Annotated in this window: 50 protein-coding genes and 1 pseudogene (2 of these 51 running past the window's edge); 20 read left to right on the top strand and 31 right to left on the bottom strand. The window is 68.5% G+C overall.

The genetic code is table 11. The features are described 5' to 3' along the window. From LF41_RS03025 to folE2, 3 genes are all read left to right on the top strand, one after another. Window positions 1-78: the final stretch of a phosphoglycolate phosphatase gene (locus LF41_RS03025; protein ID WP_425599463.1), read on the top strand. The gene continues 609 nt to the left of window position 1, outside the view; the window shows 78 of its 687 coding nt (coding positions 610-687); its start codon lies beyond the left edge, outside the window; its stop codon occupies window positions 76-78. After that, entirely contained in the window at window positions 75-803 is a 729-nt protein-coding gene (locus LF41_RS03020; protein ID WP_152599858.1) for a phytoene/squalene synthase family protein, read from the top strand. The genes LF41_RS03025 and LF41_RS03020 overlap by 4 nt, the downstream gene beginning before the upstream one ends. 63 nt (window positions 804-866) lie before the next feature. Further along, the gene (gene folE2, locus LF41_RS03015; RefSeq protein ID WP_036165403.1) at window positions 867-1787 is read left to right on the top strand and encodes a GTP cyclohydrolase FolE2; all 921 of its coding nucleotides are present in this window, start codon (window positions 867-869) and stop codon (window positions 1785-1787) included. On the opposite strand, the gene LF41_RS03010 is transcribed toward folE2, so the two are convergent. Next, window positions 1784-2194, bottom strand: coding sequence for a hypothetical protein (locus tag LF41_RS03010; RefSeq protein WP_036165401.1), 411 nt, complete (start codon window positions 2192-2194; stop codon window positions 1784-1786). The genes folE2 and LF41_RS03010 overlap by 4 nt on opposite strands. A 44-nt stretch (window positions 2195-2238) precedes the next feature. Between LF41_RS03010 and LF41_RS03005 the strand changes: the two genes are divergently transcribed. Next, the gene (locus LF41_RS03005; protein WP_052116074.1) at window positions 2239-2583 is read left to right on the top strand and encodes an MGMT family protein; all 345 of its coding nucleotides are present in this window, start codon (window positions 2239-2241) and stop codon (window positions 2581-2583) included. Between the two features lies 1 nt (window position 2584). On the opposite strand, the gene LF41_RS03000 is transcribed toward LF41_RS03005, so the two are convergent. Continuing rightward, window positions 2585-3193: a 2OG-Fe(II) oxygenase gene (locus LF41_RS03000; RefSeq protein WP_036165399.1), complete on the bottom strand. Its 609-nt coding sequence runs from the start codon at window positions 3191-3193 to the stop codon at window positions 2585-2587. A gap of 56 nt (window positions 3194-3249) precedes the next feature. Between LF41_RS03000 and LF41_RS02995 the strand changes: the two genes are divergently transcribed. Beyond that, window positions 3250-3915: a rhomboid family intramembrane serine protease gene (locus LF41_RS02995; protein WP_036165397.1), complete on the top strand. Its 666-nt coding sequence runs from the start codon at window positions 3250-3252 to the stop codon at window positions 3913-3915. Here the strand turns inward: LF41_RS02995 and LF41_RS02990 are convergent. The 6 genes from LF41_RS02990 to trxA form a co-directional block, all read right to left on the bottom strand. After that, the gene (locus LF41_RS02990) at window positions 3912-5924 is read right to left on the bottom strand and encodes a M13 family metallopeptidase (RefSeq protein WP_036165394.1); all 2013 of its coding nucleotides are present in this window, start codon (window positions 5922-5924) and stop codon (window positions 3912-3914) included. The genes LF41_RS02995 and LF41_RS02990 overlap by 4 nt on opposite strands. A 141-nt stretch (window positions 5925-6065) precedes the next feature. After that, on the bottom strand, window positions 6066-8162 hold the full coding sequence (locus LF41_RS02985; RefSeq protein ID WP_036165391.1) for a M13 family metallopeptidase: 2097 nt from the start codon (window positions 8160-8162) through the stop codon (window positions 6066-6068). Window positions 8163-8255: 93 nt separating this feature from the next. Next, window positions 8256-9026: a queuosine precursor transporter gene (locus LF41_RS02980; protein ID WP_036165389.1), complete on the bottom strand. Its 771-nt coding sequence runs from the start codon at window positions 9024-9026 to the stop codon at window positions 8256-8258. Then, entirely contained in the window at window positions 9026-9706 is a 681-nt protein-coding gene (locus tag LF41_RS02975) for a DUF502 domain-containing protein (RefSeq protein WP_152599857.1), read from the bottom strand. The genes LF41_RS02980 and LF41_RS02975 overlap by 1 nt, the downstream gene beginning before the upstream one ends. A 25-nt stretch (window positions 9707-9731) precedes the next feature. After that, on the bottom strand, window positions 9732-11723 hold the full coding sequence (locus LF41_RS02970) for a bifunctional serine/threonine-protein kinase/formylglycine-generating enzyme family protein (RefSeq protein WP_036165386.1): 1992 nt from the start codon (window positions 11721-11723) through the stop codon (window positions 9732-9734). A gap of 195 nt (window positions 11724-11918) precedes the next feature. Then, complete coding sequence (gene trxA, locus LF41_RS02965) at window positions 11919-12797, bottom strand: thioredoxin (RefSeq protein ID WP_036165384.1); 879 nt, start codon at window positions 12795-12797, stop codon at window positions 11919-11921. A 126-nt stretch (window positions 12798-12923) separates the two neighbouring features. Between trxA and LF41_RS02960 the strand changes: the two genes are divergently transcribed. After that, entirely contained in the window at window positions 12924-13514 is a 591-nt protein-coding gene (locus LF41_RS02960) for a DUF998 domain-containing protein (RefSeq protein WP_036165382.1), read from the top strand. Here LF41_RS02960 and LF41_RS02955 read toward each other — a convergent pair. The 4 genes from LF41_RS02955 to LF41_RS02940 form a co-directional block, all read right to left on the bottom strand. Further along, window positions 13503-15887 (bottom strand): fimbria/pilus outer membrane usher protein, encoded by a 2385-nt coding sequence (locus tag LF41_RS02955; protein WP_036165380.1) that lies wholly within the window; start codon window positions 15885-15887, stop codon window positions 13503-13505. The genes LF41_RS02960 and LF41_RS02955 overlap by 12 nt on opposite strands. Further along, entirely contained in the window at window positions 15884-16609 is a 726-nt protein-coding gene (locus LF41_RS02950) for a fimbrial biogenesis chaperone (RefSeq protein WP_052116072.1), read from the bottom strand. The genes LF41_RS02955 and LF41_RS02950 overlap by 4 nt, the downstream gene beginning before the upstream one ends. Further along, window positions 16606-17154 carry a fimbrial protein gene (locus LF41_RS02945; RefSeq protein ID WP_052116071.1) on the bottom strand — a complete coding sequence of 183 codons (549 nt, stop codon included), beginning with the start codon at window positions 17152-17154 and terminating at the stop codon, window positions 16606-16608. The genes LF41_RS02950 and LF41_RS02945 overlap by 4 nt, the downstream gene beginning before the upstream one ends. Window positions 17155-17277: 123 nt before the next feature. Beyond that, complete coding sequence (locus tag LF41_RS02940; RefSeq protein WP_036165378.1) at window positions 17278-17535, bottom strand: SemiSWEET transporter; 258 nt, start codon at window positions 17533-17535, stop codon at window positions 17278-17280. 95 nt (window positions 17536-17630) lie between these two features. Between LF41_RS02940 and leuS the strand changes: the two genes are divergently transcribed. The 6 genes from leuS to rlmH all read left to right on the top strand — a co-directional run bounded on the left by leuS (window position 17631) and on the right by rlmH (window position 23674). Continuing rightward, on the top strand, window positions 17631-20363 hold the full coding sequence (gene leuS / locus LF41_RS02935; protein WP_036165375.1) for a leucine--tRNA ligase: 2733 nt from the start codon (window positions 17631-17633) through the stop codon (window positions 20361-20363). Window positions 20364-20416: 53 nt separating this feature from the next. After that, window positions 20417-20989 carry an LPS-assembly lipoprotein LptE gene (locus LF41_RS02930; protein ID WP_084073258.1) on the top strand — a complete coding sequence of 191 codons (573 nt, stop codon included), beginning with the start codon at window positions 20417-20419 and terminating at the stop codon, window positions 20987-20989. Window positions 20990-20993: 4 nt separating this feature from the next. After that, entirely contained in the window at window positions 20994-22040 is a 1047-nt protein-coding gene (gene holA / locus LF41_RS02925; protein WP_036165372.1) for a DNA polymerase III subunit delta, read from the top strand. Between the two features lie 3 nt (window positions 22041-22043). Then, window positions 22044-22712, top strand: a complete 669-nt coding sequence (gene nadD, locus LF41_RS02920) for a nicotinate-nucleotide adenylyltransferase (RefSeq protein ID WP_036165369.1) — start codon at window positions 22044-22046, stop codon at window positions 22710-22712. 73 nt (window positions 22713-22785) lie between these two features. Beyond that, on the top strand, window positions 22786-23202 hold the full coding sequence (rsfS, locus tag LF41_RS02915) for a ribosome silencing factor (protein WP_036165366.1): 417 nt from the start codon (window positions 22786-22788) through the stop codon (window positions 23200-23202). A 1-nt stretch (window position 23203) separates the two neighbouring features. After that, window positions 23204-23674 carry a 23S rRNA (pseudouridine(1915)-N(3))-methyltransferase RlmH gene (gene rlmH, locus LF41_RS02910; protein WP_036165363.1) on the top strand — a complete coding sequence of 157 codons (471 nt, stop codon included), beginning with the start codon at window positions 23204-23206 and terminating at the stop codon, window positions 23672-23674. On the opposite strand, the gene LF41_RS02905 is transcribed toward rlmH, so the two are convergent. From LF41_RS02905 to LF41_RS02895, 3 genes are read right to left on the bottom strand one after another with little or no spacing between them, the layout of a single operon-like run. Continuing rightward, entirely contained in the window at window positions 23671-24354 is a 684-nt protein-coding gene (locus tag LF41_RS02905) for an energy transducer TonB (protein WP_052116070.1), read from the bottom strand. The genes rlmH and LF41_RS02905 overlap by 4 nt on opposite strands. A gap of 56 nt (window positions 24355-24410) precedes the next feature. Continuing rightward, window positions 24411-24596, bottom strand: a complete 186-nt coding sequence (locus LF41_RS02900; RefSeq protein ID WP_036165360.1) for a hypothetical protein — start codon at window positions 24594-24596, stop codon at window positions 24411-24413. Window positions 24597-24640: 44 nt separating this feature from the next. Then, the gene (locus tag LF41_RS02895; RefSeq protein WP_036165356.1) at window positions 24641-25384 is read right to left on the bottom strand and encodes an SIMPL domain-containing protein; all 744 of its coding nucleotides are present in this window, start codon (window positions 25382-25384) and stop codon (window positions 24641-24643) included. Window positions 25385-25521: 137 nt separating this feature from the next. On the opposite strand from LF41_RS02895, the gene LF41_RS02890 reads away from it, so the two are divergent. From LF41_RS02890 to tldD, 4 genes are all read left to right on the top strand, one after another. Then, window positions 25522-26106, top strand: a complete 585-nt coding sequence (locus tag LF41_RS02890) for a Maf family protein (protein ID WP_036165353.1) — start codon at window positions 25522-25524, stop codon at window positions 26104-26106. Further along, complete coding sequence (rng, locus tag LF41_RS02885) at window positions 26103-27587, top strand: ribonuclease G (RefSeq protein ID WP_036165351.1); 1485 nt, start codon at window positions 26103-26105, stop codon at window positions 27585-27587. The genes LF41_RS02890 and rng overlap by 4 nt, the downstream gene beginning before the upstream one ends. A gap of 9 nt (window positions 27588-27596) precedes the next feature. Next, window positions 27597-31451, top strand: coding sequence for a YhdP family protein (locus LF41_RS02880; RefSeq protein ID WP_036165349.1), 3855 nt, complete (start codon window positions 27597-27599; stop codon window positions 31449-31451). 79 nt (window positions 31452-31530) lie between these two features. Next, on the top strand, window positions 31531-32973 hold the full coding sequence (tldD, locus tag LF41_RS02875; protein WP_036165346.1) for a metalloprotease TldD: 1443 nt from the start codon (window positions 31531-31533) through the stop codon (window positions 32971-32973). An 11-nt stretch (window positions 32974-32984) separates the two neighbouring features. On the opposite strand, the gene yjgA is transcribed toward tldD, so the two are convergent. Next, on the bottom strand, window positions 32985-33527 hold the full coding sequence (gene yjgA / locus LF41_RS02870) for a ribosome biogenesis factor YjgA (RefSeq protein ID WP_036165343.1): 543 nt from the start codon (window positions 33525-33527) through the stop codon (window positions 32985-32987). 73 nt (window positions 33528-33600) lie between these two features. Between yjgA and pmbA the strand changes: the two genes are divergently transcribed. Continuing rightward, window positions 33601-34944, top strand: coding sequence for a metalloprotease PmbA (pmbA, locus tag LF41_RS02865; RefSeq protein ID WP_036165823.1), 1344 nt, complete (start codon window positions 33601-33603; stop codon window positions 34942-34944). 67 nt (window positions 34945-35011) lie between these two features. Here pmbA and LF41_RS02860 read toward each other — a convergent pair whose 3' ends face one another. From LF41_RS02860 to LF41_RS02825, 8 genes are all read right to left on the bottom strand, one after another. Next, window positions 35012-35386: a DUF4870 domain-containing protein gene (locus tag LF41_RS02860; RefSeq protein WP_036165340.1), complete on the bottom strand. Its 375-nt coding sequence runs from the start codon at window positions 35384-35386 to the stop codon at window positions 35012-35014. Between the two features lie 111 nt (window positions 35387-35497). Further along, window positions 35498-36817, bottom strand: a complete 1320-nt coding sequence (locus LF41_RS15965; protein WP_052116069.1) for a M48 family metalloprotease — start codon at window positions 36815-36817, stop codon at window positions 35498-35500. Continuing rightward, window positions 36790-38670, bottom strand: a complete 1881-nt coding sequence (locus LF41_RS02850; protein ID WP_036165338.1) for a CHASE2 domain-containing protein — start codon at window positions 38668-38670, stop codon at window positions 36790-36792. The genes LF41_RS15965 and LF41_RS02850 overlap by 28 nt, the downstream gene beginning before the upstream one ends. 3 nt (window positions 38671-38673) lie before the next feature. Beyond that, window positions 38674-39552 carry a polyprenyl synthetase family protein gene (locus tag LF41_RS02845; RefSeq protein ID WP_036165335.1) on the bottom strand — a complete coding sequence of 293 codons (879 nt, stop codon included), beginning with the start codon at window positions 39550-39552 and terminating at the stop codon, window positions 38674-38676. Beyond that, window positions 39545-39796: an exodeoxyribonuclease VII small subunit gene (locus LF41_RS02840; protein WP_036165333.1), complete on the bottom strand. Its 252-nt coding sequence runs from the start codon at window positions 39794-39796 to the stop codon at window positions 39545-39547. Before LF41_RS02840 ends, LF41_RS02845 begins: the two co-directional genes overlap by 8 nt. Window positions 39797-39829: 33 nt before the next feature. Beyond that, a complete protein-coding gene (gene tilS / locus LF41_RS02835) occupies window positions 39830-41131 on the bottom strand; it encodes a tRNA lysidine(34) synthetase TilS (protein WP_036165331.1) in 1302 nt (433 codons plus the stop codon). A gap of 13 nt (window positions 41132-41144) precedes the next feature. Continuing rightward, window positions 41145-41888, bottom strand: coding sequence for a tetratricopeptide repeat protein (locus tag LF41_RS02830; RefSeq protein WP_036165328.1), 744 nt, complete (start codon window positions 41886-41888; stop codon window positions 41145-41147). Window positions 41889-41916: 28 nt separating this feature from the next. Continuing rightward, window positions 41917-42876: an acetyl-CoA carboxylase carboxyltransferase subunit alpha gene (locus LF41_RS02825; RefSeq protein WP_036165325.1), complete on the bottom strand. Its 960-nt coding sequence runs from the start codon at window positions 42874-42876 to the stop codon at window positions 41917-41919. A gap of 81 nt (window positions 42877-42957) precedes the next feature. Between LF41_RS02825 and LF41_RS02820 the strand changes: the two genes are divergently transcribed. Continuing rightward, on the top strand, window positions 42958-45165 hold the full coding sequence (locus tag LF41_RS02820; RefSeq protein WP_052116068.1) for a glycoside hydrolase family 31 protein: 2208 nt from the start codon (window positions 42958-42960) through the stop codon (window positions 45163-45165). Here LF41_RS02820 and LF41_RS02815 read toward each other — a convergent pair. The 3 genes from LF41_RS02815 to LF41_RS16870 form a co-directional block, all read right to left on the bottom strand. Beyond that, window positions 45162-46706, bottom strand: coding sequence for an AbgT family transporter (locus LF41_RS02815; protein ID WP_036165322.1), 1545 nt, complete (start codon window positions 46704-46706; stop codon window positions 45162-45164). The genes LF41_RS02820 and LF41_RS02815 overlap by 4 nt on opposite strands. Window positions 46707-46828: 122 nt before the next feature. Continuing rightward, complete coding sequence (gene dnaE / locus LF41_RS02810; protein WP_036165319.1) at window positions 46829-50353, bottom strand: DNA polymerase III subunit alpha; 3525 nt, start codon at window positions 50351-50353, stop codon at window positions 46829-46831. A gap of 36 nt (window positions 50354-50389) precedes the next feature. Beyond that, on the bottom strand, window positions 50390-51007 hold the full coding sequence (locus LF41_RS16870; protein ID WP_036165317.1) for a YkvA family protein: 618 nt from the start codon (window positions 51005-51007) through the stop codon (window positions 50390-50392). Window positions 51008-51187: 180 nt separating this feature from the next. On the opposite strand from LF41_RS16870, the gene LF41_RS16865 reads away from it, so the two are divergent. Continuing rightward, a complete protein-coding gene (locus tag LF41_RS16865; protein ID WP_036165314.1) occupies window positions 51188-51583 on the top strand; it encodes a winged helix-turn-helix domain-containing protein in 396 nt (131 codons plus the stop codon). Here the strand turns inward: LF41_RS16865 and LF41_RS02795 are convergent, their stop codons facing one another. After that, the gene (locus LF41_RS02795; RefSeq protein WP_036165312.1) at window positions 51584-51778 is read right to left on the bottom strand and encodes a hypothetical protein; all 195 of its coding nucleotides are present in this window, start codon (window positions 51776-51778) and stop codon (window positions 51584-51586) included. A gap of 110 nt (window positions 51779-51888) precedes the next feature. On the opposite strand from LF41_RS02795, the gene LF41_RS02790 reads away from it, so the two are divergent. Then, window positions 51889-54075 carry a winged helix-turn-helix domain-containing protein gene (locus LF41_RS02790; protein ID WP_036165309.1) on the top strand — a complete coding sequence of 729 codons (2187 nt, stop codon included), beginning with the start codon at window positions 51889-51891 and terminating at the stop codon, window positions 54073-54075. Here LF41_RS02790 and LF41_RS02785 read toward each other — a convergent pair. The 3 genes and pseudogenes from LF41_RS02785 to lpxB form a co-directional block, all read right to left on the bottom strand. Beyond that, on the bottom strand, window positions 54072-55007 hold the full coding sequence (locus tag LF41_RS02785) for a TraB/GumN family protein (RefSeq protein ID WP_152599856.1): 936 nt from the start codon (window positions 55005-55007) through the stop codon (window positions 54072-54074). The two genes, LF41_RS02790 and LF41_RS02785, sit on opposite strands and share 4 nt — an antisense overlap. A 309-nt stretch (window positions 55008-55316) precedes the next feature. Next, a pseudogene (locus tag LF41_RS02780) lies at window positions 55317-55874 on the bottom strand (ribonuclease HII); the annotation flags it as partial. Between the two features lie 81 nt (window positions 55875-55955). Beyond that, a protein-coding gene (gene lpxB / locus LF41_RS02775; RefSeq protein ID WP_052116067.1) for a lipid-A-disaccharide synthase crosses the window boundary here: on the bottom strand, window positions 55956-56959 show its 3' portion. 142 nt of this gene lie beyond the right edge of the window; 1004 of the gene's 1146 nt are visible here — the last part of the coding sequence; its start codon lies off the right edge, out of view; the stop codon is at window positions 55956-55958.

The raw sequence follows: 56959 nt of genomic DNA, 5'->3' as shown, positions 1-56959 counted from the left end.
GACGATCCGGTCGCGTGGCAGGGCACGACGATGGTCGAAACGCCTATCGAACTGTGCACGGCGGATCGCTGGCCGTGAACGCGGTGCGGGACCCCGCGGTCGACGAGATGCTCGCGAAATGGCGCGCGCGCTGGCCGGAGTGGCCGCTGGCCGAGCCTTTCGTGGCGCCGCTGCATCGCGAACGCGCAGTCGCGTGGTTCGCGTTGCGCGACGAGCTGACGCACGCGGCGTGGCATGGCGTCGATGCACGTCCCGGCGAAGCGAAGCTCGCGTGGTGGGCGGAGGAATTGCAGGGATGGTCGCGCGGCGTGCGAAGGCATCCGCTCGGCATCGTGTTGCAACGCGAACCGGCCGCGTGGCCAGTGCTCGCGGCGGCGGTGCCGTCGTTGCTCGCCACGCGCGAACGGCCGGCGACGTTCGACGATGCCTTCACGGGCATCGCGCCCTTCGCCGATGCGGTCTCGACCATCGCCGCCACGTTGTTCGGCGGCGGCGAAACCGCGCCGGCGCACAGCGTGGCCGCGAGTCTGCTCGGCGAACGCGCGCTGGCCGGCGGCGATGCGGGCGCGCCGCTGCAATCGGTCGCGCAGGCAGGGCAGGGCGCGGGGGATGGCACCGCCGCGCGGTTGTGGGCGCAGGCGTTGCTCGAACGCTGGCCGCCGCCGCACGGTGGTTCGATCCCTGGCCGCCTGCACGCGGCGCTCGTGCGCGAACGCCTGCGCCGTTACAGCACGGGCGCGCAGGATCGCCCGCTCCCCGCCTGGCGCGCATTGCTGACTGCGTGGCAGGCCGCTCGCCGATAGCGGACAGTGCGTTCCGGCCACGCCATCACGACCCGGCCCACCCCCTCGCTACAATCCCCCGCCATGAACACGCGTCCCCCCGCCATGCTCCCCGACGTCGCCCATGAGGCCGCCGCCCTCGCGCGCCCGCTCGACTGGGTCGGCATGGACCGCATCGCGGTCCCCGTGCGCATCCACGATGCCGACGGGCAGGCCGTGCAGGTGGCCGCCGATGTCGACGTCGCCGTCGACCTGCGCGACGGCCAGGCGCGCGGCATCCACATGTCGCGCCTGTACCTGCAGTTGCAACAGGCCTTCGCGAGCGAGGCGATCACGCCCGGCGGATTGCGCCGCGTCCTGCAGGGCTTCGTCGATTCGCAGAAGGGCGCATCCACGCGGGCGCGCCTGCATATCCGTTACGAACATCTGCTCCAGCGCCGCGCGCTCGCCAGCGACAACGTCGGCTGGAAGCGTTATCCGGTGACGATCGAAGCCGAGCTCAGCGAAGGACATCTGCATCTCGCACTCGGGTTCGCGGTCGAATACTCGAGCACGTGCCCGGCGTCGGCGGCGTTGTCGCGCCAGGTGAACGCCGAACGCTTCGCCAGCGATTTCGCGGCCGCGCGCCCGATGTCGACGCAAGTCGTCGCCGAATGGCTCGCATCGGAACGCGGCCTTGCGGCAACGCCGCACGCGCAGCGCAGCCGCGCCGACGTGCGCGTCGTGTTGCGTCCGGCGTTCGACGAGCTGCCGTTACTCGATCTCGTCGACGCGGTCGAAGCTTCCCTCGGGACGCCGGTTCAAACCGCGGTCAAGCGCGAAGACGAACAAGCCTTCGCCGAACTCAACGCCGCCAACCTGATGTTCTGCGAGGACGCCGCGCGTCGCGTGGCGGGTGCGTTGTCGAACGACGCGCGCATCGAGCGCTACGACATCCGCGTCGCGCATTTCGAAAGCCTGCATCCGCATGACGCCGTCGCGCGGGTTTCGGGGACGAACGCCTAGAGCAGGTCGCCGCCGGCGGACATCATGCGTTCCATGCGGTCGCCCATGCCGCCGATCTCCAGGATCAAGCGGTCGACCTCGCCCGGCGACACGCAGTCGTAGGGGCGGTTTTCGCACAGTTGCAGGTAAGGCACGCCGTCGAGTTCGCCGATGGACAGGTAGCCCACGCGGCTTTCCCAGTTGAACGCGAGCGCGCGGCGCGCATCGAGCCCCGTGGTCGGCGCGACCGCCGTGCTCACGCGCAGGTAGTTGCGGCCGTCGTCGTCGACGATCTCCGACAGGAAGATCGCCTGGTGGCGCGTGCCCTGCTCGAGCGAGAGTTCGACGCACATGACGTACGGCTCCGACATGGTGATGCGGAAGCCGCCCTGGGCCAGGTGCGTACGGATCTGCTCGAAGTTCTGCATGCGGGGGAAGGCCGGGGGACGCGGAATCGCTATGCTAGTCCCTCATGGCCGACCTGTCTCCCGCCGAGCGGATCATTGCCGCCATCCGTGCCATTCCCCCCGGGCAGGTCGCCGGGTACGGGCACGTGGCGCGTCGCGCGGGGCTGCCGGGCCGTGCGCGCATGGTCGCGCGCGTGCTGCGTGAACACGACGGCCCCGAGCTGCCCTGGCACCGCGTGCTGCGCAGCGACGGGCGCATCGCGTTCCCGCCGAATTCCAAGGGCTATCGCGAACAGACGCAGCGCCTGCGCGCCGAAGGCGTCGACGTGCGCGCCGGCCGCGTGCGCATCGCCGAATCGGTCCGCGATCTCGACGGCGATCTCGACGCCGCGCTCTGGCGCCCGCGCTGAATCAACGCGGGCGGCGGCGCATCCAAGCCGCGATGCTGCGGCGTTCGCGCGTGGCGGGCAGTACTTCGTGCTCGCATTCGCTCAGGAACACGATGCTGCCGGTGCGCGGCACGATGTCGATTTCGCCCTCGTCGAGCGCCAGGCGCAGCGCGCCGCCGTCGGTGTCGATCCAATCGGGATTGAGGTAGGTCACCAGTGACAGCACGCGCGCGTCGTCGTCCTTGAACCGGTCGCGATGGCGCGCATAGCGCGTGCCCGGCGGATACGCGGCGTAGTGCGCCTCGACTTCGTCGGCGCCCAGGAACAGGCGCCGGTTGAGTTCGATGCGCAGCGTATCGAGCGCGGCGAGGAACGCGGCGGCCGCCGGGCCCGTGCGCGGGTTGTCGAGCCAGAGCGTCGAGTCGCCGCGGATGTCGGCGCGCGGGCCATGCGACGCGCCACGGCCGACCGATGCGGGGGCCAGCGCCCCTTCGGACAGGAGCCGGTCGAGGTCGTCGCGCAGCGCCCGCGTCGTGTCGGCATCGGGGAAGTCGGGAAGCCGGCACGCGCCATGGGTGCGCAGGGCGTCGGCGAGGGCCGCGACGTCGTGCACGGCGGCATTCGGGATCATGCCGCTATGATAGTCGCGCTCCCCCCGAATCCCCCGTCGAAGAGAGCTTCCCCCGCATGTTTCCCCGCCTGCCGCCCGTCACCAAGGCGTTGCTGATCGCCAACGGTGTCGCGTTCGTCCTGCAATACCTCGCCGGCTCGGCGCTGGACATCTTCCAGCTGTGGCCTATCGGGCTCGACCAGCTTTCGCCGTACGCGCAGCCGTTCATGCCGTGGCAGTTGGTGACGTACGCGTTCCTGCACGATCCGCAGAGCATCTTCCATCTGTTGTTCAACATGCTGGCGCTGGCGATGTTCGGCGCGCCGCTGGAATACACCTGGCGCAGCAAGCGCTTCGCGACGTACTACTTCGTGTGCGTCGTCGGCGCGGCGTTGTGCCAATTGGCGGTCGGCTGGTGGGCGATGCAGTCGGGGAGCGGCGCGGCGCCGACGCTGGGTGCGTCGGGCGGCGTGTTCGGTTTGCTGCTCGCGTACGGGATGTTGTTCCCGAACCAGCGCGTGATGTTGTTGTTCCCGCCGATCCCGATGAAGGCGCGCACGCTGGTCATCGGCTATGGCGTCATCGAGCTGCTGCTCGGGATCTCCGGCGCGCAGCCCGGCGTCGCGCACTTCGCGCACCTGGGCGGGATGTTGTTCGGGTGGTTGCTGATCCGCTATTGGCGCGGGCAGCCGCCATTCGGCGGCGGCCGCAAGGGGCCGCCGCGTCCTCGCATCGTGCGTTAGGGCCAGATGCGGATCGGATCCTTCGACACCATCGCGCTGCCGGCCTTGCACGCGTAGGCCTCGCCGAAGGCGGGCAGGTTCATCAGCGGGCCGTTGACGCGCCACTTGCCCGGCGCGTGCACGCCCGTCGCCGCGCGTGCGGTGGCGTCCTGCGCACTGCTCTGCTGCGCCCACAGGTTCGCCCACCCCTGGAAGAACGCTTTCTGCGCCGTCGCATCGGCCGATGCGTTGGCGTTGCGCCACGCATCCCACGCGAGCTCGACGCCCGACAAATCCGCGACGTTCGCGTTCAACGTCTGCGAGGCATTGATCTTGATGCCCGTCAGCGCCGGATCCTCGAACTGGCCGTACTGCGTCGTGACCTTCTGGCCGAGCGCATTCCACGCGTCGTTTTCCGCCGGCGTCCACCAGTCGCGCACGGTGTCCTTCGAATCGACCAAGCGCCCCTTGTTGTCGACGGCGTGCCCGAGTTCGATGCCGACCAGCGCACCGAACGACCCGTACTGCGACGCCGAGTCCGCGCTCATGTCGAGCACCGGGCCCTGCAACATCGCGGCGGTGACGATCAGGCGGTTCTGCGCGATGTCGTAGGCGAGGGTGGGCTGCTGCGGCAGCACGTCCCATCGGCGATCGGCGTTGCCACGACCGATGCGCTTCATCTCCTCGCGATGGCGCCACGTCGATGCGATCAGCATGTTGCCGCCGAAACTGCCGCGGCCCATCGGCTGCACGCTGTAATCCAGGTCGCGCCGCGGCGTGCCGATCTCGATCTTGAGCTTGTCGAGCTTGGCTTTCGCTTCAGCCTTCGCACTGGCGCCCATCCACGGGCTGCGATCGACCGCACGGCCGAGCGCACTGCGCACGTCGGTGGCGATCTGCTCGGCGCGCGACTTCGTCCCCGCCGGCACGTAACGCGCGGCGTATTCGTGGCCGAGCATCGGGCCGGCGGCGGTGGTGATGGCGTCGAGCACCTGGCGCCAGCGTTCCGGCGGCGTGGCCTGGCTGCGCAACACGCGGCCGCGGAACTCGAATTCCGCATCGCGCCACGCCTTGGCCAGGTACGGCGCCATCGCATTGCCGACATGGAAGCGCAGGTACGCCTGCCACTGCGCCGGCGGCAGGCTGCCGGCCATCGCGTCGAGTTGCGTGAACAACTGCGTGTTGGCGATCGACACCGTGTCGTCGGTGACGCCCTGCGCCTTCAGGAATTCGGCGAGTTGCAACCGCTTGTACGTCTTGCCGATGTCCTTGACCGCCACCGGCGCGTAATTGGACTGGAACTCGCGCAGCGACACGATCGGCTTGCTCGCCTGCGCGATGCGCGTTTCCAGGTCGATGACCGCCTTCGCGTCCGCATCCAGGCGCGTGGCCGGCGTGCCGGACAGCGTCAGGATCTTCTTGACGTAGTCCTCGTACCGCGACATCACGGCCTTGGTGTCCGCATCGCCGCGCGTGTAGAAGGCCGGGTCCGGCAAGCCGAGGCCGCCCTGGCCGAAGTAACCGATGTGGCGCGACAGATCGCGCAGGTCGATGTCCGCGCCGAAGTTGAACGCGACGGGGATGCCGACCTGGTGCAGCGCGGCGATGGCCGGCGGGATGTCCTTCGCCTTGCGGATGCCGTCGATGCGCGCGAGCAGCGGCGCGACGGGATTGGCGCCGTCGCGCTCGACCGCGGCTTCGTCCAGGCCGCTGGCCCAGAAATCGCCGAGCAGTTTCTGCACGTTGCCTTGCGGGCCCTGCATCGCGGCGTCGAGCAGGTCGCGTTGCTGTTGCAGCGAACGCTCCGCCAGTTCGCCCATCGCCGAGACGCTGCCCGTGGCCGGCTGCGGATGCGCCTTCGCCCAGTCCGCCGTGGCGACGCTGTAGAAGTCCGTGCATGCGGTGGGCGCGGGTGGCGCCTTGGGCTTCGACGATTTCTTTTTCTTCTGCGCCATCGCGTCGGGCGAGGCGAGGCCGGCGACGAGCACGACACTGAGGGCGAGGGCGAGGGGAGCCAGTCTTTGCGTCATCGCATGCAACCCGGGGGAAGAAGTCCGCCCGAGTGTAGCAAGGGGTCCGGGGCACCCGGGATGAACGGAACCGGCAGCGGATCACAAAAGGAAAAGGCCCGGTTTCCCGGGCCTTTTCTTCATGGGGATATCGGGAACGCGTTACCAGATCACGATCCGCTTTCCGTCGCCGCGCACCATCGGGTCGTTGGCCTTGCACGAGAACGCCGTGGCGAACTCGGGCATGTTCGACGGCGCGCCGATCGCGCGGAAGTTCGCCGGTGCGTGTTCGTCGGTGTTGATGCGCTGCTCGAGTTCCTTCTCGGTGAAGCTGCGGCGCCACACGGTGCCGAAGTTGAGGAAGAAACGCTGGTCGCGCGTGAAGCCGTCGGTCTTCGGGTCCGGCGTGCCGTCGGTGGCGTGCTTCATCGCGGAATACGCGACGTTGAGGCCGCCGAGGTCGGCGATGTTCTCGCCGAGGGTGAGGTCGCCCTTGACGTGCTTGCCCGGCAGGGCTTCGTAACCGTTGAACTGGTCCACGAGCTGCCCGGTCAGGCCACTGAAGCCCTTCGCATCCGCCGGCGTCCACCAGTTCTCGAAGTTGCCGGTCGGCCCGAAGCGGCTGCCCTGGTCGTCGTAGCCATGGATCATTTCATGGCCGATGACCGCGCCGATGCCGCCGTAGTTGGTGGCGTCGTCGGCCTTCGCGTCGAAGAACGGCGGCTGCAGGATCGCGGCCGGGAAGACGACTTCGTTGCGCAGCGGGTTGTAGTAGGCGTTGACCGTCTGCGGGCTCATGCCCCATTCGGACTTGTCGACCGGCTTGCCGATCTTCGACATTTCCCACTTGTAGTTGAACTCGTTGGCGGCCATCACGTTGCCGAAATAGCTGTCGCGCGAGGTGCTCAGGCCGTCCCACGAACGCCACTTGTCCGGGTAGCCGATCTTCGGGGTGAAGGCGGCCCACTTCTCCATCGCCTTCTTCTTGGTGTCCGGGCTCATCCACGCCAGGTTTTCCAGGCGCACCTTGAGGGCGTCGCGCAGGTTCTGCACGAGCTTCTCCATGCGCGCCTTGGATTCGGCCGGGAAGGCGACCTGCACGTACATCTGGCCCAGCGCTTCGCCGGCCTGGTTCTCCGTCGTGCGCAACACGCGCTTCCAGCGCGGCTGCATTTGCTTCTGGCCGCGCATCGCGGCGTTGTAGAAGTTGAAGTGTTCCTGCACGAACGCATCGCCCAGGTAAGGCGAGGCTTCATCGATCACGTGGAAGCGCAGGTAGCTCTTCCACTGGTCGATCGGCGCATCGCTGCGCATCTTGTTCCACTCGGCGTGGAAGGCCGGCATGCCGAGCGAGAAGGTCTTCGGTGCGGCGACGCCCTGCGCCTTGAAGAATTCCTCCCACGAGAAGCCCGGGGTGATCTTGTCGGCGTCGGCCACGGTGACGGGGTTGTAGTACAGCGAGACGTCGCGCTGCAGTTCGGTACGCGTCTTGGACACCTTGGCCAGGCGCGTCTCGAACGCGATGACGTCCTTCGCCTGCTTGGCGGCGTCGGCGGCAGGGACGCCGGCCAGCTTGAGCGTGTTGACGATGTGCGTCTCGTAATCGGCGAGGTTCTTCTTCTTGTCGGCGTCGAAGTAGTACGGCGCATCCGGCAGGCCGAGGCCGGACTGGCTCGCGTACCCGATCGTCATGTCCGAATTCTTGAAGTCGGCCTCGGGGCCGAAACCGATGATCGTGCCTTCGCCCTTCGCGGCGGTGTCGCGCAGGTAGGCGGAGATGGAGTCGGCGTCGGTCAGCTTGTCGACCGCGGCCAGGCGCGATTCGATCGGCTTGATGCCCTGCGCGTTGACCTTCGCCTCGTCCATGCCGGTCGACCACAGGTCGCCGACGATCTTCTGCACGCCCGAGGCGTCCTTGGCCGCGGCGGCCTGCTCGGCGAGCTGGCGCTGCACGGCGGTGGAACGCTCGTCGAGCATTTCGAACGCGCCCCACGACGTGCGGTCGCCCGGAATCGGGTTGGCGGCAAGCCACTTGCTGTTGACGTAGCCGTTGAAGTCGGTGCAGGCGTTTTTCGCCGCGTCGATGTCGCCCGCCTGGAAGAAGTTGACCGGCGGCAGCTTGCTTTCGTCGAGCGTCAGCTTCGGCGCGGCGCTATCGGCGGACTTGGCGGCGTCGGCGGCCTTGTCGCCCGGCTTGCAGGCCGCGAGCGCGGCCACGATGGAAAGGGACAGCAAGAGGACTTGGGGTTTGCGGCTCACGGGAACTCCGGGATCGGGAAGTCGGGGCGCCCCGGACCGCGGGGCGACCCCCGACTGTAAGGGGTGCCGGGCCCGCCCAAGGGGTGTCGAAGGTCACGCCGCGGCCGCTTCCCGCAATTCATGTGCCCGTTCAGGCCCGAGATACGCCGTGATCGCCTGCCGCAGCGCGTAGATCAGCGGGATCAGCACGATGGCCGCCAGCATCTTGTAGGCGTAGTTGACCGAACTGACCGCGAGGAACAGGGAGATCGGCCAGTGCTGCGGCCCGATGACGAACGCGATGTAGAGCACGACGAAGCTGTCGACGAGCTGCGAGACCGCCGTCGAACCGGTCGCGCGCAGCCACACGTGCTTCTCGCCCGTGCGCTGGCGAATGCGGTGGAACACCGCCACGTCGATCAACTGCCCCACGAGGAACGCCACGACGGAGCCGCCGATCGTCCACAACCCCTGGCCGAACACCGCGGCGAAGGCCTTCTGGTAATCCGGCACGCCCTGGCTTTGCGCGGCGTCGACCCACCAATCCGCGGGCGCGAGCGAGATCGCGGCGAAGGCGAACAGGAAGCCATAAACGATCAGCACCACCGCGATCCACGAAATCATCCGCACGCCGCGCTTGCCGAAGAACTCGTTGATGACGTCGGTGAAGATGAAGACCATCGGCCACAGCAGCGTGCCCGCGGTGAAACTCAGCGAACCGCTCTGCCCGAACAGGTTCCACTGGAACGGCGCGACGCCCAGCGTGTCCTCGAGCGCGAAGATCTTGACGCCGATGAACTCGGCCAGCACCGCGTTGACGCAGAAGAACGCCGCCAGCGCGATGAACAAGCGCGTGGCGCGGTCGGCGAGGGGATGGGGGTGCATCAGTCCTTTGCTTTCTCGCCGAGCGGTGGCGGCGCGAAGGGGATGGTTTCCGGCGAGACCGCGCCGCCGGAGATGATGAAACTCATGGCCTGGTCGACGGACCAATCGGTCGGCGTCATCTTTTCCACCGGCACGATCTCGAGATAACCGGAGGTCGGGTTGGGCGTGGTCGGCACGTACACGGCGGCGAGCTCGCGCCCCGTGCCGTGTTCGCGCATCACGCGCGTGACGAAACCGACGCTCTTCATCTCGGTATGCGGGAAGTCGATGAGCACGACGCGCTGCGTGCCGTCGGGTTTGGTCTGCAGGATGTCGAGCAACTGGCGCGCGCTGCCGTAGATCGTCGAGGCCAGCGGAATGCGCTGCACGAGACGTTCGAACCACTTGAGCATCGTCTGGCCGACGACGACGCGCGCCATCACGCCCGACAACAGGATCACCGCGAGCGTCGCGGCGACGGCGAAGGCCGTCTGCACCCACGGCTCGACCAGCCAACCGAAGGTCTGCGGATTGCCCTCGGCGACCGTGGCGAGCAGCGGCCCGATCAATGGACGGCTGATGTCGGACAACAGGACGAAGACGAACTTCAGCACCACCCACGTGAGGAAGATCGGCAACAGGGTGAGCACGCCGGCGATGAAGAGCCGGCGGAGGCTGGGGCGGGGGGAGGGTTTGCGCATGGCGCCCATGGTACGGGCGCGCAGGTCAGTCGTGAACGAGTTTGACCGCCACGTCGTCGTATCCGCGCGCGCGTTCGATCGTCCGCGGCTTCGGCCCGCGCCAGCCGGTGCCGGCGATGGAGCCGTCCTTCAGCCACGTCGCGTACGCGCGCCCTCCGGTTTGCGCGGGGTTGGCGCCGAGTTCCGCGCTCGAGGGCAGGCGCACCTTGTTGCCGTTGCGGCTGGCCCAGTGCGTGTAGGCGACGACGTCCTCGTACGACACGCAGACCACTGGTTGCGTATCGGACTGCACGAAGCCGGGCTCACGCCAATCGCGCGGCTTGACGATGCGCAGCAGCGACATGCGCTCGCGGCACAGCGACGATTCGCGGCCCGTCGCCGCAACGAAGCGCCCGTACTCGGCGCGCGTCAACGTGCGCAGCGCCGGTTGCGATTGCGTCGTGTTGCCCGTGCCCGCGGCGATCGCGACTTCCGGGGCGTCGGCTTCGGCGACCTTGATCTTCTCGGCGCGCGCGCGAAGCGTGTCGCCCAGGGCCTGGTCGCCGGCGAACTCGTTGGCCAGCGCGGCGGCGGCGAGCGCGTCCTTGCGGTCGCGGGACTTCTCGCTGGCTTCCACGCGTTTGCGCAATGCCTCGGCAGCCTTCTCGTGGATGCCGTGCAGCGCATCGGTGCCGAGCGGCGCGGTACGGTCTGCGAACTGCGTCGCGCGCTGCAGATAGTCGCGCGCCTTGTCTTCGTCGCCGCGACGCAGGCGCATCGCCATCTCGTCGCCGAGCGAACCGAGCACGCCCACCACCAACGGCGGCAGGCCCGCATGCGCCGGGTCGGAATCCCACGCGGCGAGCACGCTGTCGTAGGCGTTGTCGCCCTGCGGCGCGGTGAGCTTGCGCGCGGCCAGTTGCGCCTCGGCGTTGGTGACCAGTTGCTGCGCCGGCGATTCCGGCGGCGGCTGCATCATGCGGTCCACGACTTCCGGCTGGATCGGCTTGCGCAGTTCGGGCAGCGTTTCGACGCGGAAGAAATCGGACGTGTCGGCGTCGTGCTGCGAGGCCACGCCGATCATCGCCGCGCACAACAAGCCGCCGCCGATCAGCAGGGGCTTGGGCAACACGCGCGTACGGCGCCACAGTTGCGCGAAGTTGGCGACCATTGCACCGAAGGAAAATCCGCCGCGTTCGATGCGGTCGAGCGCTTCGAGCATCTGCTGCGCGCTGCGGAACCGGTTGGCCGGCGACTTGGCGAGCGACTTGTCGATGAAACGCTGCCAGTGCATCAGTTCGGCGGGCAGGCGCGGGATCGGGTCCTTGGCGTGCATCACCGCCATGGACAGCGCGTCGGCGGCGTTGAACGGCAACATGCCGGTCAACATCTCCCACGCGAGCACGCCGATGCTGTACAGGTCCGCGCGGCTGTCGACTTCTTCGCCGCGCGCCTGTTCCGGCGGCATGTAGGCGGTGCTGCCGACGGCCAGGCCGGTCATCGTCAGGCGCGGATTGATGCCCTTGCGCAGCGCGATGCCGAAGTCGGCGAGCTGCGGACGCTCGGCGTCGTCGAACAACACGTTCTCGGCCTTGACGTCGCGATGCACGACGCCGCGCACGTGCGCGTAATCGAGTGCTTCGAGCAATGCGCGCAACGTGGCGATGACGCGTTGCTGGTCGCGCGTGCGGCCGTCCTGGCGCGAGATGCGCACGCCGAGGTGGCCGCGCCCGAGGTAGGGCATGGCATAGAAGGGGAGGTCGTCGGCGGTGCGGCCGACTTCGTAGATGCCGACGATGTTGGGGTGGTCGAGGCGCGCGATGGTGCGGGCTTCGTTCTCGAACCGGCGGCGGCTGACCTCGTCGGTGAGCGCCTCGGGCAACATCACCTTGAGCGCGACCTTGCGCCCCAGCGATTCCTGCTCGGCGAGATACACCGTCGACATCCCGCCCTGGCCGATCTCGCGCAACAGGCGAAAGCCTGCGATGCGCGGCAGGGCACTGGCGGCGTCGTGATGCGACGACGGATCAACGCTCATTGTCAGACGGTCCCCTGTTCCGTGGCGGAAGAATACGCTGGCGCAGGACGGCCAGCCAGACGCGGGGAGACGCCTGGAGGCCGCGTTGCTGATCAGTTCATGCGCGCAGGCGCGTGAAGGCCGTCTTCACATGGCGTGTTGCGACGCAACGTGACGCGTGGCGTCGTTGCGTGATGTGCGTCACCCGTGCAGGCGTCACACCAGGAGCAGCGATGCCATGCGGCGGCGCATGCGGCCGACGAGTTCTTCGTCGTCGACGATCTGGAACGCATCGAGCAATGCCTTGCGCGGCAGGCCCTCGTCGAACGTGCGATCGATGCGCAGCATTTCCAGGAAGTGTTCGAATCCGCCCTCGGCATCACCCGACACGATGCGATGCACGCCGAGCAGATGGCGTGCGCGCAGGTCCTTGGGATCGCTGGCGATCGCCGCTTCGAGCACTTGCGGCGCCGGTGCGTCCTTCAGCAATGCGGCGAACCCGAGGCGCGCACGCGCGCGGATCGCGCGATCGTCCTGCGCGAGGTTGGCGGGGAGCGCATCGAGCAGTTGTTCGGCTTCGTGTGCGTTGCCGGTCTGCAACAAGGCGAGCGCGAGGTCGAGGCGATGCTCGGGCTTGTCGGCCTCGGTTTCGACGAGCTTGCGCAGGCGCATCACGGTTTCGTGCGGATCGGGCTGCGGTTCGGGCGCGACTTCCTGCGCGGCCGCATCGTCCTGCGGCTGCCCGGGCACGATGCCGTGGTGCGTCAGGAATTCGCGCAGCTGGCCCTCGGGCAACGCGCCGGGGAAACCATCGACGAGCTGGCCGCCCTTGACGAGATAGACGGTGGGAATCGAGCGCACCTGGAATGCGGCGGCGAGCTGCTGTTCCTTGTCGACGTCGATCTTCGCCAGGCGGAAGGCGCCGTTGTATTCGTCGGCCAGCTTTTCGAGGATCGGACCGAGCGTCTTGCACGGGCCGCACCACTCGGCCCAGAAGTCGACAAGGACCGGCGTTTGCACCGAGGCCTGCAAGACGTCGGCCTCGAAGGTCTCGGCGGTGGCGTCGAAAACGAACTGGGAAGCGGTGGTGGCCATGGCGATTCGCGAAAGTGGGATGCGCAACAGATGGGGACGCCGGTGCGGCGCGGCAAGCCCGCACGCTAGCATGGCCGCATGAGACGACCTTCCACTTCTCCTCCACGCTTGCCCTCCGTCCGCTGGATGACCTCGATCGCGCTGCTGGGCTTCCTCGCCGCGCTGCTGGGGTTCGGCGCCGCGCTCGACGGGTTCTCGCATGCCATGCATCCGGTCGCGCTGCTCGGTGCGCGCGGGGTCCCTCGGTGGTGGGCTTTCGATCTGTTCGGATTTCTCCTGCCGGGGTTGCTGGCCTGGGCTGCGACGGTGCGCCTGTCCATCGCCGACCGCGCGCGCGATGCCGACAGCCGATTGCTCGGCGTCGGCTGGACGCTGTGCGCATTCGCGGCCCTGGCATTCGCCGCGCAGGGCGTGCTGCCGGTGGATGCCGCGAAGGGATTCGGCTACGGCCTGGGCAAGGTGCACACGGCGGCGTGGACGGTGTGGTGGCTGGCATTCGTCGCCGGTGGCCTGCTGTTGGCGGTGGCTTGGCGCGGACGCATCGCGGCGCAATTCGCCATTGCGCTCGCCGCGGCGCTGGTGCTGGCCTTCGCGATGTTCGTCGCGGTGCCTGGCGCGCCGGCGATGGGGCAGCGCATCGGGATCGTCGCGTGGCTCGCATGGCTGGCCTGCGTGGCGTGGGGCGTGTTCGACCGGCGGAGCGCATCAGCGGGCTGACCCCGGGCACGTGGCGACTGCGAGCGCGTCGGCGGATGCCGGCGTGATCGCGCAGGGCCGCGTGTCGCCCTCCAGGAACCATTCGGAACCGTCGTCGGGAATGCGCGCGATGCCGTCTCGTCCGACGCGTGCGCGCGTGATGCCGGCTGCGTCGGTGAGGCGCGCGCCGAAGGGCGGGGCCTGGCCGTCGTCGACCACGATGCGGACGAACGTGGTGGGGCGGTACGCGCTCGACAGCGGCACGTCGACAATCGCCCCGGCGCGCGGAATGACGTCGCGTTCGGTCCAGTCGAACGCGACATCCGGGGAGGCGTCGCGCACGTCGATGCCGACGCGATTGCGCCGATAGGGCGTCAGGTGCGGCACGACCGCGTGCCCGAGGCGATCAAGGCGAATCCCGGGCGCCTGCAGCAACGATGTTCCGACACCATGTTCGGCGCGCACGAGCGCGATGGTGTCGCCGAGCCACGGCCCGAACGTGATGCCGTGCGGATGCACGAGGGCGCTGCCGTCGAAGGTGAGGGAGGACTGCCGCAACCCCGGCGACGCGCTGAGGCCGGCATCGACGCGCCCGGCGCTTCCGGTGTGCGAAAGCGCGGCGTTGCGTGTCGTCGTGGTGCCGTGCATGGCGCGCGATTGCGTGACGCCGAGGTTCCATCCCGTGCGCGCGTTCCATGCACCGCTGACACCGGACTGCAGAACGGAATGTGCGGGTCCATGGCGTGCGTGGACGTGCGCCGACCCGCGATCCTCGCCGACCTGCAGCGGGAAGGAGAGGGCGATGGTGGCGTGGTTCGACGTCGCGCGCATGAACCCTTGCGCGTGTTCGACCGTTGCATGCAGCACTGCACCATTGCGGCGCGCAGGAACGGACCAGCCGAGTTGCGCGCTGCGTTGCGCCGCGCGCGTCCCGTGCCATCGGCGATCGACGAAGGTCATGCGCATCCCGTGGCGGCGTTTGGCGGACGTTGCGTGCAACGTCGCGTCGATGCGCCGCCGCTCGCGGAGCGGGGAGGGCGTGCGAACGGCGAGGGCGTCCTGCAGGGTGCGGAACGCACGCGGCCGGTGCGAGGCGGAGAGTTGCAACGTGCTGCGCGACGCGACGCCCGTGGTGAACGTCGCGCGGGTGGCGGCGTCGTGGCCATGGAGGCGATCGATCGACATCGCGCCGGCGCGCGCGCCGAAGACCACGCCGAGCAGCGCCTCGGCGTGTCCACTGGTCGCCTGCGCACCGGCGCGCACCGTGAGCCGATCCCGAACGCCCGCTTCGAGCGCCCCGGCGACGACGGGCGCCTCCCATGTTTCCGCGCCGCGCAACCGCCCCGCCGTCAGGCCGAAGCGCTTCCGGCCGGCGCGCAACAGGCCGGGCATCACCCAGTAGGGCACGCGGAACGAATGGCGGCGGCCATCGGCTTCCTCGACGTGCACGTCGAGGTCGCCGCCCTGGCCCTGTGGTTGCACGTCCGCGAGATCGAACGGGCCGGGGGGCACCGTCGTATCGAACAGCAGCCGACCGCCTTGCCGCACATGGATGCGCGCGTTGGTGTCGGCGACTCCGCGGATGACCGGAGCAGGGCGCGATTGCGACGCAGGCAGCATGCGGTCGTCCGATTGAAAGCGCACCCCGCGCAACGCGAGCGAATCGAGCAGCAGGCCGCTTGCCTGGAAGTCGCCGACCGTGAGACTGGCGTCGAACCGCGACACGTCGCGCTCGAGAGAAGCCGACATCACGTCGCTCGCGATCGCGTCCGTCCCACCCCACGCATGCATCGTGCGATGCCGCCACCGCCATGCACCGATGTTGGCGCCGGCATCGAGGCGTACGCTGCCGCGATGCGCAGCCGGCCCATCGCGCGTCTCGTGGTGCAGCAGGTTGGCGGCATAACCGAGGCGAAATGCGGTGATGCCGGCGTCCAGTGTCGCCGGATCGATCGCATCGCTGCGCGTGGCGAGCAGCGCCTGCGGGATCGAGACGTCGAGAGTGCGTTCTCCCGCGTCGTGGCGAACCGATGCCGCCGGATGCAGCGACGCGATGCTTGCGCAATAACCGCCCGCCAGCCGGTCGCGCTGTGCATCCGTCAGCCGTGCGGCCGACACGCCGAGCCACGCGACGAGCTCCCCATCGAAGCACGGCGCGACGGGATCGCCTTCGAAACGCACGCCCCGTCGGCCGAGCGGATCACCGTTGCGCATCACTTCGACGTCATGGAGGCCGGCGCGCACGACGACAGCGGACTCGAACGGCGCAACGTCCGCGCCTCGCGCATTGCGCAGCATCGATGCATCGAACCGGACGCGCGGCGCGGCCGGTTCCGCTGCGTGCGCCGCGGCGCACGCGATGGCCAGCGCGAACGCAGGCGGCCCGCGCTTCATTGCGCGCGCGCCTCCGCCAGCGGGCTGTCGAACTTGTCGCGTCCACCAAGATCGTTGATCGCCTCGAACACGATGCGTCCGCTGCCGCCGCGCGCCTTGGAATAGGGAACGACGACGCCCGCGAACGGCGCGACCATCACGCCCTGCACGTCCCACCCATCGTGCCCGGCGATGCGGGCGATGGTGACGTGGTAAGGCGTGGGGTTGTCCACTGCGATGCGCGCGTCGTCGAGCACGCGCCAGTGCAACGCTGCGGGCGCCTCCGCCGGCGCACCGGGCAACCCTTTCGGCCGGTGGAACAGCTTCACGCGCGTTTGCAGTGCGATCTTCATGTCGGACCCTTCAGCGGTCGCGGGTGGGTCGGGGGGAACGTCCAGCACGTTGAGCCAGAACAGCGTTTCCCGATCCTCCGGCAGCACGCCCGGCAAGCGATGCACGCGCAGTGCCTGGCCCTTGCCCGGGTCGATGCGGAACAGCGGAGGGTCCGCCGCAAAGGGCACGTGCGCGCCCTCGATGGGCGAGTCCACCCAGGCTTCCACCAGGACCGGGTATGCATGCCGATTGCTCAGGCGCACGGTGACGTCGCGCGCGTCGCCGGAAAAGACGACGCGCGTATTGGCGAGCACGACGCCCGCGTGCGCACGGGGCGCGAACGCGAGCGCGTGCCAGACGCACCAGCACGCCGCGATGCGTATCGCGCATCGCAACGTCGCGCCACTCACGGGTAGTGGAGCGAATACACGACGCCGGCGGTCACCATGCCGGGCATGGCGCCGAAGGCGCCGACGTTCGCGTACGCCACCTGGTAGTCCATGGTGTCGGACGCGCTGTAGAGCGTGTTCTCGGTGCGTTGCAGCTCGCTGCCGACGGCGATGGGCGTGCCGTCGCCATCGAAGAGTGCGAGGTTGATGTCGGTCAGGCTGGTGCGCAGCGTGCCGGAGGCCGGATCCACGTTGGGACCGCCCTCGAAGAACACGCGCACGCCGTTGGCGACCGACGTGCAGTTCTGCAGCGACATGCGGAACATGGTGCGACCGGCCATGTCGCCGGGACCGAGCTGCTCGTTGCTCACGACCGGCAGGCGCACGGTGAACGACGGCGTGCCGCCGGTGCCGCCGACTACCTCGCAGGTGGCATCGGTGATCTGGCCTTCGAAGTGGATCTGGCCGGTGTTGGCGGCCGCGCCTGGCGAGGCCAGGCAGCCGGCGACGAACAGGACGGGGAGGGTGGCGAAGAAGCGGGAACGCTGGGGTTGGATCGGGTGCATCGGGACACTCCTTGTTGGGTGTGTCCCCATGCTCCGGATCCGACGGCGGCCGCACAGTCGGGCAACGCCGTGTCGTCGTATCGGAAAACCCCGAACGTCAACGCATGCGCGACGCCATCGCCCTCAGCGCCAGCGCAGTTTCATCGCAAGAATGGTGCCCGCAAGCCCCAGCGTCACCGTGTTCGACACGATCATGGGCCACGAATGCAGTGCCACGCCGTAGGCCAGCCAGAAGGCGACGCCGACGGTGAAAACGAGATACATGTGCAGGGAAATGCTGCGGGTATCTCGCGTGCGCAGCGTTTTCACGGCCTGCGGCACGAACGCGACGGTGGTGAGGGTGGCGGCGACGTAGCCGGTCCAGGTCAGGTCGATGTCCATCCTGCGAGTATCGCCGAGCGGGCCCCGTTTTCGCGGGACCGCGCGGGTGCGCGGTCTGATAGGCTTTCCAGCCCTCTTTCGTGCAGTCGCCCCCGATGTCCGCCGCCCCCGACGCGCCCGCCTACGACCCCCGCACCCTCGAAGCCGCCGCCCAGCGCTTCTGGTCAGACCGCCGCGCGTTCGAAGTGTCCGAGGACGATCCGCGCCCGAAGTTCTTCTGCCTGTCCATGCTGCCGTACCCCTCGGGCGCGCTGCACATGGGGCACGTGCGCAACTACACCATCGGCGATGTCATCAGCCGCTTCCAGCGCATGAACGGCCGTAACGTGCTGCAACCGATGGCGTGGGACGCCTTCGGCCTGCCGGCCGAGAACGCCGCCATCAAGAACCGCACGGCGCCGGCCAAGTGGACGTACGCCAACATCGACCACATGCGCGACCAGCTCAAGACCATGGGCTACGCCATCGATTGGTCGCGCGAATTCGCGACATGCCGTCCGGATTACTACGTGCACGAGCAGCGCATGTTCGTGCGCTTGCTGAAGAAAGGGTTGGCATACCGCAAGAATTCGGTCGTCAACTGGGATCCGGTGGACCAGACGGTCCTCGCCAACGAGCAGGTCATCGACGGGCGCGGCTGGCGCTCCGGCGCGGTGGTCGAGAAGCGCGAGATCCCGCAATGGTTCCTGCGCATCACCGATTACGCGCAGGAGTTGCTCGACGGCCTGGACAAGCTGCCGGGCTGGCCCGATGCCGTGCGCACGATGCAGCGCAACTGGATCGGCCGCAGCGAAGGCCTGGAGTTCGCATTCAAGGTCGACGGTACGAATGACGAACTGCACGTGTTCACCACGCGCCCCGACACGCTGATGGGCGTGACGTTCATCAGCATCGCCGCCGAACACCCGCTGGCGAAGCACGCCGCCGACCGCGATCCGTCGCTGGCGGCCTTCATCGAAGAATTGCGCCACGGCGGCGTGTCGGAAGCGGAGATCGAAACGCAGGCCAAGCGCGGCCGCGACACGGGCCTGCGCGCGCTGCATCCCATCACCGGCGAAGCGTTGCCGATCTACGTCGCCAACTTCGTGCTGATGGGCTACGGCACGGGCGCGGTGATGGCGGTGCCGGGCCATGACCAGCGCGACTGGGAAATGGCACGCCATTACGGCCTGCCGATCCGCATGGTCATCGTCTCTCCGGAAGTGCGCGACGCCGTTGCGGAAATGGCGCACGACATCGCCGTGCACGACGATCCGATGGACGCCGCACTCCATGGCGGCAGCGCCGATGTGTACGAAGTGCGCGCGGCTGTCGAGGTCGTGCAGGATTTCGAACGCAAGATCCAGGAAGAGGGTGCCTACACCGAGCGCGGCCTGCTGGTGAATTCGGGCGAATTCGACGGCATGGATTACGACGAGGCCTTCGAAGCCATCGCCGCCCGCTTCCAGGCCGAAGGCCATGGCACGCGCCGCGTGAACTTCCGCCTGCGCGACTGGGGCGTCAGCCGCCAGCGTTACTGGGGCTGCCCGATCCCCGTCATCTATTGCGCCAAGTGCGACGCGGTGCCGGTGCCGGAAGACCAGTTGCCGGTCGTGCTGCCCGAGGACGTGGCGTTCTCCGGCGTGCAATCGCCGATCAAGGCCGACCCCGAGTGGCGCAAGACCACGTGCCCGCAGTGCGGCGGCCCGGCCGAGCGCGAAACCGACACGTTCGACACCTTCATGGAGTCGAGCTGGTACTACGCGCGCTACACCTCGCCGGGCGCGGCCGACATGGTCGATGCGCGCGCCAATTACTGGACGCCGGTGGACCAGTACATCGGCGGCATCGAGCACGCCATCCTCCACCTGCTGTATTTCCGTTTCTATCACAAGCTCCTGCGCGACGCGGGCCTGGTGCACAGCGACGAGCCGGCGACCAACCTGCTGTGCCAGGGCATGGTCATCGCGGAGACGTACTTCCGCGACAACGCCGATGGTTCGAAGGAGTGGATCAACCCCGCCGACGTCGACGCCGAGCGCGACGAACGCGGCCGCATCACCGGTGCGCACCTGAAGGCCGACGGCAAGCCGGTGCACATCGGCGGCGTCGAGAAGATGTCGAAGTCGAAGAACAACGGCGTCGACCCGCAGGCGATGGTCGATCGCTTCGGCGCGGACACGGTGCGCCTGTTCTCGATGTTCGCCGCACCGCCGGAGCAATCGCTCGAGTGGAACGAAGCCGGCGTCGAAGGCATGGCGCGCTTCCTGCGCCGCTTCTGGCGCGAGGTGCTCACGCATGTCGCGCAGCCGGATCATCCTGAGGTTGCGCCCGCAACGCTCGACGCCGCGCAGAAGACGCTGCGCCGCCAGGTGCACGAAACCATCCAGAAGGTCGGCGACGATTACGGCCGCCGCCACAGCTTCAACACCGCCATCGCCGCGCTGATGGAACTGCTCAACCATGTCGCGAAGTTCGACGACATGAGCGACCAGGGCCGGGCCGTGCGCCACGAAGCCCTGCAGGCGATGGTGCTGTTGCTCAATCCGGTGACGCCGCACGTGTGCCACGCGTTGTGGCAGGCACTGGGCCACCCGGAAGCGCTGCTCGAGGACATCTCGTTCCCGAAGGCCGATCCCGACGCGCTCAAGCGCGACGCGCTCACCCTGGCCGTGCAGGTCAACGGCAAGCTGCGCGGCACGATCGAAGTCGCGCCCGATGCGCCGAAGGACCTCGTTGAAGCCGCGGCGCTCGCCGAGCCGGCGGTGGCGCGCTTCCTCGAAGGGCAGTTCGTGCGCAAGGTGATCGTGGTGCCGGGGAAGGTCGTCAACATCGTGGCTTCGGCCTGACCGGGGACGCGACGCGCTTGCCCGCCATCGCCCCCTCGTCCAGACTGGCCCACATGCGAACGCTCCCGACGCTTGTCCGAGTTGCCGTGCTGCTCGCGCTCGTCGCGCTGTGCAGCGCCTGTGGCTTCCACCTGCGCAACGCGCTCGTGCTGCCGGCCGAACTCAATCCGGTGCGCGTCGTCGCGCCGGATCCCTACAGCCCGCTCGCCGAGTCGCTCGCCGACGCGATGACGCGTGCCGGCGCCCAACCGGCGACGGATCCCGCGCAGCCCTCGACGACGCTGCAGGTCCTGTCCGAACGCTGGGGCGACACGCCGATCAGCATCGACGAAAAAGGCCGCGCGCAGGAATTCAGCCTGCGCTACGCCGTGATCTTCACGCTGGTCGATCCGGCGGGGAACGTCGTGGTGCCGCAGCAGGCTGTGGAACTCTCGCGCGATTACGTCGCGCCGCCGACCGACGCCGTGGGCGCCACGTCGGAGCGCGAACTGCTCGCCAAGGAACTCCGCCGCGAAATGTCGACGGCCATCCTGCGCCGCGTCGGCGCGGCGTTGAACGTCACGCACCCGGAAGACCGCGGCAACGCACCGGCGCCGGCCGCCGCCGCACCCGCGCCGCAATCCTGACGCGATGGCCGAACTCCGGCCCGATCGGCTCGCGGCGCAGCTCGCATCCGAGCCGCTGCGGCCGGCCTACCTGATCGCGGGGCCCGAAGCGCTCGTCGTGCTCGAAGCCGCCGATGCCGTGCGCGCCGCCGCGCGCGAGCAGGGCATCGGCGACCGCGAGGTCTATGACATCGAAGGCCGCGACCCGGATTGGGACAGCGTCGCCGCCGCATTCCAGGCCCCGGGCTTGTTCGCCGCGCGGCGCGTCGTCGAAATCCGCATGCCGGGCGGCAAGCCGGGCAAGGACGGCGCGGAAATCCTCGCGCAATTCGCCGCGGATCCGCCGCCCGATGTCGTGCTGCTCATCACCGCGGGTGAGTGGAGCAAGCAACACGGCGGCAAGTGGAGCGAGGCACTCGGGCGCATCGGCCACCAGTTGATCGCCTGGCAAGTGAAGCCGCACGAACTCAATGGCTGGATCGACGCGCGCATGCGCGCGCGCGGGCTGCGCGCCGACCGCGACGCGGTGCAGGCGCTCGCCGATCGCGTCGAAGGCAACCTGCTCGCGGCCGCGCAGGAAATCGACAAGCTGTCGCTGCTCGCCGAAGGCCGCACGCTCGACGTGGCGGCGATGGAATCGCTGGTGTCGGATTCGGCGCGCTACGACGTGTTCCGCCTCGTCGATGCCGCGATGAACGGGCAGGCGACGCAAGTCGCGCGCATGTTGCATGGCCTGAAGGGCGAGGGCGAAGCGGTCCCCGCGCTGCTCGGCATGGTGGCGATGGAACTCAATCGCGCGGCGTTGCTCGCGCGCGTCGCCGCACGCGGCGGCAACCTGCAGGCCGAATTCAAGGCGCAGCGCATCTGGGATTCGAAGCAGGCCGCATACACGCGCGCGCTCAAGCGGCACGATGTCGCGCGTTGGGAACGCTTCGCGGCCGAGATCGGCCACGTGGACCGCATCGCGAAAGGCCGCCCGCAGTGGGGACGCGATCCGCACGATGCGTGGCTCGCGCTCGAACGCGTGCTGCTCGCAGTCGCCGATCCCCGCGCAATGCAACTGCTGGGCTAGCGCATGACGCCGCTCGTCCTGTGCTTCGGCGGCACCTTCGATCCCGTGCACACCGGCCACCTCGCCATCGCGCGCGCGGTGCGCGATGCGTTGCATGCCGACGTCCACCTTTTGCCGTCCGCCGATCCGCCGCACAAGGGCCCGACACACGCGAGCGCAGAGCAACGCGCGCGCATGCTCGACCTGGCGGTCGAAGGCGAACACGGGCTGATCGTCGATCGCCGCGAACTGCGCCGCGCGGGCCCGTCGTACACCGTCGATACCTTGCGGGAGTTGCGCGCCGAATACGGCCCGCACGCGCCGCTGGTGTGGATGGTCGGGGGCGACTCGGTGTTCGGCCTGGACTCGTGGCATCGCTGGCGCGAATTGTTCGAGCTCGGCCACCTGCTCGCGATCGACCGGCCGGGCTCGCCCATCGATCCCGATGCCCTCAAGGCCCGGGCCCCCGAGGTCCACGCCGAACTCGAACCGCGCTGGTGCCGGCCGGCGCAGTTGCACGCGCTTCCGGCTGGTGGCTTCGCCGAATTCCCGCTTGGCGAGGAGCGGCCGGAGTCGTCGACGGCGCTGCGCCGCCGGATCGCGGACCAGGCGCCGGGTTGGCGGGACTGGCTCCCGGCCCCCGTCGCGGACCTGATCGCCGCATCGGGCCTCTACGGACGGCCGGTTCCGTGATGCCGACGGTTTCACGTCGGCCGGTCTTCACCGCCTCGTATAATCCCCCCGTCTCCACCGAGCTCAGCTGCCCTTGACCACCGCCGCGCAAGTCATCAAGACCCGCCTTCCCAATCCGCCGCCGCCGGCAGACGTCCTCCTCCAGCACGTGCGCAACGCCGTCGAGGAGCTCAAAGCGAAGGATGTCGTCGAGATCGATGTCCGCGGCAAGACCAGCGTCACCGACCACCTGGTCATCGCGTCGGGCACCTCCACCCGCCACGTCAAGTCGATCGCCGACGAAGTGGTCAAGCACGCCAAGAAGCTCGACTGCATGCCCCTGGGCGTGGAAGGCGAGCGCGAGGCCGAATGGGTGCTCGTCGACCTGGGCGATGTCGTCGTCCACGTGATGTTGCCGCGCGTGCGCGAGTTCTACGCGCTCGAGCGCCTGTGGACCGTCGGCGACCAGCCGCCGGAAGAAGAAGACGCGCTGATCGCCGGCCGCGAGTGAGTTGAAAGCGCGGCTCATCGCCGTCGGAGAACGGCCGCCCGCGTGGGTGGCCGACGGATTCGCGGAATACCGCAAGCGGCTGTCGCACTGGCTGCCGCTCGACCTGGTCGAAATCGAACCCGGCATTCGCGGCAAGGGCCGGGATGCAGCGCGCGCGACGTTCGACGAAGGCCAGCGCGTGCTCGCCGCGATTCCGAAAGGCGCGCTCGTCGTCGCACTCGATGGTCGCGGACGCACGTGGAGTTCGGAACAACTCGCGCAACGCATGGAAACCTGGCGCGGCGCGGGGCGTGACCTGTGTTTCCTGATCGGCGGGCCCGAAGGCCACGCCGCCGAAGTGACGGCCCGAGCGGACGAGACGTGGTCGCTCGGGCCGTTGACGCTGCCGCACATGCTGGTGCGCCTGGTGCTGGCGGAACAGTTGTATCGGGCGAATGCGATGTTGGCCAACCACCCGTACCACCGCGCTTAGCGCAGCACGAACTTCACCGGCACCAGTCCGATCGACTGCACGGCCTGCCCGCCTTGTGTCGCGGGGCGGAACTTCCACTTCTTCAGGATGTGCTTGCGCGCGGCGTCGTCGAGCGCGCGGTTGCCGCTGCTGGTCTGCACGCGCACGTCGAGGGGCGTGCCGTCGACATCGACCAACACTTCCAGGACCACCGTGCCTTCGATGCGGCGCGCCATCGCTTCGCGCGGATACGGCGGCGGCGGGGCGCTCGCGTATTCCAGACTGTCGCTGCGCATCGGGCCGACGGGCGGCTGCACGGTTTCGACGACGATCGCCGTGTCGGGGTTCGGGTCGTAGGGCGGTGCGACATCCACGCCGACGGGATCGACGATCGGCGGCTGTTCGACGCGCGGTTGCGGCGTGGGCTGCTGCACCGGGCGCGGATCGATGCGGCGCGTTTCGGTGGGCGGCGGAGGCGGAACCGGTTCGACTCGCTTCGGAATCAGCCAGATGGGAACCGTCACCTCTTCCTTCGGCAACGCTTCGGGCGGCGCCATCGGCATCATCAGCAACATCAGCGCCGCCACGTGCAGCGAGATCACGCCGGCGAACGCGGTGATGCGTGCGGGGCTCGGGCGCTCGGCGAGATGTCCTGCCTGCGCGCGGCGGGCGGGAAGGGACGGTGCGATCGTGTGCGACATGGCGGATCTCCGTGGTGGCTGATCGCTTCAACGCACGGAGATCGACAACGGGGTTGTTACTTCGCCGGATCCGCTTGTTCGTCGGTGTCGCGGTCGATGCCCGGCTCGTCGGGCTGGTTGCCGGGCTTGGGGACCTTCGCCTGCGCATCGTCCTTGTCGCGCGGATGCGTTTCGGCGTAACCGGGATTCCTGCCCGCCCGCGGGTCGGCCGCGGGCGGGGTGTCGCGTTGCTTGTCGGCCATGGCGCGGGTCCCGCGTATGCGCGTGATGCGCGATGGCCCCAGTGTCACTGGCCCAGGTCGAAAACCACGTCAAGGCTCACCGACAGCGTGGTTTCGCCCGGCGCGACCGAGGTTTCCTTGGCCATCGCCATGTCGTTGGCCTGCGCACGCATCATGTACGGCATCGGCGGACGCACCGCGCCGCCTTCGGTAATGCTCACGACGCGGCGCACGCGCAGGCCCAGCGCCTTGGCATAGGTTTCCGCGCGCGCCTTGGCCTTCGCGAGCGCGGCCAGGCGCGCTTCGTCGTACGCGGGCTCGGGCTTGTCGATCTCGAACGACGGGCCGTTGACCTGGTTGGCGCCACTGGCGACCAGCGCATCGAGCACCTTGCCGAGCTTGCCGATGTCGCGGGCCTTGATGTTCACCGTGTTGCTGGCCTGGTAGCCGGTGATCGTCGGCGGCGAGTTCTCCGCGTACTTGTATTGCGGCTGCACCGAGATGCCGGCCGTCTGGATGTCGCGCTCGGCGATGCCCGCCGCGCGCACGGCTTTCATCACCGCGTCCATCTGCGTGGCGTTGTCGCGCATGGCGGCGTTGGCGTCGGCGGCCTGGGTGACGACGCCGGCGGAAATCGTCGCCACGTCGGGCACGCGACGGGATTCGGCTTGCGCCGAGACCGAAAGCAGCGTGCCGTCGGCGGGGATCGGGGCAGTCTGGGTGGCGCTCTGGGCGTGGGTCGGCATGGCGGCTCCGAAGGCGAGGGCAAGGCCGAGGGCGGCGGCAAGGCTGAGGGGGCGCAGGGTCATTCGTGGCTCCAGGGTGAGGGGTGTTCTTCCGTGTCGCGGCACTGTCGTGCGGCGGAGTGAACGAACTGTGAGCCCTCACGGGGTCGAGCCGGCGGCGTGCGCGGGACGACGTACAGCAGCGGGTTAGACTCCCGCCGATGCTGCATCTCGCCTCGCGTTCCCCTCGACGCTCCGAACTGCTCTCCCGCCTGGGATACACGTTCGGCACCCTCGAGCTCGACATCCCCGAACACCGCGGCTCCGCGGAAAGCGCGGGGGACTATGTGCGCCGCGTCGCGCGCGAGAAAGCCGGCGCGGGCCTGCTGCAGGTCATGACCAATCCGGGCGCGGTCGTGCTCGGCGCGGACACCGAGGTGATCCTCGACGACGAAGTCTTCGGCAAGCCGCGCGACGCGCACGACGCCGCCGCGATGCTCCGCAAACTCTCCGGCCGCACGCACCAGGTCATCTCCGCGGTCAGCGTGGTGAACGCCGCGCGCGAAGCGCAGGTCGTCTCCGAATCGCAGGTCACCTTCGCCACGCTGAACGACCACGACATCGACGCGTACCTGTCCACCCGCGAATGGGACGGCAAGGCCGGCGCCTACGGCATCCAGGGACGCGCGCAAGTGTTGATCGCGCACCTGGCCGGCAGCTTTTCCGGCGTGATGGGCCTGCCGATGTTCGAAACGGCAAGATTGCTGCGCGAATTCGGAATCGCACCGGGGAGCGCGCAACCATGAGCGAAGAGATCCTGGTCAACGTCACCCCGCGCGAAACGCGCGTGGCCGTCGTCGAGAACGGCATGCTGCAGGAGCTGCACATCGAGCGCGGCTGGCGGCGCGGCGTGGTCGGCAACATCTACAAGGGCCGCGTGCAGCGCGTGATGCCCGGGATGCAGGCGGCGTTCGTCGACATCGGCCTGGACCGCGCCGCGTTCCTCCACGCCAACGACATCGTGCGCGCCTCGACGCTGCCCAACGTCGCCGGCGACGAACCCCCGCTGCCTCCCGCGCAACCGCGTCCGATCCTCGACCTCGTCCGCGAAGGCCAGGACATCGTCGTGCAAGTGGTGAAGGACCCGATCGGCAGCAAGGGTGCACGGCTCACGACGCAACTCTCGATTCCCTCGCGCTATCTCGTGCTGCTGCCGCAGTCGCGCGTGGTCGGCGTGTCCTCGCGCATCGAGGACGAAACCGAACGCGCGCGCCTGAAGGCGCTCGTCGCGGAATTCGCCGGCGGCGGCGAGCAGGGCTACATCGTGCGCACCAACGCCGAGGGCCAGCCGGCCGAAGCGCTCGCCGAAGACATCGCCTATCTCAGCCGCGTCTGGGCGCTGGTGGAAGACCAGCAGAAGACGACGAAGGTCGGCGCCTGCATCTACGAAGACCTGACGTTGCCGATGCGCGCGGTGCGCGACCTGATCCGGCGCGACGTCGAAAAGGTGAAGGTCGATTCGCGGGAGACCTGCGAACGCCTCCAAGCGTTCGCCTCGCAATACATGCCCGGCCTGGCCGAGAAGATCGAGCCGTACAGCGGCGCGCGCCCGATCTTCGACCTGTACGGCGTCGAAGACGAAATCCAGCACGCGCTCGAAAAGGAAGTGCCGCTCAAGTCCGGCGGGTATCTCGTCATCGACCAGACCGAGGCGATGACCACCGTGGACGTGAACACCGGGTCGTTCCTGGGTCAACGGAACCTCGAGGAGACCGTTTACCGCACCAACCTCGAAGCGGCGCAGGCGGTCGCCCGCCAACTGCGCCTGCGCAACCTCGGCGGCATCATCATCATCGACTTCATCGACATGACCGACGCCGAGCACCGCCGCCAGGTGTTGCGCACGCTCGAAAAGCAACTGGCGAAGGACCACGCGAAGACGACGGTCTACGATTTCTCGCCGCTCGGCCTGGTCGAGATGACGCGCAAGCGCACGGTCGAATCGCTCGAACGCCAGCTGTGCGAGCCCTGCCACGAATGCGGCGGCCGCGGCACGCTCAAGACCTCCGAAACGGTGACGTACGAAATCTTCCGCGAGATCACGCGCGCGGTGCGCCAGTTCGAAGCCGCGCGCCTGCTGGTGATCGCATCGCCGAAGGTCGTGGCACGCATCACCGATGAAGAAAGCGCGGCGGTGGCGGAGCTGGAGGAGTTCCTCGGCAAGTCGATCCGGTTCCAGTCGGACGAGCAGTACCTGCAGGAGCAGTTCGATGTCGTGCTGCTCTGAGATGCGTTGATGCCGACGCCTTTCCGACGCCGGATGCGGCATGCGCGGCGCTTCGTCGGTTACGGCGCGCTCGTTGCGTTGATCTTCGTCGCGCTGCTCGTCGGGATCGCGAAGCAGATGTTGCCGCTCGCCGAGCGGCATCCGGATCGCATCGCCGCGTGGCTGAGCGAGCGTGCGGGGATGCCCGTGCGTTTCGCGAAGGTCGAGACCGGCTGGACGCGGCGCGGGCCGTTGCTGCGGCTGGATGATCTGCGCATCGGCGAGGGGGCGCAGTCGGTCCTCATCGGCGATACCGAAATGCTCGTCTCGTTGTACGGCGGTTTGCTGCCGGGCGGGACGTTCTCCGAATTGCGCCTGCGCGGGCTCGACCTGACGGTCGAACGCACGGCCGATGGCCTGTGGTCCGTGCGCGGTTTGCCGGGCCAGCAACAACCGCAGGGCAGCGATCCCTTCGCCGCGCTCGAACGCCTCGGCGAGCTGCAGATCATCGGCGGCCGCCTGCGCGTCGTGGCGCCGACGCTTGGCATCGACGCGACGGTGCCCCGCATCGATCTGCGCCTGCGCGTCGAAGGCGACCGCATCCGTAGCGGCATGCGCGCGTGGATGAAGCCGAACGTCTCGCCGCTCGACGCCGCGCTCGACTTCGACCGCAAGCGCGGCGATGGCCGCGCCTACGCCGGTGCGGTGAAGGCCGACCTCGGTGCGTGGTCGCCGCTGCTGCACGTGCTCGGTGTGGAAGTGCAAACCGGTCGCGGCCGCGCGCAGGCGTGGGCGGAATTGCGCGGGCATCGCGTTGCGTCGATCACGGCGGATGCGACGCTCGACGACGTCGCGTTGCGGGGCGCGCCGTTGGCCGATGCGAGCGTGCCGCAGTCGCGCTTCGGCCACGTCGAGCTGCATGCGCGTTTGCAGAATGCGCAGGGCGAATGGCGCTTCGATGCGCCGAAACTGCGCATCCACGGCGGCGGCGTCCAGCAAACGCTCGACGGCCTGCTGTTGATCGGAGGCAAGCGGTTCGGGTTGCGCGCCGAGCGCGTCGACGCCGGCCCGCTGCTTGCGGCGTCCGCGCTCAGCGATCGCATGGATGCGGGCTTGCGCCGCTGGATCCTGCTCGCCAAACCGCAGGCGGTGCTCGAACGCGTCGAAGTCGTCGGCATGCATGCCGGCGCATTGCAGGCGCACGGCACGGTCTCGGGCGTGGGCTTCGCGCCGGTCGGCAACTCGCCAGGCCTGCGCAAGCTCGCAGGCGAGGTGATCGGCGACGCCGACGGCCTGGTGTTCACCGCGAATCCGCAATCGACGGTGGACTTCGACTGGCCGGCCGGCTTCGCGATGGTCCATCCAGTGACGCTGACCGGCCAGATTGCGCTATGGCGCGAAGGCGCGGGCTGGCGCGTGGGCACCGATTCGATCCGCGTGCGCGGCCGCGACTTCGGCGTGCATGCGCGCGGCGGCGTGTGGTTCCAGAACGACGGCACGCGGCCGTGGATCGACATCGCCACCGACATCGACGCGACGACGCTCCCCACGGGCAAAGGCTTCCTGGTCCGCCACCTGATGCCCGATGCCACCGAGCATTGGCTCGACATGGCGCTCGTCGGAGGTGGCTTGAAGAACGGCCGCGCGATCGTGTCGGGCGATCTCGATGATTGGCCCTTCCTGCACAACGACGGCTTGTTCCGCGCCGACGCCGAGCTCGACAACGCGTCGGTGAAGTTTTCCAACGACTGGCCGGCGACGGACCATCTGTCCGGCCCCATCAGCTTCGTCGGCAACGGCTTCTCGGTCGAAGGCAAGGGCGCGCTGGCCGGCGTGACCGTCTCGCACATCGCGGCGGGGATCCCCGATTTCAGCAAGTCCGAGTTGTACGTGCAGGCCGAAGGCGCGAGCGATGCGTCGAAACTGCTCGGTCTCCTGCGCCAGAGCCCGCTGAACAAGGAACACGGCGAAACGCTGGCGAACATCGAAGCCAGCGGCGCGGCCGCGGTGACGTTCGACATGCTGTTGCCGCTGCACCTGCCCAATGCCGTCGGCCGCACGAAGGGCACCGTCGAACTGACCGGCGCGCGCTTGCGCGAGAAGCGCTGGGACCTGGCGTTCGACGACGTGCGTGGCAAGGCCGAGTACGGCGATGGCGGTTTCGCGGCGAATGCGTTGTCCGTGCGCCACGCCGGGCAGCCGGGCACGCTCGGCTTGCGCGCGGGCGAGGCGTTCGTGCGCGACAAATCGAAGGCCTTCGAAGCCGACATGCAGGTCGCGATGGATGCCAAATCACTGGTCGATCGCGCGGGCAACCTCGGATGGCTGCGGTCGTACATCGACGGGCGTTCGCCGTGGAGCGTCGCGGTCGCGTTGCCGAAGACGACCAAGGGCGCGGCGACGCCGACGAAATTGATGTTGCGTTCCAACTTGGTCGGCACGGCGCTCGACCTGCCCGCACCGTTGAAGAAGACGGCGAACGCCTCGTTGCCCGCAACCATCGAAGCCGATCTGCCGCTCGGCGAGGGCGAAGTGCGCGTCGCGTTCGGCACGCTCGCCGCGTTGCGTTCGCGCACGCGCGGCGACCAGACGGGCCTGCGCGTCGTGCTGGGCAGCGATCGCGTCGACGAAGCGCCGCCGGCGTCCGGTCTGATCGCCACCGGCCACGCGCCGTCGCTCGACCTCATCGACTGGATCGGCATCGCCGAAAGCGGCAAGGGCGCGGACGACGCGAAGGGCAACGACATGCCCCTGCAACGCATCGACCTGCGCACCGACCGGCTGCTGTTGCTCGGCGGCGTGTTCCCGGATGCGCGCGTGCTCGTCACGCCCGGCACCAACGCGAGCAATGTCGCCGTCAGCGGGCCCGCGCTCGTCGGCAACGCCGTCGTGCCCGATGCGAAGGGCGCCGCGATCAGCGGCCGCATGGAGCGCGCATATTGGCGTTCGGCTGCACCGGCGAAGACGACGGCGACGGCGAACGCACCCATCGCACCGCCCACGGCCGATCCGCATCCGATCGATCCCGCATCGATCCCGGCGTTGTCCTTCGACGTCGCCGACCTGCGCATCAATGCGCTCTCGCTCGGCAAGGCGACGATCCGCACGCGGCCCACCGCGACGGGCATGCGCTTCGACACGATGCAGGCGCAATCCGACCAGCACCGCGTCGCGTTGACGGGCGAATGGAATGGCATGGGCGCCGCCGCGCGCACGCGCGTGGCGCTGCAGATGGACAGCGAAGACTTCGGCAAGTTGATGGATGGCCTGGGCTTCGCGGGGCAGTTGGCGAGCGGCGAGGGCACGGCGAAGTTCGACGCGACCTGGCCCGGCGCGCCGCGCGAGTTCGGCGCGCGTGGCGTGGACGGCACGCTCGCGCTCGACGTGAAGAAAGGCACGCTGCTGGAAATCGAACCCGGTGCGGGCCGCGTGCTCGGCCTGCTGAGCATCGCGCAATTGCCGCGCCGCATGCTGCTCGACTTCCGCGACTTCTATTCCAAGGGCCTGGCGTTCGACCGCATCGACGGCCACGTGCGCCTGTCGCAGGGCAAGGCGCGCACAGACGACCTCACCATCGACAGCCCGGCCGCGCAGATCGAAATCACGGGCGCGGCGGATCTGCAGGCGCAGACCTTCGACCAGACCGTCGAAGTGATCCCGCGCGCAGGCAACCTGCTCACCGTCGCTGGTGCCATCGCCGGCGGCCCCGTCGGCGCGGCCATCGGCGCCGCCGCCAACGCGGTGCTGAAAAAGCCGCTGGGCCAGTTGACGGCCAAGACCTACCGCGTGACGGGCCCCTGGAAGGAACCGAAGGTCGAAGTCACGAAGAAACCCGCGCCGCAGGGGCGTTCCAGCGCCTCGGCAGATGGCGCGCCGAACGGATGAGCCGTTCGCAGGCGGTTGCATCACGCCGCCTGAAGCACCATCTGTGTCTGCGTCATTCCCCCGTTCCCCCGGATCGCCCATGACCCTGCCGCTGAAGATCGCCGAATCCCGCCTGCTCGTTCCCGCCGGCCTCGCCACCGGGGCGCTCGATTCGGCGTTCGGCGCGTTGCTAGGGCCGGGCATCGATTTCGGCGACCTGTATTTCCAGCACGCGCGCCGCGAGAGCTGGACGGTGGAAGACGGCATCGTGAAGGACGGCGCGCACGCGATCGAACAAGGCGTCGGCGTGCGCGCGATCTCCGGCGAGAAGACGGGCTTTGCGTACTCCGATGAAATCGACACGCCGGCGTTGCTCGAAGCGGCGAAGTCGGCGCGCGCCATCGCGCGCGATGGTTCTTCCGCTTCGCCGCGCGCACTGGTGCCCGGAACCGGGCGCTCGCTGTATTCGGCGGACGACCCGATCGATGGGATGCCCAACGAAGCGAAGGTCGAAGCGTTGCGCGCCATCGATCGCCTGCTCCGCGCCGCCGACCCGCGCGTGAAGCAGGTGATGGTGTCGCTCGCCGGCGGCGTGGACACCGTGCTCGTCGCGCGCAGCGATGGCGTGCTGGCCGCCGACGTGCGCCCGCTCGTGCGCCTCAACGTGCAGGTGATCGTCGAACAGAACGGCCGCCGCGAAAGCGGCTACGCCGGCGGTGGCGGGCGTTATTCGTATGCCGAACTCCTCGCCGACGGCAAGCCCGAACACTTCGCGCGCGAGGCCTTGCGCCAGGCGCTGGTGAACCTCGACGCGATCGATGCGCCCGCGGGCGTGATGCCGGTCGTGCTCGGCAACGGTTGGCCCGGCGTGCTGCTGCACGAAGCGGTCGGCCATGGCCTGGAAGGCGACTTCAACCGCAAGGGCACCTCGACCTATGCCGGGCGCATGGGCCAGCGCGTAGCGTCGCCGGGCGTCACCATCGTCGACGATGGCACGCTGCCGGGCCGCCGCGGTTCGCTCAACGTCGACGACGAAGGCACGCCGACGTCCTGCACGACGCTCATCGAGGACGGCGTGCTCGTCGGCTACATGCAGGACACGCACAACGCGCGCCTGATGGGCATGCAACCCACCGGCAACGGGCGCCGCGAATCCTTCGCGCACCTGCCGATGCCGCGCATGACCAACACCTACATGCTCGCCGGCAACCACGACCCCGAGGAGATGATCCGCTCGGTGAAGAAGGGCCTGTACGCGGTGAACTTCGGCGGCGGGCAGGTGGACATCACCAGTGGCAAGTACGTGTTCTCGGCCACCGAGGCGTACCTGATCGAAGACGGGAAGATCACAGCGCCGGTGAAGGGCGCCACGCTGATCGGCAACGGTCCGGAAACCATGCAGCGCGTGAAGATGATCGGCAACGACCTCGCGCTCGACGAAGGCGTCGGCGTGTGCGGCAAGGACGGGCAGAGCGTGCCGGTAGGCGTGGGGCAGCCGTCGCTGCTGATCGATCAGCTCACCGTGGGCGGGACGCAGGCGTGACCAGCCCGCGGTCAAGTTTCGTCGCTGTCTTCCGATTCGGCCTGCATCGCATCGCGCACCACCTGGAAGATCTCGCGATACGCGCGCGGTGGTTTGTTGCGCTTCTTCTCTTCGCCGGCGTTGCGCACCAGCGTGCGCAGGTGTTGCCGGTCGGCGTGCGGGTGTTCGTCGAGGAACGCGCCCAGCGCTTCGTCGCCGCCGTCCAGCAGGCGGTCGCGCCACGCTTCGACGCGATGCATCGCCGCCACTTCGCGGCGCGCGGCCTCGCCCTTTTCGTCGAGCGCATCGCGGATGGCGTCCAGCGTTTCGTCGTCTTCGCGGCGCATCTGCTTGGCCAGGAACTGCAATTGCCGCTTGTGCGCGATGTGCGAGGTGATGCGGCGCGTCTCGAGGATGTGCGGCATCAGCGAGTCGGGGATGGGCAGCTTGGAGAGCTGCGCGTCGGTCAGCACCGCCAGCTTGCCGCCCAGTTCCAGCACGTCGAGCGCCGCGCGGCGTTGTTCGCTGCGGCTGGGGCTGTGGAATTCCCCGGTGTCCTCGTCTCTCCCGCGCATCGCTCGATCCCCGCATTCGTTCGCCATCAAGGATAGACCATTGGACAACGCCCCCCTGTCGACGACCGATTCCATGCCCGCCCGCGACGGCAGCGTCGCCCGCCTGGGCGTGCTGTCGGACATCGCGCGCCAGCTCCTCGACCGCGCCCGCGCCGCCGGCGCCACGCAGGCCGAGGTCTCCTGCTCGCAGGAGCACGGGCTCAATGTCAACGTGCGCATGGGCGCGGTGGAGACGGTCGAATCCACGCGCGACCGCGGCATCGCGGTGACGGTGTACTTCGGCAAGCGCAAGGGCAGCGCCAGCACGGCGGACCTGCGGGAGGAAAGCCTGGCCTCGACGGTCGAGCAGGCCTGCGCGATCGCGCGGCACACCGAAGACGACGCCGCCTCCGGCCTGGCCGATCCGGAACTGATGGCGCGTGAGTTGCGCGAGTTCGACGGCTGGCATCCGTGGGACATGGACGCCGACCGCGCGATCGACTTCGCGCTGGCCTGCGAGAACGCCGGCCGCGAAAGCGACGCGCGCATCGAGAACAGCGATGGCGCCTCCGTCGGCAGCAGCGAGTCGCTGGGCGTGTACGCGAATTCGCATGGCTTCCTCGGCGCGGAACGCAGCACCCAGCACACCATCGGCTGCGCATTGATCGCCGGGCGTGGCGACCAGATGCAGCGCGACGGCTGGTACACGACGGCGATCAGCGCGAACGATCTGGAAGCGGCGGCCCTCGTCGGCCGTCGTGCGGCGGAACGCGCGGCGTCGCGCTTGCAGCCGCGCTCGCTCCCGACGGGCGAGGTGCCGGTGTTGTTCGCATCGGAGATCGCGCGGTCGTTGATCGGGCATCTGCTCGGCGCGGTCTCGGGCGGCGCGTTGTATCGGCGCGCGAGTTTCCTCGTCGATTCGGTGGGCACGCAGTTGTTCCCCGACTGGTTCTCGATCGACGAAGACCCCTTCATGCCGCGCGGGTTCCGCTCGGCATCGTTCGATTCGGAAGGCGTGGCGACGCGTGCTTCGTCGCTGATCGGCGGCGGCGTGTTGCAGCGTTACGTGCTCGGCAGTTACTCCGCGCGCAAATTGGGATTGCAGACCACGGCGAACGCCGGCGGCGTGCACAACCTGCGCATCGCGTCGAACGCGGGCGATTTCGATTCGATGGTGCGCGGCCTGAAGCGCGGCCTGCTCGTGACCGAGTTGATGGGGCAGGGCGTCAACGCCGTCACCGGCGATTACTCGCGCGGCGCGGCGGGCTTCTGGATCGAGGACGGCGAAGTGAAATTCCCGGTCGACGGCATCACCATCGCCGGGAACCTGAAAAAGATGTTCGCCGCCATCGAAGCGGTCGGCACCGACATCGACCCGCGCTCGCATATCCGATGCGGGTCGATCCTCGTCGGCCGGATGACGGTGGCCGGCGAATAGCGGTCGACGTATACGAAAAAGGCGACGCTTTCGCGTCGCCTTTTCGTGTCGCGCCAGCGTACGCCGATCAGTTGATCAGGCGCAGCGTGAACGGGTAGCGGTAGCTGTTGCCTTCGTTCGCCTTGATGGCGGCGATGATCGTCAGCACCAGCGCGGCCAGGCCGATCAGGATCATCAGGAAGAAACCGATGACCACCAGGATCAGGATCGCCGAGACCACCATCGCGAGCGTCACGGTGATCTGGAAGTTCAGCGCCTCGCGGGCCTGCTCGCCCGTGAAGGGCATGGTGTCCTTCTTGATGAGCCAGATCACCAACGGCCCGATGATGTTGCCGAACGGAATGACCAGCCCGATGAGCGCGGAGAGGTGGGCGAACATGGCCCACTGGCGTTCTTCCTGCGAAATGCCCGAAGTGCTGTTGGTCGGATCGATGTCGTTCATTGCGTGTCCCCTTGGAAGTGGATCGCGCCCGCACTGGCGGTCGGTGGGCCAACTGTCGGCCGCCGGTCCGCCTGCGTCAAGCGCGCGGTGGCTGGTGGTCGGTGAAGCCCGTCACCGTCCGGCGACCTGGTCGCGGTCGAGGCGGTCCAGGCGTTCGTCGAGGGGCGGGTGGGTCTTGTACAACTGCGCCAGGTTCCCCGAGCTGGAACCGGCCGCCATCATCTTCTGCAGCACCGCGTAAAGCGCCAGCGGGTCGTAACCGGCACGTGCCAGATAGACGACCGCCGCGTGGTCGGCGTTGTACTCCGCGCCGCGGTCCAGGCTCGTGGCCATGATCGTCGCGCCATGCTTGGCGACGTACTCCTTCGCCATGCTGCCCGCGATGCCACCGCCGACGGCGACGTTGGAGGAGGCCGCGTCGGTCAACGCGCCCTGTGTCTCCTGCTTCTTGATGACGTTGTAATGATCGCGTTGCACCACGTGCGCGAGCTCGTGCCCGATCACCGCCGCGACTTCATCGTCGCCGGCCAGCACCTCGTACATGCCGCGCGTGATCAGGATGTAGCCGCCGGGCGCCGCGAACGCGTTGATCTCCGGCGCGTCGATGACACCGAAACTCCACGGCAGGTCCGGGCGCGAGGTTTGCGAGGCCATCCAGCGGCCCACGCGATTCACGCGTGCCTGCGCTTCGGCGTTGTCCCACAACTTCGCGGCGCCGAGCACGCGGCCCGCGATCTCCGGGCCGAGCGCCGCTTCTTCCGCGGCCTGTTCGGTTTCCGATTTGCCCTGCGCGGCTTCGGCGACGTTGGCTGCCGAATCCACCGGCGCCGGCGCACCGATACCGACCGCCGACAACAAACCGCGCGCCATCGAGAATCCGCTGCGCTTCTGCTGCTGCGTCGCCTTCGGCGCGGCATCGGCCACGGGCTTGAACTCGTTCGGCAACGCGACCTGCTTGGCCTGCAGACCCTTCGACTGCGCATCGGACGCCGCGGCATCCGGCGTCACGCGATTGCCTTCGAGTTGCGCCATCTGCGCGGCGTCGTAGCCCGCGGTCTTCAGGTCGTTCTCGTCGATGCCGCGCACGCCGGCGGTTTCCGAGGCACGACCGGTGCCGGCCTTGCCCGAGAACAGCGCGTTGTTGGTCTTTGCGCCGGCCTTCGCGTACTGCAAGCGCACGTCGTTCACGCGCACGAAACCGTTGCCGCCGGCGGGCAGGGTGACCTGGAACCACAGGCCCTGTTGGCCGGCGATGCTGACTTGTTCACCTTGCTTGAGCGTCGCCACCGTGGGCGACTTCAGGTCCGCGGCGCCATGCACCTCGACCGTGGGCTTGTGCACCGTCGCGGTCTGCCCGGCGGCGAACGCGGCCGCGCTGCACAGCGCCAGCGCGAGGGAAAGGATCAGTCGATGTGTGAATCCGGATTGCATGCAGCGACTCCAGCTTGTAACGCGTCTGACTGCATGAACGGATTTTCCCGCGAAAGCGGCCACTCCTGCTGCCGATCCAGCGCGTTGCCGAGGGCTTCGCGCAAGCGCAGGCGTTCTCCGCGGTCGCTGTCGTCGAGATCGTCGTCGACTTCGCTGGCGACCATGCACACCTTCACCGTGCCGTCGTCGTCGAGGCGATCGTCGTGCGCATTCAGATGGTCGTGCCATCGCCCGAGGTCGTGGCGCGCGCGCGCGGTGGCTTCTTCGCGCGTCGCGCCTTTCCAGACGAGCACCATCAGATCGTCGAGCGTTTCATGCAGCCAACTCTTGCGTTCGACGACGCCCTCGAGCATCACCGCATCGCTGCCCGCATACAGGAAACGCCGCAGGCGGCGGCGGTACTCACGGCGGCGACGCGCCGCGGCACGGTCGTCGAGCGAGGGATAGGTGGCGAAACGCAGTCGCGCGAAGACGAGCCAGCGATGCTTGTCGGGTTCGAAGCGCGGCAGGAAATCCTCGTTGCCCACGGCGCGCCCGCGCTGGATGGCCGCGTACGTGCGGCACAGGCCGAAGCACAGGCTCACGAAACCGATGCTCGCGTAGATGTCGAAGAACGCCCCGAAGAACGTCAGGCCCGCGTAAGCGAGCACGAGGAGCAACAGGTTGGTGGCGACGAAGATCGAGTCGATGTCGCTCGCCGGTTCGCCGCGCCAGAAGGCGAAGGCGGTGAGCACGACGAGGATCGCGGCGAGGATGTATTTCAGCGATGCAGGCGGCAGCCAGATCGCGCTGCCGTCGACAAGCGCGGCGACGGCTTCGGCGTGCAGTTCGACGCCGGGCATTTCCAGGTCGACGGGCGTGGGCTTGGTGTCGTTGAGGCCCGATGCGGTGTAACCGACGACGGCGATCGCGTTTTCCAGCGGCGGCAGCGCCCGCTTGGCGTCGCGGCAGATGGGCTTGTCTTCGATCAGGTCGGCGGCACTGGCGAAGGCCAGGCGCGAATCCGATCGCCAGTTGATGCGCACCGACGCCGGGTACGACGCCATCGGCCGGCCGCTGTCGTAGGCCGCCAGACGCAACGCGAGCGAAGGAATGCCCCAATCGCCGGCGGTCTCGCGCAACGGCATGTCGCGCAGCATGCCGTCCACGCCGCGCGTGACGTCCACCAGCCCGGCGTGCGCACGCATCTGTTCGCCGAAGGGCAGCAGCAACGCGACCTTCGGTCCCGGTTTGGCCGGGTTGCGCTTCAACGCAAACGCACCGGGCGCCTGGGACGCGGGAATCGCGCCTTCCGATACGTCGTAATCCGAATGAAGCCGCGATGCGCCGAACACGAAGCGGCCTGCACCGCCTTCGGCCATCGCCTCGAGCGTCATGTCGCCGCCGGGATCATCGGGCGATGCATCGGCGAACATCACGTCGTAACCGACGGCCTTGACGCCCGCACGGTCGAGCGCATCGAGCAGGTCCGCGTGGCGTTGCCGGCTCCAGGGCCAACCGCCTTCGCCCTTGCGCACGAAGTGTTCGATGGAACAGTCGTCGATCTCGATCTTGACCACGCGTTTCGACGGTTGCGGTTCGATCGGCCGGCTCTTGATCACCTTGTCGAACACCGCGTTTTCCGCCGCATCCAGCGAGCGCGCACCGGTCCAGTCGTACACCAGCCATGCGACCGCACCCAGCGCGAGCAACGGATAGAACACGAACTTCACGCGCAACGCGAGCCACGCCAGTGGACGCTTGTACCCGCGCTCCAAGCGGCCCCACGTATCGATGAAGCGTTGCGCCAGCGTGGCCATCGCCGCGTCGATGACGCCGAGCAAGGTGCGCGAGCGACGCTTGCGCCGGGCCATGGCTCAGTGTTTCCGGTCGACCGCCGCGCGGCCCAGCGCCGCGAGCGCATCGGTCTGCGCGCCGAAGGGGGCCAGCGCTTCGTGCATCGCGGTGGCCAATGTCGCGAGGCGTCCGCGCGTGGCGGGCAGGCCGAGCAACGCGGGGAACGTCGCCTTCTGCTGCGCGGCATCCTTGCCGGCGGTCTTGCCGAGCGAGGCGCTGTCGCCTTCGACATCGAGCAGATCGTCGCGCACCTGGAAGGCCAGGCCCAGCGCATCGGCGAAGGTGTCCAGGTGTGCGCGCGTGTCCGCGTCGGCGCCCGCGGCGATCGCGCCCATGCGGACCGATGCACGCAGCAGCGCGCCGGTCTTCATCGCATGGAGGCGTTCGAGTTCGGCGACTGTGATCGCCGCGCCGCCGGTGGCATCGATGTCGAGCGCCTGGCCGCCGCACATGCCCACCACGCCCGAGGCGCGCGCGAGTTCGGCGAGCATCTCGACGCGGCGTTGCGCATCCAGCGGCGCGCGCGCGAGCACATCGAAGGCGAGCGATTGCAAGGCATCGCCGGCGAGGATCGCGGTGGCCTCGTCGAAGGCGACATGCACGGTGGGCTTTCCGCGGCGCAGCGCGTCATCGTCCATCGCGGGCAGGTCGTCGTGCACCAGCGAGTAGGCGTGGATGAGTTCGACGGCGACGGCGGGCGCGTCGAGCGCCTGCAGGTCCGCGCCGAACGCGGTGCCCGCGGCGTAGACGAGCAGCGGACGCATGCGCTTGCCGCCATCGGTGGCGGCGTACCGCATCGCGGCGTGGAGACGTTGCGGGGGCGTGGCGGCGTCGGGCAGCGCGGCTGCGAGCGCCGCGTCGACGCGCGCGCGCCACGCGGCGAAATCGATGTCAGGCATCCGGGGCGCCGAACGGCTCGGCGTTTTCGGGTTGTTCCGGATCGCTGAGCAGGCGCACCCGCAGTTCCGCCTGTTCCAGCGCGGTCTGGCATTTGCGGTAGAGGCCGACGCCGCGCTCGTACGCGGCGAGCGATTCCTCGAGGCTCATTTCGCCGTGTTCCATCTTCTCCACCAACTGTTCGAGTTGGTCGAGGGAGGATTCGAAGTCGGCGACCGGGGACGGGGTTTCGGGCGAGGGTGCCATGCGTGCAAGTGTGAGGCCGTCCGTTGCGGCCGGTCAATCGGAGGACGGGGTCCAGCGCAGGCCCGCATCACGGGCACGCAGCCAGGTGTCGAAGTCTTTCGCGATGAGGCGGTCGCCCGCGGCGAGGACCGAGTCGTCGACGTCCACCAGCAACGGCAGGCATTCGCGCGACCACGGCGGCAGGCCGGCGTCCTGCAACGCGTGCTTGAGGCTGTGCGAGTGCGTGCGGCCGGGCAGGGCGATGCGTTCGCCGCCCTGGCGCAGCCGCACGCGCAGCGTCGTGTCGAAGGCGGGCGCGCCGATCAGTTCGAGCGTGCCGCCGTCGGGGAGGATCAGCGGCATGCGGCCGTCCCAGGTGTCCGACCAATCGGCGGGGAGCGGCGCGGGGATCGTCGTCGCGCGCCAAAGGTCGCGCCAACGGCGGAGTTCGGCGCCGGCCCATTCGAAACGGAAGTCGGTGTCGGAGGCGTTGGTCGCCAGGTCCCGTTCGATCTGCGCGATGCCCTCGGCCGGCAGCGGCGGAAGCGCGCGTTCGGCGATCCAGCGGCGCAATGCGCGGGCGCGGCGTGCGGCCGGCAGCGCGCGAAGGGGGTCGATGGCGAGCACGCGCGGATCGTCGGTGCGCGCCTGCGCGAGCGCTTGCGCATCGTCGTCGGCGAGCAACGCGGCGGCTTGCGCGCTCAAGGCCGCGGAGCGGGCGAGGGCGGCGTCGGCATGCGGCCATCGTTCGCGCAACAGCGGCAGGATCTTGTGGCGCAGGTAGTTGCGGTCGTGCGCGAGGCTGTCGTTGGCGGGGTCGTCGATGAAGTGCAGCGCGTGGTCGTTCGCATAGGCGCGCAAGGTGTCGCGCGGCACATCGAGCAGCGGGCGCCACAGCCAACCGTTCGCGAACGGGCGCAGCCGGCGCATCGCGGACAGGCCATCCGGTCCCGATGCACGTAATGCGCGCAGGAGGAACGTTTCGGCCTGGTCGTCGCGATGATGCGCCAGCGCGAGCAGTGCCCCGTCATCCATTTCCGACGCGAGCGCCGCGTGCCGTGCTTCACGCGCCGCCGCTTCGAGCCCGAGCTTCGAACGTTTGTCGATCACCACGCGCGCGATGTGCAGCGGCACGCCCAGCGATTCGCACATGCGCTCGCAGTGCGACGTCCACGCATCGGCGTGATCGCTCAATCCATGGTGGACGTGGATCGCGCGCAGCCCCCGCGCCCGCACCTCGCGCATCGCGGCGAGCGCGTGCAGCAAGACGGTGGAATCCAGGCCGCCGCTGAAGGCGACGAAGACCGGCGCTTCACGCCCGGCATCGGGCAATACGATTGGCAGGGCGGTCGTCATCGGACCGCCACCGTTACGCGGTTTCCTGCAGCGCGCGTTTGGCAATCTCGACCCATGCCTTCTGGTCGCGCTGGTAATACTTCGGCGCGAGCGACGCGCGCTTGACCGTTTCGGCGAACACCGCGTTCGCACGGTCCGCATGGCCGCGACGCTGCAACAGCTGCGCGTAGCGCACCCGCGCTTCCTCGCCGGTGAAGTCCTGCACGACGGCGGCGTACTCCTCGAGCGCCTTCTCGATGTCGCCGCTGGCTTCGACCGAGCGCGCGTACAACAGATGGCCTTCGCTGGAGCGATACGTCGGATTCGCGGCGATCAGGTCTTCCAGCGTGCGGCGCGATTCGCCCGGCAGGCCAAGCGCGAACTGCGCCTTCGCCACGCCGAGCATCAGCACCGGATCGGTGGCGTACATCCCGCTCATCGACTTGCGAAACAGCTCCAGCGCCTGCTGGTAGTCGCCGCTGGCCATGCTCTGCTCGGCGAGGCGACGACGGTTTTCGAGCGTGTCGGCGATGTCGAGTTCACGCGCGGCGCGGCGCTTGCCGTGTTCCGGATCGATCTTCTGCCGCACGCCCTGTGCCATGCGGCGCGCAACGGGGTCGCGGTGCAGGTTGGGCATCACTTCGGCGAACACATACACCGCCACGCCCAGGAACGAGCCGATGATGATGATGTAGATCCAGAAATGCGGACGGCCGCTGCGCACCGCGTGCACGCAGCACGCGATCTGCAACAGCACGGACAGCACGATCAATGGCATGGCGGCGGGCTCCCCTCCCGGCGTCGTGTCAGGCGACTTCGTACGCCCCGTAGGACCGCAGGCGCTGGTAGCGGCTTTCGACGAGTTGCGGGGCCGGCACCCCGGCCAACGCATCGAGCTCGTTGACCAGCACGGCCTTGAGGCGCGTGGCCATCTGGCGCGGGTTGCGATGCGCGCCGCCGATGGGCTCGCGCACGATCTTGTCGATCAGGCCCAGTTCCTTCAGGCGCTTGGCCGTCATGCCGAGTTGCTCGGCGGCGTCCTTGGCCTTCTCGGCGGTCTTCCACAGGATCGACGCGCAGCCTTCCGGCGTGATCACCGAGTACGTGCTGTATTCGAGCATCAGCGTGCGGTCGCCGACGCCGATGGCCAGCGCGCCGCCCGACCCGCCTTCGCCGATGACGGTGCAGATGATCGGCACCTTCAGCTCCGACATCTCCAGCAGGTTGCGCGCGATGGCTTCGGACTGGCCGCGTTCCTCCGCATCGATGCCCGGCCAGGCGCCGGCGGTGTCGATGAAGGTGAGGATGGGCAGGCCGAAGCGTTCGGCCAGCTTCATCAGGCGCAGCGCCTTGCGGTAACCCTCCGGCTTGGGCATGCCGAAGTTGCGGCGGATCTTGGCCTTCGTGTCGCGGCCCTTTTCGTGCCCGATGACGACGACGGGGCGGCCATCGATGCGCGCCAGGCCGCCGACGATGGCGTTGTCGTTGGCGAACGCGCGGTCGCCGGCGAGTTCTTCGAACTCGTCGCAGATCACGCGCAGGTAATCGAGGGTGTAGGGCCGCGCGGGATGGCGCGCCAGCTGCGAGACCTGCCACGGCGAGAGGTCGCGGAAGATCTGCGCGGTGCGCAGGCGCAGCTTGTCCTGGAGGGCGTGGACTTCGGCGTCGACGTCCACCGCCGGCCCGTGGCTGGCATGGCGGAGTTCCTGGATCTTCGCTTCCAGGTCGGCGATGGGCTGCTCGAAATCGAGGTAGTTCGGGTTCATTGGCGGGAGTGTAGCCCAGCCCCCCGGACCGTACCGAGGCGTGCGGATGGGTATGCTTCACGGATCCACGAAGGAACTTGCATGGCACGGGATTGGCGCGGCTGGGTGGCGTTGGGGTTGCTGGCGGTCGCGGGGTCGGCGCAGGCGTGTTTCGTGGCGCCGCGCGTCGAACAGGTGGCACCGGGCATCCTGCGGATGCCGCCGCGCTCGGCGCAGGCTTCCTGGGCGGTCCTGCCCGTGCACGGCAAGTTGCCCGAATCCCGGCTGCGCAGCGGGGGGAACGAACCGGATTGCTCGGTGGACTTCATCGAGTCGCCCGACCACCCCGCGCTGGTGTCGGTGAACACGACCACGCCCCACGCGGTGCGGCTCTCGCTTGCATCCGGCGACCACGTGTATGGCCTCGGCGACAAGTCCGGGCCGATGGACCGACGCGGGCGCGTCTTCACCTTCTGGAACACGGATGCGTATGCGTGGGATGCCGCGCGTGATCCGCTGTACAAGTCGATCCCGTTCCTGATCGTCGAACGGGCGGGGCGCGTGTTCGGCGTCTTCGCCGACGCGACGCAGCGCATGACGGTCGATGTCGGCAAGACCGATCCGAACGCAATCCTGTTGACGGTCGCCGACGGCCCGCTCGATCTCTACGTGATCGATGGGCCCACGCCGCGTGCGTTGCTGCAACGCTACACCGCGCTTACCGGCCGCACGCCGCTGCCACCGAAGTGGGCGCTGGGCTTCCAGCAATCGCGTTACACCTACCTGCCCGAGGCGCGCGTGCGCGAAGTGGCGAAGACGCTGCGCGACAAACGCATTCCCGCCGATGCGATCTGGCTCGACATCGGTTTCCAAGATGCGAACAAGCCGTTCACCGTGGATCGCAAGGCGTTCCCCGATTTCGAAGGGATGCTCGGCGACTTGCGGAAGGATGGCTTCCACACGGTGCTGATCACCGACCTGCATATCGCGAAACAAGCGGGTTACGCACCGTACGAGAGCGGCAAGGCGATCGATGCGTTCGTGAAACGCGAGGGCGCCGATTACGTCGGCAAGGTGTGGCCCGGCGACAGCGTGTTCCCGGACTTCTCGCGGGCGCAGGTGCGCGATTGGTGGGGCGGGTTGTACACGGACTTCGTGCGCATGGGCGCGGCCGGGTTCTGGAACGACATGAACGAGCCGTCGGTGTTCGACGTCCCCGGCGGCACCATGCCGGACGACGTTGTGCATCGCTATGACGACGGCAGCACCCGCACGCATGCGCAACTGCACAACGTGTACGGCATGCTCAACGCGCGTGCGACGTACGAAGGCTTGCTGCAGCTGACACCCGACGGACGCCCGTTCGTGCTGACCCGCGCGGCGTATGCGGGCACGCAGCGTTACGCAGCGACCTGGACCGGCGACAACACCGCCGACTGGCACCATCTCGCACAGGGCGTACCGAACATCCTGTCGCTCGGGCTGTCGGGCATGGCGCTGGCCGGCGACGACATCGGCGGGTTCATCGGTTCGCCGCCGCCGGAGTTGTTGACGCGCTGGTATCAGCTCGGCGCGTGGCAGCCGATCTTCCGCAGCCACGCGGCGACGGATACGCGCGATCACGAAGCGTGGGTCGATGGCCCGGTCCATGAAGCGTTGCGGCGTTCGGCCATCGAACAGCGGTATCGCTTGATGCCGTACCTCTACACGCTTGCCGAAGAAAACGCGCGGACCGGTGCGCCGATCACGCGGCCGGTGTGGTTCGAGTTTCCCAAGGCGGGCGGGAGCGACCGGGACTTCCTGTTCGGCCGCGATCTGTTCGTCGCGCCGGTGGTGAGTGAACGGCTCGATGCGCATGTCGTGCAGTTGCCGCCGGGCGCGTGGTACGGGTTGCGCGACGGGAAGCGGTACAGCGACAAGGTCACGTTCGATCCGGCGCCGAGCGAGGTGCCGGTGTTCGTGCGCGCCGGCGCGATCGTGCCGATGCAGGCCGTGGTGCAGCACACGGGGCAGGTGCCGAAAGGCCCGCTCGAAGTGCACGTGTGGTGGCCGGAAGGCGATGCGCCGTGCGATGGGGCGCTGTACGACGACGATGGGACGTCGATGGCGTACCAGCGCGGCGAGTTCGTGCGGATCGCCTTCGCGTGCCGCGTGGAAGGTGATGCGTTGGTGGTCGAGGCGAAACGCGAACAGGCCGGCTTCGCGCCCTGGTGGCGCGCGGCCGAAGTGATCGTGCATCGCGCCGATGGCACGACGCGGACGCACCACATCGCGAACGCGCGCGCCGATTGGACAGCGACGTTGCGTTAGTTCGGGTACGTCAGCGGCGCGCCAGGCCCCACCGGCAACCCGAGCGCAATCCACACCGCGAACAACACCGACCACGCGATCGCCAGCGCGATGGAGTAAGGCAGCATCGTAGACACCAGCGTCCCGAGCCCTGCTTTCGGTTCGTACTTCTGGAAGAACGCGATGATCAGCGCGAAGTAACTCATCATCGGCGAGATGATGTTGGTGACCGAATCGCCGATGCGATACCCGGCCTGCACCATCTCCGGCGCATAGCCGAGCAGCATGAACATCGGCACGAAGATCGGCGCCATCAGCGCCCACTTCGCAGATGCCGAACCCAGGAACAGGTTGGCCACCGCCGTGATCGCCACCAGGCCGATGAACAACGGGATCGCGGGCAACTCGATCGCCTGCATGATGCCCGCGAGCTTGACCGCGAAGATCAAGCCCAGGTTCGTCCACTGGAAGCACGCGACGAACTGCGCCATGAAGAACACGAGCGCGATGTAAGGGCCGAGCGCCGCCATGCTTGCGCCCATGCCGCGAATGACGTCTGCGTCGCTGCGCAACGTGCGCGCGCCGAGACCGTACGCGATGCCCGACACCACGCCGTACGCGAAGATGATGCCGACGATGCCCTTCAGGAAGGGCGAATCGAGCACGCCGCCGGTGTCGGTGTTGCGTAGCAGGCCGTTGGCGGGAAGCACGAGGGCGGCGATGAGCACGCTGAGCGCGAGTGTCGCGTAGAGCGCCCAGCGCAGGCCGCGGCGTTCGCTTTCATCGGGTGGCGCAATGGTGTCGCCGCCGTCCGCATTCGCTGGCGGGGTGGCGAAGCGCGGCGCGACGACACGCTCCGTCACCCACGTCGCCACGGCCACCACGAGCACGGTCGACACCATCATGAAGTACCAATTCGCCGCCGCGCTCACCGTGTAAGAAGGATCGACCAGCCGCGCCGCTTCCTGCGACAGCCCCGACAACAGCGGATCGATCGAACCGAGCAGCAGGTTCGCCGAGAACCCACCCGACACGCCCGCGAACGCCGCCGCCATCCCCATGATCGGATGCCGTCCCGCGCCCTTGAACATCAAGCCGGCGAGTGGAATCAACAACACATATCCGATCTCGCTCGCCATGTTCGACATCACCCCCGCGAACACGACCACCGGCGTCAACGCCCACTTCGGCGCCGCGAACACCAACCGACGCAACGCCGTCCCGATCAAACCCGAGTGCTCCGCAACGCCGATCCCGATCAACGACACCAGCACCGCCCCCAAGGGCGCGAACCCGGTGAAGTTCGGCACCAACCCGGTGAGCAGGCGGTGCAACCCCTCGCGCGACAACAGGTTCACCGCACGAATTGACTCGCCAGTGGCCGGATGCGCCGCGGACACGTCGAGCCACACCGCGACCGCGGAGGCGACGATGACGGAGAGGGTGAGTAACGCGAACAACGTCGCCGGATGCGGCAACGCATTGCCGCCGACTTCGACGACGTGGAGGAAGCGATCGGTCAACGAGCGCCGCGGGGCGGCGCTGTTCGATTGAATGGCCATGGTGGGATCGAATGGAATGGATGGACCAGTCCAACGCCACGCACGCTAGTCGCGCAATTGTCCCTGGGGGCAAATATCGTCGATGTCGATATTGGACTTGGCCGACCGGTCTTCGCGTTCGGTCACGAGGCCCACGGCTTCGCGAGCGAGAGCCGCACCGTGCGGACACCCGGGATGCTGCGCAGGACGCCGGGCAACGCGGCGTCGGCGCGCACGCCCTGGCCGCCGTTGATGTTCAAACGCCCGACGGCCGTCGGCGTGATCGCTTCGAGCAACATCGGCGTCGCGCCGGGCAGGTAGGGATGCAACGCGCGTTCGAACTGCGCCAATGCGTCCTTTTGCCGCAAGTCCAGTTTCACGGACAGGCGCTGCGCGAATTGGCTGCACACCTGCGAGAAGTCCCAGCACCGTTTCGCACGCAGCGAGAAGCCGCCGCTGAATTCGTCCTCGCGCAATCCGCCTTCGATCACGAGGATGCGGTCGCGCGTAAGCAGTTGCGCGAAGTTGTAATAGGCCTCGGCGAAGAACGCGCATTCGATGCGGCCGAGCCCGTCTTCGATCTGCACGAAGGCCTGGCTGTCGCCGCGCTTGCGCATGCCGATCACCTGGCCGGCGATCACGATCTGCATTTCCGGGCGCCAGCCGCGACGCTCGCTGTCGGGCATCTCGCTCCACAAACGATCCAGGTCGCTGAGGTCGTGGCCGACGAGGCCGCGCAATTCTTCGCGATACGGGTCGAGCGGATGGCCGCTGAGGTAGTGGCCGAGCGTTTCGCGTTCGCCCTGCAGTTTCTGCAGCAGCGGCCATTCGTCGGATTCGGGCAGCGAAAGATGCAGCGTCGGCGCTTCGGGCATGGCGCCGAACAAGGACACCTGGCCGGCTTCGCGTTCGCGCGCGAGCTGATCGGTCGCCTTGAGCACTTCGGGCAGTTGCAGCATCAGCGAGGCGCGGTTGCGGCCGAGCGCGTCGAGCGCGCCGGCGTTGACCAGCGCTTCGAGTGCGCGGCGATTGAGCTTGGAGCCTTCGACGCGCTTGCAGAAATCCAGCAGGTCGATGAACACGCCGTTGCGCTCGCGTTCGTCCGCGATGGCTTCGCACACGCCGCGGCCGACGCCCTTCACCGCGCCCAGGCCGTAGCGGATCGTCTTCGGGTCGATCGCTTCGAACATGTAGACCGACGCGTTGACATCCGGCGACAGCACGTCGAGCGTCAGCGTCCGCGCTTCATCGAGGAAGCCGACCACCTTGTCCGTGTTGTCCATGTCGGAGGACAACACCGCCGCCATGAACTCGGCGGGGTAGTGCACCTTCAGCCACGCGGTCTGGTAGGCGACCAGCGCATAGGCGGCCGAGTGCGACTTGTTGAAGCCGTACTCGGCGAACTTTTCCATCAGGTCGAAGATCGACGAGGCCACGCGCGCATCGACGTGGTTGGCCGCGGCGCCGGTTTCGAACTTGACGCGCTCCTTCGCCATTTCCTCGGGCTTCTTCTTGCCCATGGCGCGGCGCAGCAGGTCGGCGCCGCCGAGCGAGTAGCCCGCCAGCACCTGCGCGATCTGCATCACCTGTTCCTGGTACACGATCACGCCGTAGGTCGGCGCGAGCACGGATTCCAGCAGCGGGTGCGGGTAACTGACTTCGGCGTTGCCGTGTTTGCGATCCACCCAGTCGCGGTCCATCCCCGAGCCCAGCGGGCCGGGGCGGAAGAGCGCGGCGAGCGCGATGATGTCTTCGAACGTGTCGGGCTTGGCGCGCTTGAGCAGCTCGCGCATGCCGCGGGATTCGAACTGGAACACCGCGACCGTGTCGCCGCGTGCGAACAGTTCGTACGTGGGCCTGTCGTCGAGCGGGAGCGCGGTGATGTCCAGCGGCGCTTCGCCCGCGAGGGCGCGGCGCTTGTTGATCGCCTTCACCGCCCAATCGATGATCGTCAGCGTGCGCAGGCCGAGGAAGTCGAACTTCACCAGGCCGATCGATTCGACGTCGTCCTTGTCGAACTGCGTGACGGGATTGCGCCCACGGCCGCCTTCGTCGTGTTCGGCGAACAGCGGGCAGAAGTCGGACAACGGGCTCGGCGCGATGACCACGCCGCCAGCGTGCTTGCCGGCGTTGCGCGTCAAGTCTTCCAGGTCGCGCGCGAGCGCGAGCAGATCGCGCACGTCGTCTTCGGCCTGCATGCGCTGCATGAGTTCGACCGACGACAGCTCCGGGTTTTTCTTCGCCGCGTCCGATTCGCCGAGGGCGTCGTCGAGGCAGATGCCCAGCGTGTTCGGAATGCACTTGGCGATGCCGTCGACGAAGCCGTACGGATGCCCGAGCACGCGGCCGGTGTCGCGCACGACGGCCTTCGCGGCCATCGTGCCGTAGGTGATGATCTGGCTGACGCGGTCGCGACCGTACTTGGCGGCGACGTAGTCGATCACCTCGTCGCGGCGGTCCATGCAGAAGTCGATGTCGAAGTCGGGCATCGACACGCGTTCGGGGTTGAGGAAGCGCTCGAACAGCAGGTCGTACGGGATCGGGTCCAGGTCCGTGATGCCCAGCGCCCATGCCACCAGCGAGCCCGCGCCCGAACCGCGGCCCGGGCCGACGGGAATGCCGTGGTCCTTCGCCCAGTTGATGAAGTCCGCCACGATCAGGAAGTAACCGGGGAACCCCATCTTGATGATGACGTCGAGTTCGATCTCGAGGCGTTCGAAATACGACTCGCGCGTGTGGCCGGCGGCGATCGGCGCTTTTTCCAGGCGCTTGACCAGTCCTTCGCGCGCCTGCACGCGCATCCAGCTGTCCAGCGTTTCGTCGTCGGGCACCGGGAAGGCGGGCAGGTAGTACGTGCCCAGGCGCAATTCGAGATTGCAGCGCGTGGCGAGCGCGATGGCGTTGTCGAGCGCATCGGGGACGTCTGCGAACAACTCCGCCATCTGCTCTGATGATTTGACGTACTGCTCGGCGCTGTAGTCCTTCGGGCGCTTGGGGTCGTCGAGCACGCGGCCCGTCGCGATGCACACGCGCGCTTCGTGCGCGTCGAAGCCGTCTTCGTCGAGGAAGCGGGCGTCGTTGGTCGCGATGATCGGCAGCCCGCGGCGCGAGGCGGCATGCAAGGCGAAGGCGTTGAACGCGTCTTCGTGTTCGCGCGCGGTGCGCGTGAGTTCCAGGTGCAATCGCTCGCCGGTGAACTGTTGCCACTGCGCGAGCCATTGTTCGGCGAGTTCATGCTTGCCGGCCAGCGCGAGCCGGCCTGCTTCGCTGTTGCGGCCGGCGAGGAGGAACAACCCGGTGTTTTCTTCCTGCAACCACTGCGGACGCACGACGACGCCGTCGTTGCGATGGCCTTCCATCCATGCGCGCGTGAGCAGGCGCGAGAGGCTGAGATATCCGTCGCGATCGCGGCACAGCACGGTCAGGCGCGTGGGGGCTTCGTCGCCGTCGGCCAGCAGCAGGTCGGCGCCGGCGATGGGCTTGACGCCCGCGCCCTCGGCCGCCTTGTAGAACTTCACCAGGCCGAACAGGTTGTTCTGGTCGGTGATCGCCACCGCCGGCTGGCCGTTGGCCACGCAGCGTTTGACCAGCTCCGGGATGCGGATGGTCGAATCGACCAGCGAGTACTCGCTGTGCAGGTGGAGGTGGGCGAAGGCGGAGGCGGGCATGCCTGCTCAGTTTAGAGGAGGCATGCCGCCGGTGCTTCAGCTTCCGATACGGAAGGGCGCCTCCGCATGCCCGCGACGGCTGTAGTGGCTCGCATTGACGCGCATGTGGTGTTGCCACAGCTGGATTTCGGCCAGGCGGTCGCGGATCCACGCGGCGCGTTGCTCGTCGCCCGTGCCGGCGGCGCCGTGCTCGGTGCGATAGGCGCAGAAGTCGCGGTAGTCCTCGGCTTCGCTGGCGAAGGCCGGCCACGCCAGTTCGAGCAGCAGCACGTCGTCGAGCTTGCCGAGCAGCGGTTCGCGGTCGGGGATCAGGTCTTCGTCCTGGTCGAGGTAGCCGATCAGCTTGGCGAGCCGCGCACGGAGCGCATCCGGCGGGTCCCAGCAGTCGTCGTCGAGCATGTGGCGCAGCTCGTCGATGCGGCGCAGGCGGCGGTCGAGCACGTCCTGCGCGGCCTGGGCGGGCATGGAGGCCAGCCAGACGCACAGGTTGCGCACGCGGTCGGCGTCGACGCGCACCGCGTCGGGGTAGAGCTCGTGGAGCAGGGCATCGAACTGGACGACCGCCTCGGGGCGGATCACGGGCCCGGCATCGGATTCGGCGCCGAAGGACATCGGCAGCGGATCGTCGGTGATGGTGGGGGCGGAAAGACGCATGGCGCACCTCCCTTTAAGGAAACGGCGGCCTGGGCAGCGATTTTCCGGGCCCCGTTCCGGATTGGATGCACTTGGAGTCTGCGCCGTTGCAACGGCGAATGTCCAAGGCTTGAAGTCGGGGTGCCGAACGTCCCGACCGGCGGTAGCCGGGATGCGCGGGTTTGCGCGTTGGGCCAGACGATGCAGGACTCCATCCGCGACCCCGGGCAGGTTTACCGCTTCGACGATGTCGAGGTCCGCGCGCGCCCGATCGGCGTGCGGCGCGGCGACCGTGTCATCGGCGTGGAACCGAAAGCCCACGCCGTCCTCCTGCAATTGCTCTCGCATGCGGGCGAGGCCATCGAGCGCGAGCGGCTGCTCGACACCGTCTGGGGCCACCGCCACGTCACGCCGAGCGTGCTGAACCGCATCGTCGCGCAGTTGCGGCGTGCGCTCGGCGACGATGCCTCCAACCCGCGGTATATCCAGACGCTGCACGGGCGCGGGTACCGGTTCATGGTGCAGCCCGAGAAAGTCGCGGACGGCCATGACGGCGCGGGCGAGCAGGACAACGTCGAGGACGCGACGTCGCATTGATCACCGCCGGTCGGCCGGCCGCGGCAGGTTGTCGCACGCGACGATGAGTGCATTGACCAGGCTTTCCACGAGCGCGAGCAACTGTTCGTGTTGCCGTTGGTCGTTTTCGCGCGCGTACATCGCGCGCTCGACGTGCATCACCGCGTGGTCGCCGGCGTGGAACCGGCTTGCGTGATTGATTTCGAACGGTTTCATGGCGGGTGTTCCTGCGTCGTTGAACGGGGACCGGATGCTCGCGCCCGGGACGCGCGGAGTCTTGATGGAACGCTGCGGAATCGCTGCGGATTTCGTTGGGAAGCGCGCCGATGAGCGACGCGGCGGTCTATCGCTTCGATTCCGGCGAGCTCGACGGTGCGCGGCACCGCCTGCGCATCGGCGGGCAGGCGGTCGAACTCGAGCCCAAGGCCTTCGCCGTACTGGAAGACCTGCTCGCGCACGCAGGCACGCTGCGGAGTCGCGACGACTTGCTCGACGCGGTGTGGGGCCATCGGCATGTCACGCCCGCCGTGCTCAATCGTTGCATCGGCCAGGTCCGCAAGGCGCTCGGCGACCATGCCGAATCGCCGCGCTACATCCAGACGGTCCATACGCTCGGTTATCGCTTCATAGCGCCGGTCGAGGTGGTGCCCGAAGCGGCCGCAACGGACGCCTCCGACGTTCCACGAAAGCGCAGGATCGGCTGGATGGTCGCGGCCGCGATCGCCGGTGTCGCTCTCGTCGCAGTCGTCGCATGGCGTTCGCGCGATGGCGCGTCCGCGCCCGGCGAGGTCGTCGCGCGTGCGCCGACGCAGGTGGTGCTCGTCCGCTTCGCGATCCCACCGCAAGCGGCGGGAATTGCGCCGCAGGTGCGTGCGCTGGAAGCCAGCGTCCTGCAGCGGTTGCGGATGCTGCCGGGGTTGCGCGTGGAGCGGGGCCTGGCGCGCGACGACGCGATCGTGCTCGCCGGCGATGTCGTCGGACCCGCGCCGGACTGGCGGCTGCGGATTCGCGTGCGCCATGCCGCCACGCCGTTCGAACGCGCCTATCCGCTGCAATTGGCGACGCTCGGCGAGACGGCCATCGGCGTGCAGACGGATGTCGCGCGCCTGGTGCGTCCCGACAGCGCGACGTTGCTCGCACCCGGCGGCGCGCTCGACGCGGGCGAGTCGATCCGCAGCGGACTGCGCGCACGCGCCGGCCTGAAGCAACGCGACCGCGACGATGCGATCATCGCGTTCCAGCGCGCGCTGCAGATCGATCCGACGAATGCCGACGCGTGGTGCCACCTCGGCGGCATGCACTTGCTGCGGGTGAGCGAAAACCTGGCGAGCAAGGACACGGTCATTCCCGCCGCCAGCGAAGCGATCGAGCGCGGCTTGCGCCTGGACCCCGCCTCATCGGCCTGCCTTGTGCAACAAGGCGAGTTGCTGCGCCTGCGCGAACGCTTCGATGAAGCCGAGCGCGCGTATCGCCGCGCGCTCGCGCTGGAGCCGACGCTCATGGAGCCGCGGCTCGCGCTGGTGATGATGGACGGCGACCGCGGCCATTACGCGCGCGTGCGCGACGGGCTCGAACGCATCGTGAGCGAACATCCGGAAAAGGGCTGGCCGCATTGCGAATTGATCGGCGCCTACGAAGCGACGGGCGAACCCGACAAGGCCCGCGCGTTCGAAGCGACGGTCTATGCACGCCATCCGCGATTGCGCGACGTCAATTGGTATTCGCCGTCGGTGGACATGATGTACGGGCGGCCGGCCGCGGGCATTCGTCGATACCAGCAGATCGCCGCGATCGATCCCGACGACCACAGCTACTCGCTCGTCACCGCGTACGTCGCGGCGTGGCTCGGCGACACCGCATTGGCGAAGGCGGAACTCGATCGCGCCGGCGTCCTCGACACCAGCCACTACCTCCAGGCGCATGCGTGGTTGTTCTTCGCGCTCGGCGATCCGGAAGGCGCGTCGACGTGGTTGCGTTCGGCGCAAGTGTCGCCGTCCCTCGCGCTGTACCAGCGCGCTTTGCAGGCGCAAAGCCTGGCGTTGGCCGGGCACCGCGACGCCGCGTTGCGCGAGTACGCACGCGTGTACGAAGGCGGTTGGCGCGACGACGATCCCGTCGAGCACTCCGGGGCGGGGCCGGGTTACGCCTCGCATCTGCTGAACTACGCGGCGCTACTTCCGCCGGGCCCGACGCGCACCGATGCGATCGCCTCGGCGGCACGCCACCTGGCGAACAAGCGCGCCAACGGCCTGGGGTTGCCGTGGGTCGACTACCAGGCCGCGCAGATCGCGGTGATGCAGGGCGACCGCGCGGCGGCGATGGCCGCGCTCGATCGCGCCATCGATGCCGGCTACACCGACGTGTTGTCGCTCTATCGCGACTTGCCGTGGCGGATGCTCGACGACGATCCGGCGTTCGAACAACGCAAGGCGCGACTGGCCGCCATCGCGCAGGCGCAACGACGGTTGCTGACAGGCGATGGCGCCGATACGGCGTCGGTCGTAGCGCGCTAGTCCTCTAGTGTGGGCTCCGGCTGGAAGCCCTCATCGGCCAGGATGCGCGCAAGCCCGTTGCCGTCGAGCGCATCGCCCAACGGAATGGTGGCAAGGACGACAGCATGTTCGCGCACCGCCTTGCGCAGTCCTTCGCGCCATGCATAGCGGACGAGGCCGTCGAGGTCATCGATGCCCTGGCTGCGCGCGATGGCGCCGTTGGTGAGCGTCGACCAGCACGCACGCACCGGCGGGACCGACCGCGCCGCACGCGCGGCGGCAACGTCGCCCGCGATCCACGCATCCGACAGCGCCTGCGCCGCGGGCCACCAGGCGTCGACGCGCGTCATTGTCTCCGACAGGCACCCGATGTCGGCATCGCGCGGCACGTCGAAGCTTCGCACCGTTTTGCGCGCATCGTCGATCGGCAGGCGCGCGTGAGCGTCGATCACGGGGACGCGGTGGGCCTTCGCGGCGACGCGGAGGAGGGACTGGAGATCGTCCTCGACGGAAAGCCCGTGCGCATCGAGGCCCGCCTGGTACAACTCGAACGCCGCATACATCGGGCGCTGGCGGTCCAGGTCGTCGCTGCGCCCATAGCGCATCTTCACTTCGATCCAGTGCGCGAGCACGTCCGCGGGAAGCACGTCTTGCAGCCGCGCGTCGCCGGCGTTGAAACGGACTTTGCGAATCGCCGGATACAACGTCATCGCGCGGAAGAGCCCGACGTTGTCGCCGACCACGAGCCCCTGGCGACCGAGCACCGCGCCCGACTCGGCGACTCGCCGGCTGATCGCATCGCCGTGGAACTTCGTGCCCTTGCGCACGACGCCCAGATCGCCGACGACCCACACGGTCTTGTCGCCGCGCACGTATTTCCACATCGGCGGCCCGGCGGACGCGCGGATCTCGACGGTCGATAACTCCGCGGGCGTGAGGGGGTCTCCCGCCACGGCTGTGGTGGCGACCAAAGCGAGCGACAAAGTAAGGAGCCGTCGGATCATGGCGCGTCCAGCAGACGTAATTGGGGCATTCAGACAAGCAAACGCGTTGCAGGTTCCACCAGCGCGCTCGCCGTTCCTCCGCCTGTAGCGGCGAGCGGGAACATACGAGGGGCACCCGGGCCGTGTCTGTCAGGCCACGTCCATGATTTCCAGTGTTTTATCGCCCGGCTCGTCGCGAGGGAGCTTCGGGGCGTCGCAGAAATTTCGTTCGCGTCAATCTTCGACGATTGCTTCCGCCACTTCGACCGGCAGCAACGTCCCCTGCAGCGCATCGCGCACGGGCGTGAAACTGCGGCGGTGTTGCGGGCACGGCCCGTGTTCCCGCAGGGCCGCGAGGTGTTGCGGCGTGGAGTAGCCCTTGTGTTCGTCGAAGCGGTACTGCGGCCATTGGCGGTGCAGTTCGACCATGTGGCGGTCGCGCGTCACCTTCGCGAGGATCGAGGCGGCCATGATCGCGCGGTCGCTCGCGTCGCCGCCGACCAGCGCCTGCGCGCGGCACGACAGGCCCTTGGGGATCGCGTTGCCGTCGATGCGCGCGTATTCGCACGCGTGCAGCACGCCGTCCACCGCCAGGCGCATGCCGAGCATCGTCGCGTGGTAGATGTTGAGGCGGTCGATGTCGTCGACTTCGATGCTGACGATCTTGAAGGCGACCGCGCGCTCGACGATGCGCACGTAGAGTTCTTCGCGGCGCTGCGCGTTGAGTTGCTTCGAATCGGCCAGCCCGTTGATCGGCGTGCGTCCGGGCTGGAAGACGACCGCGGCCACGACCACCGGGCCCGCGAGCGGCCCGCGCCCGGCTTCATCCACGCCGGCGAAGCGCGCGGCCGGGGCGGTGGGATCGGTGGTGGCGGGTTCGAACGACATCGGCGCGGATCGTGCGATGGGCCGACGCATTCACGCAAGCAGTTCGGCGATGGCCTCGGCCGCGCGGGCCGAGGCGCCGCGGCGCAATGCGAGGTGGAGTTCCCGGAAGCGGGCCTGCAGCACGAGTCCCGGCTCCGGCGTGGAGAGCAGCGGGTGCAGGGCTTCGGCGAGTTTGTCGGGCGTGCAGTCGTCCTGCAGCAGTTCGGGCACCAGCGATTCGCCGGCCAGCACGTTGGGCAGGGAGACGTGTTTGACCTTCAGCAACCCGAACGCGCGGACGATGGCGTGCGTCAGCGGCGAGAGCTTGTAGGCCACCACCATCGGGCGCTTGCACAGCATCGCTTCGAGCGCGGCGGTGCCCGAGGCGAGCAGGACGGCGTCGCCGGCGATCATCGCGCGCTGCGCCTGGCCGTCGAGCACCGTGACGTTTGCAAGGTCGGCGGGCAGCGCGGCTTCGATCGCGCGCCGGCAGGCGGCGTTGGCCGCGGGCACGACGACATGCAGGCCGGGCAGTTCCTGCGACAGGCGCGCGGCTGCGGCGAAGAAGATCCCCGCGAGCCGGTGGATTTCGCCCATGCGCGAACCGGGCAGCACCGCGAGCACGCGCGCGCCCTGCGGGATACCCAATGCCTCGCGCGCGGCGTTGCGATCGGGTTCGAGCGGCAATGCATCGGCGAGTGGATGCCCGATGTAGCGCGCGTCCACGCCATGTTGCGCGTAGATCGCCGGTTCCATCGGGAACAGACACAGCACCCGATCGGCGCTCTGGCCGATCTTCGCCGCGCGCGACTGGCGCCAGGCCCACAGCGACGGGCTGACGTCGTGCACCGTGCGTACGCCGCGTTGCTTCAACCACTTCTCCACGCCGAGGGTGAAGTCCGGCGCGTCGATGCCGATGAATACGTCGGGCTTCCAATCCAGCATGCGTTCGCGCAATTGGCGACGCACGCGGAGCAGGCGCGGCAGGTGCGCGATCACTTCGGCCAGGCCGAAGACCGCGAGTTCGGAGGCGTCATGCCAGGCGTCGAAGCCGG

The sequence above is a fragment of the Lysobacter dokdonensis DS-58 genome (assembly GCF_000770795.1).
Classification (GTDB): Bacteria; Pseudomonadota; Gammaproteobacteria; order Xanthomonadales; family Xanthomonadaceae; genus Noviluteimonas; species Noviluteimonas dokdonensis.
This window is presented reverse-complemented; position numbering and strand designations above follow the sequence as displayed.

Excerpts from the sequence above, each read along its gene's own strand:
- LF41_RS02795 (WP_036165312.1), bottom strand. The coding sequence starts at position 51,778 with ATGAAACCGTTCGAAATCAATCACGCAAGCCGGTTCCACGCCGGCGAC.
- LF41_RS02825 (WP_036165325.1), bottom strand. The coding sequence starts at position 42,876 with ATGAACCCGAACTACCTCGATTTCGAGCAGCCCATCGCCGACCTGGAA.
- LF41_RS02850 (WP_036165338.1), bottom strand. The coding sequence starts at position 38,670 with ATGGCCCGGCGCAAGCGTCGCTCGCGCACCTTGCTCGGCGTCATCGAC.
- LF41_RS02830 (WP_036165328.1), bottom strand. The coding sequence starts at position 41,888 with ATGCCATTGATCGTGCTGTCCGTGCTGTTGCAGATCGCGTGCTGCGTG.
- nadD (WP_036165369.1), top strand. The coding sequence starts at position 22,044 with ATGACGCCGCTCGTCCTGTGCTTCGGCGGCACCTTCGATCCCGTGCAC.
- LF41_RS02880 (WP_036165349.1), top strand. The coding sequence starts at position 27,597 with ATGCCGACGCCTTTCCGACGCCGGATGCGGCATGCGCGGCGCTTCGTC.
- LF41_RS02820 (WP_052116068.1), top strand. The coding sequence starts at position 42,958 with ATGGCACGGGATTGGCGCGGCTGGGTGGCGTTGGGGTTGCTGGCGGTC.
- LF41_RS02860 (WP_036165340.1), bottom strand. The coding sequence starts at position 35,386 with ATGAACGACATCGATCCGACCAACAGCACTTCGGGCATTTCGCAGGAA.
- holA (WP_036165372.1), top strand. The coding sequence starts at position 20,994 with ATGGCCGAACTCCGGCCCGATCGGCTCGCGGCGCAGCTCGCATCCGAG.
- LF41_RS15965 (WP_052116069.1), bottom strand. The coding sequence starts at position 36,817 with ATGCAATCCGGATTCACACATCGACTGATCCTTTCCCTCGCGCTGGCG.
- LF41_RS02990 (WP_036165394.1), bottom strand. The coding sequence starts at position 5,924 with ATGACGCAAAGACTGGCTCCCCTCGCCCTCGCCCTCAGTGTCGTGCTC.
- yjgA (WP_036165343.1), bottom strand. The coding sequence starts at position 33,527 with ATGCGCGGGAGAGACGAGGACACCGGGGAATTCCACAGCCCCAGCCGC.
- LF41_RS02960 (WP_036165382.1), top strand. The coding sequence starts at position 12,924 with ATGACCTCGATCGCGCTGCTGGGCTTCCTCGCCGCGCTGCTGGGGTTC.
- LF41_RS16865 (WP_036165314.1), top strand. The coding sequence starts at position 51,188 with ATGCAGGACTCCATCCGCGACCCCGGGCAGGTTTACCGCTTCGACGAT.
- LF41_RS02840 (WP_036165333.1), bottom strand. The coding sequence starts at position 39,796 with ATGGCACCCTCGCCCGAAACCCCGTCCCCGGTCGCCGACTTCGAATCC.
- LF41_RS02890 (WP_036165353.1), top strand. The coding sequence starts at position 25,522 with ATGCTGCATCTCGCCTCGCGTTCCCCTCGACGCTCCGAACTGCTCTCC.
- LF41_RS02845 (WP_036165335.1), bottom strand. The coding sequence starts at position 39,552 with ATGCCTGACATCGATTTCGCCGCGTGGCGCGCGCGCGTCGACGCGGCG.
- rng (WP_036165351.1), top strand. The coding sequence starts at position 26,103 with ATGAGCGAAGAGATCCTGGTCAACGTCACCCCGCGCGAAACGCGCGTG.
- LF41_RS02905 (WP_052116070.1), bottom strand. The coding sequence starts at position 24,354 with ATGTCGCACACGATCGCACCGTCCCTTCCCGCCCGCCGCGCGCAGGCA.
- LF41_RS02945 (WP_052116071.1), bottom strand. The coding sequence starts at position 17,154 with ATGCACCCGATCCAACCCCAGCGTTCCCGCTTCTTCGCCACCCTCCCC.
- LF41_RS16870 (WP_036165317.1), bottom strand. The coding sequence starts at position 51,007 with ATGCGTCTTTCCGCCCCCACCATCACCGACGATCCGCTGCCGATGTCC.
- dnaE (WP_036165319.1), bottom strand. The coding sequence starts at position 50,353 with ATGCCCGCCTCCGCCTTCGCCCACCTCCACCTGCACAGCGAGTACTCG.
- LF41_RS03005 (WP_052116074.1), top strand. The coding sequence starts at position 2,239 with ATGGCCGACCTGTCTCCCGCCGAGCGGATCATTGCCGCCATCCGTGCC.
- pmbA (WP_036165823.1), top strand. The coding sequence starts at position 33,601 with ATGCCCGCCCGCGACGGCAGCGTCGCCCGCCTGGGCGTGCTGTCGGAC.
- LF41_RS02900 (WP_036165360.1), bottom strand. The coding sequence starts at position 24,596 with ATGGCCGACAAGCAACGCGACACCCCGCCCGCGGCCGACCCGCGGGCG.
- LF41_RS02930 (WP_084073258.1), top strand. The coding sequence starts at position 20,417 with ATGCGAACGCTCCCGACGCTTGTCCGAGTTGCCGTGCTGCTCGCGCTC.
- LF41_RS03000 (WP_036165399.1), bottom strand. The coding sequence starts at position 3,193 with ATGATCCCGAATGCCGCCGTGCACGACGTCGCGGCCCTCGCCGACGCC.
- LF41_RS02895 (WP_036165356.1), bottom strand. The coding sequence starts at position 25,384 with ATGACCCTGCGCCCCCTCAGCCTTGCCGCCGCCCTCGGCCTTGCCCTC.
- LF41_RS02970 (WP_036165386.1), bottom strand. The coding sequence starts at position 11,723 with ATGAGCGTTGATCCGTCGTCGCATCACGACGCCGCCAGTGCCCTGCCG.
- tldD (WP_036165346.1), top strand. The coding sequence starts at position 31,531 with ATGACCCTGCCGCTGAAGATCGCCGAATCCCGCCTGCTCGTTCCCGCC.
- LF41_RS03010 (WP_036165401.1), bottom strand. The coding sequence starts at position 2,194 with ATGCAGAACTTCGAGCAGATCCGTACGCACCTGGCCCAGGGCGGCTTC.
- LF41_RS02955 (WP_036165380.1), bottom strand. The coding sequence starts at position 15,887 with ATGAAGCGCGGGCCGCCTGCGTTCGCGCTGGCCATCGCGTGCGCCGCG.
- LF41_RS02790 (WP_036165309.1), top strand. The coding sequence starts at position 51,889 with ATGAGCGACGCGGCGGTCTATCGCTTCGATTCCGGCGAGCTCGACGGT.
- LF41_RS02975 (WP_152599857.1), bottom strand. The coding sequence starts at position 9,706 with ATGCGCAAACCCTCCCCCCGCCCCAGCCTCCGCCGGCTCTTCATCGCC.
- tilS (WP_036165331.1), bottom strand. The coding sequence starts at position 41,131 with ATGACGACCGCCCTGCCAATCGTATTGCCCGATGCCGGGCGTGAAGCG.
- folE2 (WP_036165403.1), top strand. The coding sequence starts at position 867 with ATGAACACGCGTCCCCCCGCCATGCTCCCCGACGTCGCCCATGAGGCC.
- trxA (WP_036165384.1), bottom strand. The coding sequence starts at position 12,797 with ATGGCCACCACCGCTTCCCAGTTCGTTTTCGACGCCACCGCCGAGACC.
- leuS (WP_036165375.1), top strand. The coding sequence starts at position 17,631 with ATGTCCGCCGCCCCCGACGCGCCCGCCTACGACCCCCGCACCCTCGAA.
- LF41_RS02940 (WP_036165378.1), bottom strand. The coding sequence starts at position 17,535 with ATGGACATCGACCTGACCTGGACCGGCTACGTCGCCGCCACCCTCACC.
- LF41_RS02980 (WP_036165389.1), bottom strand. The coding sequence starts at position 9,026 with ATGCACCCCCATCCCCTCGCCGACCGCGCCACGCGCTTGTTCATCGCG.
- LF41_RS02995 (WP_036165397.1), top strand. The coding sequence starts at position 3,250 with ATGTTTCCCCGCCTGCCGCCCGTCACCAAGGCGTTGCTGATCGCCAAC.
- LF41_RS02815 (WP_036165322.1), bottom strand. The coding sequence starts at position 46,706 with ATGGCCATTCAATCGAACAGCGCCGCCCCGCGGCGCTCGTTGACCGAT.